Source organism: Victivallis lenta, assembly GCF_009695545.1.
GTDB lineage: Bacteria > Verrucomicrobiota > Lentisphaeria > Victivallales > Victivallaceae > Victivallis > Victivallis lenta.
The window spans coordinates 57672-114609 of sequence record NZ_VUNS01000014.1; the positions used below are offsets into that span (position 1 = coordinate 57672).

At 61.3% G+C, this 56938-nt stretch carries 51 protein-coding genes (2 of these 51 only partly in view); 25 read left to right on the forward strand and 26 right to left on the reverse strand.

Translation table 11 applies throughout. The features are described 5' to 3' along the window. From FYJ85_RS13125 to FYJ85_RS24300, 10 genes are all read left to right on the forward strand, one after another. Positions 1 to 1026, forward strand: partial view of an L-fucose/L-arabinose isomerase family protein gene (locus tag FYJ85_RS13125; RefSeq protein ID WP_154419092.1) — the 3' portion only. Its footprint begins 348 nt before the window's first position; 1026 of the gene's 1374 nt are visible here — the last part of the coding sequence; its start codon lies beyond the left edge, outside the window; the stop codon is at positions 1024 to 1026. Positions 1027 to 1044: 18 nt separating this feature from the next. Continuing rightward, positions 1045 to 1845, forward strand: a complete 801-nt coding sequence (iolB, locus tag FYJ85_RS13130; protein WP_106055598.1) for a 5-deoxy-glucuronate isomerase — start codon at positions 1045 to 1047, stop codon at positions 1843 to 1845. A 1-nt stretch (position 1846) separates the two neighbouring features. Further along, positions 1847 to 3379 (forward strand): xylulokinase, encoded by a 1533-nt coding sequence (xylB, locus tag FYJ85_RS13135; protein ID WP_154419094.1) that lies wholly within the window; start codon positions 1847 to 1849, stop codon positions 3377 to 3379. A 33-nt stretch (positions 3380 to 3412) separates the two neighbouring features. Further along, positions 3413 to 4858 (forward strand): FAD-binding oxidoreductase, encoded by a 1446-nt coding sequence (locus FYJ85_RS13140; RefSeq protein ID WP_154419096.1) that lies wholly within the window; start codon positions 3413 to 3415, stop codon positions 4856 to 4858. 4 nt (positions 4859 to 4862) lie between these two features. Further along, positions 4863 to 5903: a (Fe-S)-binding protein gene (locus FYJ85_RS13145; RefSeq protein ID WP_154419098.1), complete on the forward strand. Its 1041-nt coding sequence runs from the start codon at positions 4863 to 4865 to the stop codon at positions 5901 to 5903. Between the two features lie 57 nt (positions 5904 to 5960). Next, a complete protein-coding gene (locus FYJ85_RS13150) occupies positions 5961 to 6788 on the forward strand; it encodes a class II fructose-bisphosphate aldolase (protein ID WP_106055602.1) in 828 nt (275 codons plus the stop codon). 505 nt (positions 6789 to 7293) lie between these two features. Then, positions 7294 to 7893, forward strand: a complete 600-nt coding sequence (locus FYJ85_RS13155; RefSeq protein ID WP_154419100.1) for a hypothetical protein — start codon at positions 7294 to 7296, stop codon at positions 7891 to 7893. A gap of 128 nt (positions 7894 to 8021) precedes the next feature. After that, entirely contained in the window at positions 8022 to 8198 is a 177-nt protein-coding gene (locus FYJ85_RS13160; protein WP_154419102.1) for a hypothetical protein, read from the forward strand. A gap of 86 nt (positions 8199 to 8284) precedes the next feature. Beyond that, positions 8285 to 9661: an MATE family efflux transporter gene (locus tag FYJ85_RS13165; protein WP_154419104.1), complete on the forward strand. Its 1377-nt coding sequence runs from the start codon at positions 8285 to 8287 to the stop codon at positions 9659 to 9661. A gap of 363 nt (positions 9662 to 10024) precedes the next feature. Next, positions 10025 to 10699 (forward strand): type II secretion system protein, encoded by a 675-nt coding sequence (locus FYJ85_RS24300; RefSeq protein WP_206213172.1) that lies wholly within the window; start codon positions 10025 to 10027, stop codon positions 10697 to 10699. Between the two features lie 11 nt (positions 10700 to 10710). Here the strand turns inward: FYJ85_RS24300 and ispF are convergent, their stop codons facing one another. Both ispF and FYJ85_RS13180 read right to left on the reverse strand, forming a co-directional pair. Continuing rightward, positions 10711 to 11184, reverse strand: a complete 474-nt coding sequence (gene ispF, locus FYJ85_RS13175; protein ID WP_154419108.1) for a 2-C-methyl-D-erythritol 2,4-cyclodiphosphate synthase — start codon at positions 11182 to 11184, stop codon at positions 10711 to 10713. Continuing rightward, positions 11181 to 12071, reverse strand: a complete 891-nt coding sequence (locus FYJ85_RS13180) for an amidohydrolase family protein (RefSeq protein ID WP_154419110.1) — start codon at positions 12069 to 12071, stop codon at positions 11181 to 11183. Before FYJ85_RS13180 ends, ispF begins: the two co-directional genes overlap by 4 nt. A gap of 202 nt (positions 12072 to 12273) precedes the next feature. On the opposite strand from FYJ85_RS13180, the gene FYJ85_RS13185 reads away from it, so the two are divergent. Continuing rightward, the gene (locus tag FYJ85_RS13185; RefSeq protein WP_106055608.1) at positions 12274 to 13650 is read left to right on the forward strand and encodes an MATE family efflux transporter; all 1377 of its coding nucleotides are present in this window, start codon (positions 12274 to 12276) and stop codon (positions 13648 to 13650) included. A gap of 121 nt (positions 13651 to 13771) precedes the next feature. After that, the gene (locus tag FYJ85_RS13190; protein ID WP_106055609.1) at positions 13772 to 14689 is read left to right on the forward strand and encodes a sugar phosphate isomerase/epimerase family protein; all 918 of its coding nucleotides are present in this window, start codon (positions 13772 to 13774) and stop codon (positions 14687 to 14689) included. A gap of 205 nt (positions 14690 to 14894) precedes the next feature. On the opposite strand, the gene FYJ85_RS13195 is transcribed toward FYJ85_RS13190, so the two are convergent. Then, positions 14895 to 15365, reverse strand: coding sequence for a regulatory protein RecX (locus tag FYJ85_RS13195; protein ID WP_106055610.1), 471 nt, complete (start codon positions 15363 to 15365; stop codon positions 14895 to 14897). Between the two features lie 431 nt (positions 15366 to 15796). Between FYJ85_RS13195 and FYJ85_RS13200 the strand changes: the two genes are divergently transcribed. Continuing rightward, on the forward strand, positions 15797 to 16600 hold the full coding sequence (locus FYJ85_RS13200; RefSeq protein ID WP_154419111.1) for a PHP domain-containing protein: 804 nt from the start codon (positions 15797 to 15799) through the stop codon (positions 16598 to 16600). Positions 16601 to 16640: 40 nt separating this feature from the next. On the opposite strand, the gene FYJ85_RS13205 is transcribed toward FYJ85_RS13200, so the two are convergent. From FYJ85_RS13205 to lnt, 9 genes are all read right to left on the reverse strand, one after another. Beyond that, positions 16641 to 17345 (reverse strand): hypothetical protein, encoded by a 705-nt coding sequence (locus FYJ85_RS13205; RefSeq protein ID WP_106055612.1) that lies wholly within the window; start codon positions 17343 to 17345, stop codon positions 16641 to 16643. A 135-nt stretch (positions 17346 to 17480) separates the two neighbouring features. Continuing rightward, a complete protein-coding gene (locus FYJ85_RS13210) occupies positions 17481 to 17981 on the reverse strand; it encodes a flavodoxin (RefSeq protein WP_106055613.1) in 501 nt (166 codons plus the stop codon). 30 nt (positions 17982 to 18011) lie between these two features. Further along, the gene (locus FYJ85_RS13215; protein ID WP_154419113.1) at positions 18012 to 18608 is read right to left on the reverse strand and encodes a DUF3793 family protein; all 597 of its coding nucleotides are present in this window, start codon (positions 18606 to 18608) and stop codon (positions 18012 to 18014) included. Positions 18609 to 18720: 112 nt separating this feature from the next. Then, the gene (locus FYJ85_RS13220; RefSeq protein ID WP_106055615.1) at positions 18721 to 19020 is read right to left on the reverse strand and encodes a putative quinol monooxygenase; all 300 of its coding nucleotides are present in this window, start codon (positions 19018 to 19020) and stop codon (positions 18721 to 18723) included. 2 nt (positions 19021 to 19022) lie between these two features. Then, positions 19023 to 19598: a DUF2059 domain-containing protein gene (locus FYJ85_RS13225; RefSeq protein ID WP_154419115.1), complete on the reverse strand. Its 576-nt coding sequence runs from the start codon at positions 19596 to 19598 to the stop codon at positions 19023 to 19025. Further along, a complete protein-coding gene (locus FYJ85_RS13230; protein WP_206213173.1) occupies positions 19595 to 20461 on the reverse strand; it encodes a CvfB family protein in 867 nt (288 codons plus the stop codon). The genes FYJ85_RS13225 and FYJ85_RS13230 overlap by 4 nt, the downstream gene beginning before the upstream one ends. Positions 20462 to 20463: 2 nt before the next feature. Further along, positions 20464 to 21318 (reverse strand): damage-control phosphatase ARMT1 family protein, encoded by an 855-nt coding sequence (locus FYJ85_RS13235; protein ID WP_154419117.1) that lies wholly within the window; start codon positions 21316 to 21318, stop codon positions 20464 to 20466. 3 nt (positions 21319 to 21321) lie between these two features. After that, positions 21322 to 21819: an HIT family protein gene (locus FYJ85_RS13240; protein WP_154419119.1), complete on the reverse strand. Its 498-nt coding sequence runs from the start codon at positions 21817 to 21819 to the stop codon at positions 21322 to 21324. A 1-nt stretch (position 21820) separates the two neighbouring features. Next, entirely contained in the window at positions 21821 to 23578 is a 1758-nt protein-coding gene (lnt, locus tag FYJ85_RS13245; protein ID WP_154419121.1) for an apolipoprotein N-acyltransferase, read from the reverse strand. Positions 23579 to 23745: 167 nt separating this feature from the next. On the opposite strand from lnt, the gene nadB reads away from it, so the two are divergent. Genes nadB through FYJ85_RS13260 form a run of 3 tightly spaced genes read left to right on the forward strand, consistent with a single transcriptional unit; the run spans position 23746 to position 28015 of the window. Then, the gene (gene nadB / locus FYJ85_RS13250; RefSeq protein ID WP_106055817.1) at positions 23746 to 25398 is read left to right on the forward strand and encodes an L-aspartate oxidase; all 1653 of its coding nucleotides are present in this window, start codon (positions 23746 to 23748) and stop codon (positions 25396 to 25398) included. Positions 25399 to 25407: 9 nt separating this feature from the next. Further along, positions 25408 to 26667, forward strand: a complete 1260-nt coding sequence (pcnB, locus tag FYJ85_RS13255) for a polynucleotide adenylyltransferase PcnB (RefSeq protein ID WP_154419123.1) — start codon at positions 25408 to 25410, stop codon at positions 26665 to 26667. Between the two features lie 4 nt (positions 26668 to 26671). Further along, positions 26672 to 28015: a glycoside hydrolase family 10-like protein gene (locus tag FYJ85_RS13260; protein WP_154419125.1), complete on the forward strand. Its 1344-nt coding sequence runs from the start codon at positions 26672 to 26674 to the stop codon at positions 28013 to 28015. An 18-nt stretch (positions 28016 to 28033) separates the two neighbouring features. On the opposite strand, the gene FYJ85_RS13265 is transcribed toward FYJ85_RS13260, so the two are convergent. Both FYJ85_RS13265 and FYJ85_RS13270 read right to left on the reverse strand, forming a co-directional pair. Beyond that, the gene (locus FYJ85_RS13265; RefSeq protein ID WP_154419127.1) at positions 28034 to 29272 is read right to left on the reverse strand and encodes a glycosyltransferase family 4 protein; all 1239 of its coding nucleotides are present in this window, start codon (positions 29270 to 29272) and stop codon (positions 28034 to 28036) included. Continuing rightward, the gene (locus FYJ85_RS13270) at positions 29266 to 30099 is read right to left on the reverse strand and encodes a glycosyltransferase family 2 protein (protein WP_206213175.1); all 834 of its coding nucleotides are present in this window, start codon (positions 30097 to 30099) and stop codon (positions 29266 to 29268) included. The genes FYJ85_RS13265 and FYJ85_RS13270 overlap by 7 nt, the downstream gene beginning before the upstream one ends. Positions 30100 to 30362: 263 nt before the next feature. On the opposite strand from FYJ85_RS13270, the gene FYJ85_RS13275 reads away from it, so the two are divergent. Next, positions 30363 to 30602, forward strand: a complete 240-nt coding sequence (locus tag FYJ85_RS13275; RefSeq protein WP_106055818.1) for a hypothetical protein — start codon at positions 30363 to 30365, stop codon at positions 30600 to 30602. 21 nt (positions 30603 to 30623) lie between these two features. Then, positions 30624 to 30926 carry a hypothetical protein gene (locus FYJ85_RS13280; protein WP_106055624.1) on the forward strand — a complete coding sequence of 101 codons (303 nt, stop codon included), beginning with the start codon at positions 30624 to 30626 and terminating at the stop codon, positions 30924 to 30926. Positions 30927 to 31181: 255 nt separating this feature from the next. On the opposite strand, the gene smpB is transcribed toward FYJ85_RS13280, so the two are convergent. The 6 genes from smpB to FYJ85_RS13310 all read right to left on the reverse strand — a co-directional run bounded on the left by smpB (position 31182) and on the right by FYJ85_RS13310 (position 37687). Then, positions 31182 to 31643, reverse strand: a complete 462-nt coding sequence (gene smpB / locus FYJ85_RS13285) for an SsrA-binding protein SmpB (protein ID WP_106055625.1) — start codon at positions 31641 to 31643, stop codon at positions 31182 to 31184. Between the two features lie 15 nt (positions 31644 to 31658). After that, positions 31659 to 32813 carry a molecular chaperone DnaJ gene (dnaJ, locus tag FYJ85_RS13290; RefSeq protein WP_154419131.1) on the reverse strand — a complete coding sequence of 385 codons (1155 nt, stop codon included), beginning with the start codon at positions 32811 to 32813 and terminating at the stop codon, positions 31659 to 31661. A 6-nt stretch (positions 32814 to 32819) separates the two neighbouring features. Next, positions 32820 to 33416 (reverse strand): nucleotide exchange factor GrpE, encoded by a 597-nt coding sequence (locus FYJ85_RS13295; RefSeq protein ID WP_158704386.1) that lies wholly within the window; start codon positions 33414 to 33416, stop codon positions 32820 to 32822. Positions 33417 to 33733: 317 nt separating this feature from the next. Then, positions 33734 to 34495: a type II secretion system protein gene (locus FYJ85_RS13300; RefSeq protein WP_154419133.1), complete on the reverse strand. Its 762-nt coding sequence runs from the start codon at positions 34493 to 34495 to the stop codon at positions 33734 to 33736. A 202-nt stretch (positions 34496 to 34697) separates the two neighbouring features. Continuing rightward, positions 34698 to 35768 carry a GntR family transcriptional regulator gene (locus FYJ85_RS13305; protein ID WP_106055629.1) on the reverse strand — a complete coding sequence of 357 codons (1071 nt, stop codon included), beginning with the start codon at positions 35766 to 35768 and terminating at the stop codon, positions 34698 to 34700. A gap of 209 nt (positions 35769 to 35977) precedes the next feature. Next, positions 35978 to 37687: a glycoside hydrolase family 2 protein gene (locus FYJ85_RS13310; RefSeq protein WP_177995393.1), complete on the reverse strand. Its 1710-nt coding sequence runs from the start codon at positions 37685 to 37687 to the stop codon at positions 35978 to 35980. A gap of 258 nt (positions 37688 to 37945) precedes the next feature. Between FYJ85_RS13310 and FYJ85_RS13315 the strand changes: the two genes are divergently transcribed. The 3 genes from FYJ85_RS13315 to FYJ85_RS13325 are packed head-to-tail and all read left to right on the forward strand — an operon-like array spanning position 37946 to position 42597. Next, on the forward strand, positions 37946 to 39025 hold the full coding sequence (locus FYJ85_RS13315) for a LacI family DNA-binding transcriptional regulator (protein WP_106055631.1): 1080 nt from the start codon (positions 37946 to 37948) through the stop codon (positions 39023 to 39025). Positions 39026 to 39078: 53 nt separating this feature from the next. Continuing rightward, the gene (locus FYJ85_RS24195; protein ID WP_106055632.1) at positions 39079 to 39840 is read left to right on the forward strand and encodes a prepilin-type N-terminal cleavage/methylation domain-containing protein; all 762 of its coding nucleotides are present in this window, start codon (positions 39079 to 39081) and stop codon (positions 39838 to 39840) included. A 36-nt stretch (positions 39841 to 39876) separates the two neighbouring features. Next, positions 39877 to 42597, forward strand: coding sequence for a sugar-binding protein (locus tag FYJ85_RS13325; protein WP_154419137.1), 2721 nt, complete (start codon positions 39877 to 39879; stop codon positions 42595 to 42597). Positions 42598 to 42689: 92 nt separating this feature from the next. On the opposite strand, the gene FYJ85_RS13330 is transcribed toward FYJ85_RS13325, so the two are convergent. Together FYJ85_RS13330 and FYJ85_RS13335 are read right to left on the reverse strand one after the other, a co-directional pair. Next, positions 42690 to 43565 carry a nitrate reductase associated protein gene (locus FYJ85_RS13330; protein ID WP_106055634.1) on the reverse strand — a complete coding sequence of 292 codons (876 nt, stop codon included), beginning with the start codon at positions 43563 to 43565 and terminating at the stop codon, positions 42690 to 42692. Between the two features lie 17 nt (positions 43566 to 43582). Then, a complete protein-coding gene (locus FYJ85_RS13335; RefSeq protein WP_154419139.1) occupies positions 43583 to 44755 on the reverse strand; it encodes a glycoside hydrolase family 130 protein in 1173 nt (390 codons plus the stop codon). A gap of 201 nt (positions 44756 to 44956) precedes the next feature. On the opposite strand from FYJ85_RS13335, the gene FYJ85_RS13340 reads away from it, so the two are divergent. The 4 genes from FYJ85_RS13340 (at position 44957) to FYJ85_RS13355 (ending at position 50581) form a co-directional block, all read left to right on the forward strand. Then, positions 44957 to 47209: an APC family permease gene (locus FYJ85_RS13340; RefSeq protein WP_154419141.1), complete on the forward strand. Its 2253-nt coding sequence runs from the start codon at positions 44957 to 44959 to the stop codon at positions 47207 to 47209. Continuing rightward, entirely contained in the window at positions 47206 to 47568 is a 363-nt protein-coding gene (locus FYJ85_RS13345; RefSeq protein ID WP_154419143.1) for a hypothetical protein, read from the forward strand. The genes FYJ85_RS13340 and FYJ85_RS13345 overlap by 4 nt, the downstream gene beginning before the upstream one ends. Beyond that, positions 47561 to 48631 (forward strand): DNA polymerase IV, encoded by a 1071-nt coding sequence (gene dinB, locus FYJ85_RS13350; protein ID WP_106055638.1) that lies wholly within the window; start codon positions 47561 to 47563, stop codon positions 48629 to 48631. Before FYJ85_RS13345 ends, dinB begins: the two co-directional genes overlap by 8 nt. Positions 48632 to 48703: 72 nt before the next feature. After that, the gene (locus FYJ85_RS13355; RefSeq protein WP_154419145.1) at positions 48704 to 50581 is read left to right on the forward strand and encodes an alpha/beta hydrolase family protein; all 1878 of its coding nucleotides are present in this window, start codon (positions 48704 to 48706) and stop codon (positions 50579 to 50581) included. Positions 50582 to 50728: 147 nt separating this feature from the next. Here FYJ85_RS13355 and FYJ85_RS13360 read toward each other — a convergent pair whose 3' ends face one another. The 4 genes from FYJ85_RS13360 to FYJ85_RS13375 all read right to left on the reverse strand — a co-directional run. Further along, entirely contained in the window at positions 50729 to 54652 is a 3924-nt protein-coding gene (locus FYJ85_RS13360; protein ID WP_154419147.1) for an endo-1,4-beta-xylanase, read from the reverse strand. A 121-nt stretch (positions 54653 to 54773) separates the two neighbouring features. Continuing rightward, positions 54774 to 55532, reverse strand: a complete 759-nt coding sequence (locus FYJ85_RS13365; protein ID WP_154419149.1) for a DUF1559 family PulG-like putative transporter — start codon at positions 55530 to 55532, stop codon at positions 54774 to 54776. A 51-nt stretch (positions 55533 to 55583) separates the two neighbouring features. Beyond that, positions 55584 to 56372, reverse strand: coding sequence for a DUF1559 family PulG-like putative transporter (locus FYJ85_RS13370; protein WP_154419175.1), 789 nt, complete (start codon positions 56370 to 56372; stop codon positions 55584 to 55586). 40 nt (positions 56373 to 56412) lie between these two features. Then, positions 56413 to 56938: the 3' portion of a DUF1559 family PulG-like putative transporter gene (locus FYJ85_RS13375; protein ID WP_106055820.1), read on the reverse strand. The gene runs 263 nt beyond the window's last position; only the last 526 of its 789 coding nucleotides appear in the window; its start codon lies beyond the right edge, outside the window; the stop codon is at positions 56413 to 56415.

The window sequence follows — 56938 nt, forward strand, 5'->3', positions numbered from 1 at the left end:
AATATGAATTCCCACTTTCTGTACCGCATGCATGTGCCTTATTTTCACGTTCATGCGGAGGTCGGCTCCGAACCCGCGAAGCAGGGACTCGAAAAGGCGATCCGCGTGACGAAGACCGTCAATACGCTCGGCCGGATGCGCATCGGCGTGATCGGCGGGCGCGTCCCCGGCTTCTTCACTTCGAGCTGCGACGAGATGCTGCTGCGCACGAAGATCGGCCCGGAGGTCAAGTTCATCACCGAACACGAGGTCATCGAAACCGCGCGCAAGCTGAAGCCGGAGGAGCTCGACTCCGCCATGAAAACCATCCTTTCGGATGCGACGGTCCATCCGACCGACGGCCCGAGCGACGAACAGCTCCGCAAATCCGCCGCGCTCTTCGCCGCCGTCGGCAAGATGAAGGAGAAGTTCCTCGTCGACACCTTCGCGATGCGCTGCTGGCCGGAGTTCATCGCAGACGACCTCTACGGCATCGCGGTCTGCTCCACGATCGGCCACCTGACCAATCACGGCTTTCTGACCGCCTGCGAGGGCGACGCCTACGGCGCGGTCATGATGCGCATGGCGCAGGAACTGACCGGGGATCTGCCGTTCTTCTGCGACATGATCGTCATGGAGGGGGATTATGGCGTCGCCTGGCATTGCGGCGCGGCCCCGGGCAGACTCTGCCGGCCCGGCTGCCGGCCGCAGCTCTGCCGCAGCGCGACCGTCGAGGGCGGCGGCGTAAAAGGCGTCACCGGCGAATTTCCGCTGAAGCCGGGGCGCGTCACGCTGGCGCGCCTCGGGGAGAAGCGCGACGGCGACGGTTTCCGCATGCTGATCGCCACGGGCGACGCGCTTGATACGGAACTCTTCGTCCGCGGCAACCCGGTCAGAATCCGGTTCGATGCAGGGTGCGACAAACTCCGCGAAGTCGTCATCGGCCAGGGGTGGGAGCACCATTACGCGCTGAGTTACGGTGACATCGTTCCGGAACTGCTCGACATCTGCCGCATCCTCGATATCGAACCTGCGGTCGTTCAATAAGCGGAAAGGGAAACAGCCATGAACAGCGAAAAACTTCTGATCCATCTCGAGCTGAAGCAGGGATACAACAAGGTGTTCGACCGCGGCGAACACAATATGGCGCTGACCGCGTTCGGCGTGATTCAGCTTGCGGCGGGGAGCTCTTACCGGGCTTCGACCGGGGAGTGCGAGGTTGCGCTCGTGCTGCTCGGCGGCAGGTGCGCGGTCCGCGGCGAAGCGTTCGACTTCGCGGAGGTCGGAGCCCGCAGGAACGTTTTCGACGGCAGGCCGCACACGGTCTACCTGCCGCGCCGCACCGCATATGAGATCGCGGCGGTCACCGATGCGGATATCGCGTATAACGCCTCGCCGGCGACGCGCGATACGGCGAAACCGTGTGTGATCACGCCGGAGATGACCCGCGAACTCACGCTCGGGCGCGACAATTTCACGCGCAAGGCCACGATCATGATCGACGAGACCTTCGACTCCGAACACTTCTACATCGGCGAGGGGATGATTCCCTCCGGCAACTGGTCCGGCTACCCGCCGCACCGCCATGACGTCGACAATCCGCCGGAGGAGATCGATATGGAGGAGACCTACTTCTACCGCTTCAATCCCCCGCAGGGGTTCGGCATTCAGAAGGTCTATACGTCCGACGGCCGCATCGACGAAACTTACACCGTCAGAAACAACGACACCGTTGCGATCGCGGAAGGCTATCATCCGCTCTGCGGCGCTCCCGGCTACGAGATGTACTACCTCTGGACGATGGCCGGGAGGGTCAACCGCGGACTGATCTCCGCGAAGGACCCGCAGCACGGCTGGGTGAAGTAAGATGGCGCGGACGGATGCCGTGCTGCTCGGAATCGACTTCGGTTCCGGCGGCTGCAAGGTCACCGCGATCGACGGTTCCGGGCGGCTGCTCGGCGAGGCGTCGCGGGAGTACCCGACTTACTACGAACGCCCCGGCTGGTCCGAGCAGGAGCCGGCCGACTGGTACCGTGCGATGTGCGGAGCGCTCGCGCAGGTGCGCGCTTCCGGCGTCGATTTCACGCAGCTCTGCGCGGTGGCGTTCGACGGCTCGACCCACAATGCTGTGCTGCTCGACGGCGCGATGCGCCCGATTCGCCGCACGATCATGTGGACCGACCAGCGCAGCGTCGAAGAGTGCGCGTCCCTGAAAGAGAAACATGGGGAGCGCATTTTCGAAATCGCGTACCAGATGCCGACGCCTACCTGGACGCTGCCGCAGCTGCTCTGGCTGAAGCGGCATGAGCCGGAGGTTGCGGCAAAGACGAAGCATATCCTTTTCGTGAAGGATTTCGTCCGCTTCCTCGTCTCCGGCGTCGCGGCGACCGACCGCATCGAGGCGCAGGGGACGCTTTTCTACGACATGAAAGCGCGCGCCTGGTCGCGGGAGCTCTTCGCGCTGACCGGCTTCGATTTCGCGGCGCTGCCGGAGCTCGTCGAGCCGACCTCGCGACTGGGAAGCGTGACGCCGCAGGCCGCGGCGGACACCGGGATTCCGGCCGGGACGCCGGTGATCTGCGGCACGTCGGACTCCGCCGTCGAAGATTACGGCGCGGGGGCCGTCGAGCCGGGCGACTGCATCGTGAAGCTCGCAACCGCCGGAAACGTGAATGTCATGACCGCTTCCGCCTGTCCGTATCCGTCCACGCTGACCTACGGGCATGTGATTCCGGGCATGTGGTACACGGTTTCCGCGACGAATGCGGCGGCGCTCTGCCAGCGCTGGTTCCGAGACCTTTTCGGAGATGCGGAGAAGGCCGAAGCCGGTGTGAGCGCCGGCAGGGTGTTTGACCTGATGGACCGTCGCGCGGCGGTCTCACCGGCCGGGGCGAACGGCGTGATGTTCCACCCGTATCTGCAGGGAGAGCGTTCGCCGTACTGGGACGCGAAGCTGCGCGGCAGCTTCACGGGGCTTTCGATCGCGTCGACGCGCGGCGACTTCATACGCGCGCTGCTTGAAGGGGTCGCGTTCTCGCTGCTCGACTGTTACGGGCTCATCGAGGAGATGGGACTGCCGGTGAAGCGGATTTTCCTGATCGGCGGCGGGGCGCGCAGCGCGCTCTGGAGCGGCATCGTCTGCGATGTGTTCAACCTGCCGGTCGCGGTTCCGTCCCCGGGCGATGCATCGTTCGGCGCGGCGCTGCTGGCCGGAACCGGAATCGGGCTTTTCCCCGACAGCCGCGACGCCGTGAAACGCTGTCTCCGGATCGACCGCGAGCTCAGACCCGATCCGGAGCGCGCCGCGCAATATGCGGAGCTCTTCCGAACCTACCGGGAGATTCACGACGCGCTCGCCCCGGTTTACCGGAAGCGCGGAACGGCTTCACGCGCCCGATAGATGTCAATCAACCAAACCGTCAGGAGTTTTGGAATGCAACTTGCCAGAGACAACTACATGTACCAGATGGTCCGCTGCGAACTCATGGACGCGGTCGGAGCGGAATTCGTGAATTCCGGGGCGGCGGACGCCCTCGGACACTCGATCGACTACTACTGGATTCCGGAGATGTGGCACGACCGCGGGCGCGAGCCGCAGAGGCCCGACTTCGTGGTTCATCCCGGTTCGGCCGGAGAGGTCGCCAAGGTCATGAAGATCGCGAACCAGTATGGAATCCCGGTCACCCCGTGGGGCGGCGGTTCCGGCTCCCAGGGCGGCGCGCTGCCGGTCTACGGCGGCATCGTCCTCGACATGAAACGCATGAACAGGGTCGTCGAAATCGATACGCGCACACTCTCCGTCACCTGCGAAACCGGCATCAATGCGCAGCATCTCGAATGGGCGGTTGAAAAGGCCGGCTACTCGACGATGCATTTCCCCGCCTCCATCGCCTGCGCGACCATCGGCGGATTCCTCGCGCACCGCGGCACGGGTGTGCTCTCGACCAAGTACGGCAAGATCGAAGACATGGTCATGTCGCTCGAGGTCGTGACGCCGACCGGGGAGATCATCAATACGCTGCCGGTTCCGCGTCATGCGTCCGGCCCGGATCTCATGATGCTGTTCCTCGGCAGCGAGGGCACGCTCGGCGTGATGACGAAAGTCACTCTGAAAATCCACCCGATTCCGGAGGCGCGGAAATTTCACGCGTTCCTCTTCCCCGACATGCATTCGGCGATGACCGCCGGAGCGGGGCTTATGCACAGCCGGCTTCAGCCCTGCGCGATCCGTCTCTACGACGGCCCCGAGACCGCCCGCCTCATCAGGCGTGTGCTCGGCATCGACCGCGAGGGGGCGTACCTCGTCTTCGGCTTCGACGGCCCGGAGAAGATCGTGGATCTCCAGATGGAGCGCGCCTGCGAAATCTGCCGCGCGGCCGGGCCGAAGGAGGACCTCGGTTCCGAGTCGGGCGAAGCATGGTGGAAAAACCGCTACAAATTTTTCTATCCTCCCTACATGTTCCATATGCCGCAGGCGTTCGGCACGCTCGACACGGTTGCCACCTTCAGCAGGATCGAGAATGTCTACTGGGCGATGAAAGAGACGGTCGAGGAGAATTTTCCGGAGGCGACGTTCATCGGGCACTTCTCGCACTGGTACGACTGGGGCTGCATGCTCTATGCGCGCTTCATCTTCGAACAGGCGCCGGAGGACCCGGCCGAGGCGGCCGCACTCTATAACCGGGTATGGGATCTTGCGATCCGCGCGGCGATCCGCGAAGGCGGCGTGATCAACGAGCACCACGGCGTCGGCCTGAAGCTCGGACGGCTGATGAAAGAGCTCTACGGTCCCGCGATGCATGTGCTCGAGGACATCAAGAAACAGCTTGACCCCAACAATATCATGAACCCCGGCAAGATGGGTTTCAGAGGAGTTTAACATTATGAATATCGATTCGTTTGCCGAAGTCATTTCCGCCTGCCGGTTCTGCTTCATGTGCCGTCATCTGTCGGCGGTCGGGCAGGCCGGCTGCCGCGAAGCGGATACGCCGCGCGGCCGGGCGCTGATCGCGGACACGGTCCGCATGCATCCGGAAAAAATTTCTGACGCCGATTTCGTCGATGCCGTCTACCGCTCCGACCTCTCCGGCGCGAACCGCTTTCACTGCGACGGCTGCCATGACGGCAGAGGGTACGACGAAATCGGCCTTCAGCTGGCGCTCCGGCGCGACATCGTCGAAGCCGGAGCCGAGCCGGAGCGTGTGAAAAAGCTGGCCGATGAGCTCGAGGCGACTGCCGAATGGAAAACCGAAGGCTCCGGCGACGTGCTCTATTTCGTCGACCGTTATACGAAAGAGATTCCGGCTGTCGCGCAGAGTTTTGCAAAGCTCGCGGCAAGGGGACGCATCGCGTACCGCACGGTCACCGGCGGCTGCATCGGCAAGGCGCTCGGCGTGCTCGGCTATGCGGCGCGCTCGAAGGCGGTTGCGGAAAAGTTCGCGGCATTCGTGAACGGGCTCGGCGCAAAGGCGCTTGTGGTTTCGAATCCGGCTGCGTATGATGCACTGGTCAACGATTACGGAAAGTACGGCATCGGCCTGAAGGTGAAGGTCATGCACAGCTCCGAATTCATCGCGGGGCTGAAGCTGGATTTCAGGCAATGCGGCGAGGCGGTCTGCTGTCTGGAGAGCGACTACCTGAAGAACTATGTGAAAAACTACCCGTATCCGGCCGAACTTCTGAAGCAGCTCGGCGTCGTCTGCAAGCCGTTCGGGACGAACGATGAAGAATCTTATACGGCGGGGGAGGGCGCGGTCGTGCTGCCGCTGTTGAATCCGCAGCTTGCGAAACTGCTGGCCGGTCAGGTCGCGGCCCGCGCCGGGGAGGAGTTGTCGGTCACGGCGTCGCCGTACACGCGGCGCGTCCTTGCCGGGGCGGGGCTGAACGTGCTGACGCTCGAAGAACTTGCGGCGAAGTCGCTGTAACGGGAAGCGGGGGCGGATTCGCCGCCCCTGTCTGATACTTGAAAGGAGCCCATATCGATGTCGCTTGTCACCATGCGGGAGCTGCTGCCCGCCGCCAGAAAGCAGAGGCGCGCCGTCGGCGCATTCAACGTGGCGAACTACGAGACCGCTGCCGCTGTCGTCCGGGCTGCGGAGAAGGAGAGGTCGCCGGTCATCATCCAGCTCTACATGCGGCTCTTCAATTCCGACAAGGCGTATGACCTGGCAGGAATGCTGATCCGCATGGCCGGACGGTCGAGCCAGCCCGTCGCGCTGCACCTCGATCACGGCGACTCCGTCACGCAGGTCGAAAATGCGCTGAAATGGGGATACACCTCCGTCATGTTCGACGGTTCGCGGCTGCCGTATGACGAAAACGTCCGGCTGACCCGCCATTGCGCGGAACTCGCGAAAGCCGCCGGAGCGTCGATCGAGGGCGAGATCGGGCACGTTGCCATGGGCGACGATACCGCCCTGACCGAACCGGAAGAGGCCGAAGCGTTCGCCTCGGCCGCCGGAGTCGACGCGCTGGCCGTCTCCATCGGGACCGCCCACGGCTATTACAGGAGCGAACCGAAGCTCGACATCGCCCGCTGCCGGGCCATCGCCGAACGGCTGCCGGATGTGCCGCTCGTGCTGCACGGCGGTTCCGGAACTCCGCTCAGCGAGATTCGCAAGGCGATCGGGAACGGCATTGCGAAGATCAACGTCGCCACCGAGTTTCAGCACACATTCCTGAAGTCGGCCGGAACGAGTCTTGCCGCCCTTGACGGGAAATTCGTTCCGGTTGACAAATTCATGGAGCCGGTCATCGATGACTGCGCCGCTTACATTGCCCGGCTGATCCGCTTCTTCGCCGGACGGTGATTTTTCCGTATGCCTGTGACGGAATCGGTAATCGGCTTACCGCGGAGCGCCTCGCCTGGAGCTGCACCGGCAACCTGCTGAATCAGTACACGGCAATCAACAGCGATCAGCCGACCTGTGACGCCGACGGCAATATGACCACCGGCGACATGGGCCGTCGGATTGAGAAGAAAGTCTCTCCTCCAAGGGGCAGCTTTCCCCCCGCAACTGGGGGGGAGGGCAAACATTATAAGTTTGCTTATAATGAATCGTTCAATGATAAAATAGCCTGCGGTGTAAAAAGAGAGTGATTGCGGTTGCTTTTTAGTTTATTCGGACCGGAAAATTTCCTTGATAAAAATTTTTCTCAGATCGTAGTCCGGGTGCTCTTCTTGTTTCGCAATTCTCCACATTTTTCCCGGACACCGCTTGTATTTTTCTCTGCCCCTGACTAGATTACCCTCAGAATCTCCTTTTCGTCGCGGAATGCCGTCTCTGGATGTCTATGTTGAAGGAGGATGATATATTGACCCTGCTGGTAATCGTATTGATACTGTCAACAACATGTGTTATTTTTCAAGATAAAGTTGCTGATTTTTTGTTGAAATATATTTTTACGGAAAAAAGATTAAAACGCATTGATGGTTTTCTTTCAGGAAAAGAATTACGCAAAGAGGCACAAGAAATAGATTTTGTTTTGAATGCATCGGCTTCTGAGCTGAAAGGACGATTTCAAAATATTTGTAAAAAATACGGGAAACGTTATCAAAAAAAAATTCAAAGACCTCCGTATATGCAATTATTGCCGATTGCCGTGCAAGATTTCTTTGAAAAATATGATTACCTGGTGATTGCTAGGCATAAAATTTTAGATATAAAAAAGATGCAAGTTGAAAACTATAGTGGCCAAGAATATATTCTCGTAGGAAGGGACAGAGAAGATGACGCAGATTATCTGGTAATCCCGCAGCAGAATGAAAATAGAGTTTTTATAAGTTATCTTCCCGGAAGTGAAATGTCTTTGGAAGAAGCGGAGAGTGTCACGGATCAACCTTTCATTTCCAAAGATTATTTTGCTTCCTTTGAGAATTTTCTCTGTTATATGGATCTTTACCTTAGTAAATAAAATATGCTGCTTTTTTAATAATGTGTTCAGAGTGTTTTGCACTGTGAAACTTAAAGGCATCATATTACTTCACCTGAAATTGACCGATCTGGGGAGGAGGATGGGATGAATATCGCGTTGACGGAAAGGTGGGGCGTGCCGACCTCTACGGCGAGACAACCCACAGGAAGCGGGAACGGCTCGGCAACGGTGTGGCTCGTCAGACCGTAACCAGTCCGGATGGAACCAAAGCCATCCAGCCGAGCCGCGACCGGCTTTCCGGCCCGGATGGCGGAAAACGGGCTGAATTGCATTTGCGTCATTGATTTTTGCCCGGAAACTGTCTATATTATCTGAATTCGATATATTCGGAGGCAGACTCCGATTTCATCTGGAACCGGGTTGATGTGCGATGGCAGGGGCAGGGAATAAGTATCAGATCGATATGTGCCGCGGGCCGCTGTTCGGGAAGATCGTGCTCTTTTCCGTCCCGCTGATGTTGTCCGGAATTCTGCAGCTGCTGTTCAATGCGGCTGATCTGGTCGTGATCGGCCGGTTCGCGCCCCACGAGGCGATCGCCGCAGTGGGGGCGACCTCCTCCCTGACCGGGCTGATCATCAATGTGTTCATCGGCCTCTCCATCGGAACCAACGTCCTGGTTGCAAACTATTACGGCGCGAAGGAGCGGAGGAATGTGAGCCGCACGGTCCATACCGCCATTCTGACGGCGATCATCGGCGGCATTTTCCTGACCGGAGCGGGAGTCGTCCTGGCCAGGCCGCTCCTGACGCTGATGGGGACGCCGGACAACGTTCTCGACAAAGCCTGCCTCTACATGTGGGTTTACTTTTCCGGAATGCCGTTCATCATGCTGTACAACTTCGGCAGCGCCATCATGCGGGCTGTTGGCGATACGCGCCGCCCGCTGTATTTTCTGCTGTTCGCCGGAATCGTCAATGTCGCGCTGAATCTCTTTTTCGTCCTGGTGTTCCACATGGATGTCGCAGGAGTGGCGCTGGCGACGGTGATCGCGCAGGGAATCGCCGCCTGGCTGGTGCTGCGGTGTCTCGGGCAGGCGAGGGACGCCTGCCGGTTGAGGCGACGCAATCTGCGGATCGACCCGGTCATCCTGAAACGCATGCTGTGGATCGGCCTGCCTGCCGGTATTCAGGGAATGTTTTTTTCGATTTCGAACATTACGATCCAGTCCTCGGTCAACTCCTTCGGCTCCCTGGCGATGGCGGGCAACACGGCGACCTCCAGCCTGGAGGGGTTCGTCTACATCGGGTCGAACGCTTTTCACCAGACCGTGGTCAGCTTCGTCGGCCAGAACCTCGGCGGCGGCCGGTATGACCGGATTCGCAGAAGCATTCTTTACTGCATGGCTTGTTCGAGCGTCGTCTGTTTGGTGATGGGGTTCGGATTCCTGCTCGACGGCCGGCGCCTGCTCGCCGTCTACAATTCGAATCCGGAAGTGATCGCATGGGGGATGCTGCGGATGAAGGTTCTCTTCACGACCTATTTCCTGTGCGGCATGATGGATGTGGTGAGCGGGGCGCTGCGGGGACTCGGACACTCCGTGATGCCGGCCGTCATCACGTTGATCGGAGTCTGCGTGCTGCGGGTGGTCTGGGTATGCACTGTTTTTCCGCTGCACCCGACCATGGGGAATCTCATGCTCTCTTATCCGATCACGTGGGCGGTGACGGCTGCCGCCAACGGTCTCTATCTCTACTGGGTGTGCCGGAGGCTCTCCCGTCCCGAATACGGAGTCGTGAAGCGCGCCTGACCCGAATCCGGCCGGCTTCCGCGCGGACGCGAGGAGGGAGAACGGTACGCGGGGCGTGCTTTATCGAATCCGCTCCGACCGGCCGCGGGCCGTCAGCACCCGGAAATCTCACTCTCATCACGGTGTTTTTTCAGAATAAAGCGCCATTTTCGATTTGACTTTCCTCCACTGGTACGTTAAATTAAGCGTTCTTGACTCGTAACATGTTTATTGTTATGTTGTTACATGTTTTGTTTTGCGATTTTTGTTTCGTGATTTCTGTTAATTTTATTATTACATAAAATTAGGTGATTCTTGTTTTTTGTGATCGAAAGATCGATAATATCAATTTAAATTTTCTTTATTAAGTCTATGATTAACCAAGTGAAGTGCGTAAGGAAATTCACGCTGATTGAACTTCTGACCGTGGTGGCGATCGTGACGGTTCTGGCCGGCATGCTGATTCCCGTTCTTTTCGGTGCGCGGGCCGCTGCCCGGCAGATCAAATGCACCGGCAACCTGAAAAGCTTCACCCAGGCCGGCGCCCTCTATGCCGAAAGTTTTTCGGATTACTGGATTCCTCCGGCGAATCCGGCATGGTACGACCGGATTGAGTTCCGGCGGCTGGTCGGGGCGTCCGTCAAGCCGAAGAACAGTCTGGAGAACGCCGAGTCCGCGTTTCCGGCCGGAATGCTCTGTCCCGAGTCGTCCGCCGTGCGGTTCAACCGGCCGTTCGCTTATTTTTCGTACGGCGTGACGCTGGACAATCTCTCCGAGGAGAATTACCGGCGGTACGCTTTCCGCCTGCCGCGCATCCGAAAGCCGTCCGGGGCGGCTGCGTGGTTCGACGCCGTCGGCGTTTATGCGACGACGAATTCGAATTGCTTCACCGAGCAGGAGAATGAGATCCCGAACGGCCGGATCATCTACCGCCACCGCAAAATGCTGAATGCCGGCTTCTTCGACGGTCACGTCGCCTCCCTGTCTCCGGGGATTGTCGCGAAGCACTGGGACAGCCGGCTGTCTCAGTTCAACCGCTATTTTTACGAGGGCAACTGACTGTCGCCGGATCAGCGTTCGAGCAGAGCGACGCACATGGCGCTGATGCCCTCTTCCCGCCCCTCGAAGCCGAGTTTCTCCGTCGTCGTCGCCTTGACCGATACCCGGTCGAGCGGCACGGTCAGCACCCGCGCGAGATTCGTCCGCATGGCGAGGTTGTAGTCGAGCAGCTTCGGCTTCTGGGCGACGATGGTCAGATCGATGTTGCCGATGCGCCAGTCCGCCAGGCGCGGGTCCCGCATGACGGCGCCGAGCAGTTTCAGGCTGTCGGCATCCTTGTAGGCGGGGTCGGTGTCCGGAAAAAAACGGCCGATGTCGCCGAGCGCCAGCGCACCGAGGATTGCGTCGATGAGCGCATGGACTGCGACGTCGGCGTCGCTGTGCCCGTACAGCCCGGTCGGATGCGGCACCGGCACGCCGCAGAGAATGAGTTTGCGCCCTTCCGTCAGCCGGTGAACGTCGTAGCCTTGTCCGATCCGAATCATTTCTCCTCCTCCGCTTTCAGCAGCGGTTTCAGTTTCGGGAAAACCCGCAGCGCATTATTGCAGAATACCGCTTCGTGATGCTCTTCCGGCACGATTGCGCGGATGACCTTGATGTATTCGCCGATGTTGACCAGCGGATAATCCGAACCGTACAGAAAACGGCTCCAGTCGCCGAGGTAATCCATCCAGACTCTCATATGTTCGAGATAGCCGCGGAACTGTTTCAGGAATACGGCGGCGTCGATGGTTCCGGCCGCCAGTCCGGAGAGGTCGATCGAAACGTTCTCGTTCTTGGCCGCGACTTCGGTCGCGTCGACGATCCACGGATTCCCGTAATGGGCGAGCACGAAGCGGGTTTTCGGGAAGTCGACCGCAACTTCGTCCACCGTGAGCGGGTGCGCGTACTTGACATGCCCGCGGGTGCCGGCCGTGTCCCCGGTGTGGATGACGACCGGCACATCGCAGGCTGCCGCCAGCTCGAAGAACGGGTAATGGCGCGGGTCCGACAAATAAAGATGGTGGTACCCCGGGTAGAATTTGAGCCCGACGCACTGCGGGGTCTGCAAATACCGTTCGAACTCTTCAAGCGACCGTGTCGTGTTTTCCGGCGTGATCGCTCCGGAATCGACTCCGGCGCAGTAGGCGATATAGTCCGGCTGCCCGTAATGCTCCGGCGTTGTGTTTCCGGCCAGATTCGGTGTCATCGGGCGGCAGACGGCGGGATCTCCGCCGTCCCGGCCGGCCCCCATGGCGACGGCCATGACCACGCCGTTCTTCCTGAAATTATCGGCCACGCCTTCGACGGTGTTGACCTGCCCGGACTCCGCGGCGGTTTCGTTGAACCCGTCCCAGCCCGCGTAATGAATATGTGCATCGATGATCTTCATGATTCTCCTCGTTCTTCATAGATTACGCCGCGTGCAGGTTCCCATGACGACGGAGCGGCCGTGGGGGAAGCCGGAGCTTTCCCGAAACCTGCACACGGCGTTAATTTACCCCGTTTGCCGCGGAAAAGCAAGCCGGAACTTGTATTTTCACGGATGCCCGCTATATTAACCGGATTTGATCAATGAAGGAGTTTTGAGCATCATGGACCCGGCGACGAAAATGTTGCGCAATCCGGTCATTCCGACCTATTTCAGCATCGCGCTGCCCTGGACGATGGCGACGATGGCGAGCTCGTCCGCTGCGATCGTCGACGGGATTTTCGTCGGCAACTTCGTCGGGGCGAATGCGCTGGCGGCGGTCAACCTCGTCATGCCGCTTTTCACCCTGATCGGGGGGATCAGCACGGTGATTTCGACCGGCAGCGTGGTGAAATATGCGAAGTACGCCGGGGAGCACGACTGGGAGAAGGCGGCTGCGATCTTCACGAAGTCGATGATCGTATTGACGGTTTTTTCGCTGCTTTTCACGCTGGCGGCGTTTGCGTTTACGGATGGGATTCTGCATGTCCTCAGCGTCAATGCGGAGCTGTACGGACTTTCGCGGCTGTATCTGCGCATCACGGCCGCGTTTCAGGCTTTCATGATCCTCGGATTCGGGCTGTCGTTCTTCGTCCGGGTGGACGGGAGTCCGGCCGTCGCCTCGGTGGCCGTGACCGGAGGCGCCGTGCTCAATATCCTGCTCGACTGGCTCTTTCTGGCCGTTTTCGGCTTCGGGCTGGCCGGGGCGGCGTATGCGACGGGCCTGTCGTTCGTCTTTACGCTCGCAGTCGCCTGCTGCCGCCTGCCGCGCCGCGACTGCCGGCTGAGGCTGACCCGGCGTCTCGGGTGCTGGCGGGATTTCCTGGGGGCGGTTTACAACGGCTCCTCCGAGCTCCTGAACGAGATTTCGGGAGGATTCATCGTCTTTCTGATCAACGGAATCATGATCCGCGCGGCCGGCGCCAGCGGCGTGGCCGGTTTTGCGGTAATCAGCTATCTGCTGGTGTTCGGCATGATGGCCGCCTTCGGATTCAGCGACAGCCTGAGTCCGCTGGTCAGCTGCAACATGGCGGCCGGCAAGCGGGGCAGGGCGACCGCGTTTCTGCTGACCGCGTGCCTGACCGTGTTCGGCATCGGCGCTCTCCTGTTCGCGGTGCTGACGCTGTGGCCGGAACCGCTGCTGCGGGCATTCCTGCCCGAGGATGCGGCTGCGCTGCAGATCGCGCAGGAGTTCCTGCACGGATTCCGCTGGATGTTCCTGCTGGCGGGAGTCAACATCGTTTTCACTTCGTACTTCACCGGACTGCACAAGCCGCTCTGCTCGCTGGTGACGGCGGGGCTGCGCGGCATGCTGCTGCCGCTCCTGCTGGTCTGGACATTCTTCCGGGTCTGGGGAATTCCGGGCAGCGCGGCGGCGGTTCCGGTCTCGGAGCTGCTGACCTTCACGGTCGGAGCCGTCATCATCTTCAGGCTGAATCGCCGTCATCTGTCGCGCGGACGGCGGGCGGCGGTGCTCGTACACCTGCCGCGCATCCGGTGAGCTCTGTTTTTTCGAAAAATTTGCGGCTTCCGGCGTTTGATAAATCCGGAGGATGCGTTACATTAATTATTGTTAACAAGCTTAACAAAGTAGCAACCCATCATGGAAGGAGTTCCGGAAGATGTACTATACCGGATTTGCGGACGAAGCGGCGCGGGGAATCACCGGCCAGATCGAAGCGACGAAAAAGCTTGGCTGGAAGTGGATCGAATCGCGCGCGGTTGACGGCGTCAACATCCACGATTTGCCGGAGGAGAAGTTCGAGGCGGTCGCCGCCGAGCTTGAAGCATCCGGCGTCGGCATCAACTGCTTCGGCAGCGCTGTGGCGAACTGGGGCTGGGACCCTGTGAAGGAAGAGGATTTCAAGGCGACGGTCGAACAGCTGAAGCGGGCGCTGGTCCGCATGAAGAGGCTGAACTGCAAAATGATCCGCGGCATGAGCTTCCGGGCGCAGTGGAACCGCCCCGCCTGGGATGCCGAGATCGAAGCGCATGTTTTCCGCAAGGTCGAATTTCTGGTCAGAATGTGCGAGGAGGCCGGCGTTCTCTACCTGCATGAAAACTGCAACAATTACGGCGGCATGTCCTGGAAGCATACACTGAAACTGCTCGACCGGATCAAATCCCCGAATTTCAAGCTCGTCTTCGACACCGGCAACCCGGTGCTGAACTTCGACCGCAGCGAAGGCGACGAACTCAGCAGAGTCCAGAGCTCGTGGGAGTTTTACAGCCATGTGAAGGAGTTCATCCATTACGTTCACATCAAGGACGCGAAGTTCCTCGGTTCGAATATCGAGAGCGGCTTCAACAAAGCCGAGTTCACCTTCCCGGGCGAGGGGGAGGGGGACGTCGTCCGCATCGTGACCGATCTGCTGAAGAACGGCTACGACGGCGGGTTTTCGATGGAGCCGCATATGAAGAATGTGTTCCATGAGAGTGTCCCCGAAGGACAGCGCGAGCAGGAGAAGTTCGATAATTACGTCGAATACGGCCGCCGTTTCATGCAGCTGGTCGACGATGTGAAGAAGTCGCTCGCATAACAGATTTCGCCGACAGCATTTGAAACGATGTCCCGGTTTTCCGGCCGCAATGCAGCAGGGAACCGGGACATTTCTTCGGGTCCGCATTGGCGGAGTCTGGAATCGGCCGGAGATGAAAAAACGCGATGGAGCTTTCGATGCTTTTTCCGGGCCGGCCGTCAGCACCGCTGCGGAAGGGGCTCTGCCGGAATTCGAACAGCGGGAACTACTCCTCCGGATCGAAATCGGCCCGCTCAAGAGCGGTGCGGCAGCTCTCGCAGGAGAAGCCGCGGCCGATCAGAAAGCGGAACGCTTTTTCGCGCTTGCGGCGCGGATCGGTCTCGCGTGCGAGCAGACGGAGTTTGTAGGCGAGCGCTTCCGACGCGCGTTCCGCCTCGGTTTCGGCGGCGGCTTCGAGCGGTTCTTCCTGAAGTTCGGCCGGTATGCCGCGCTTGCGCAGCGCAAGCCTGATCCGGCGCCCGCCGAGACAGCGCCCGGCCAGAAGCTCCGTGTAATCGGCGGCGAATGCCTCGTCGTTGACATAGCCGCGTTTGCGACATTCGGCGACGGCGTCGCGCGCTTCGCGGAACGGATAACCGGCGGCGCAGAGCTTGTTCAGGAGCTCGCGCTCCGACAGGGCGCGGCGCGAAAGCAGCCGCATCGCTTTTTCCATCGCGCTTTTTTTCGGTTTTTCCATGCCGTCTCCTTTTCCGGAAGGTACTATAGAAGCAATTGCGGAAAATGCAATTGAAAAGTGCGGGTTTGGAGGTTATATTTTTTCCGGCCGACGTGATCGGAAGGGCGATGGTGTGTTAATGCCGCAGGAACATGAACAATGCCTTTCTCTTCAGAGAGCGGGGCCCCCGAAAAGTATCATCCGCCGTGCAAGCGCAGTGGATGACAAGCCCGACTTGTCCTCGGCAGCCACGGCGAAGGAGGAAGGGTGGCAACTTTTTGAGGAAAATATAAACAATGCCTTTCTCGGAGGTGTGAGTACGGCGGAGCCGCACGGAACACCGGAGAGCGGGGCCCCCGAAAAGTACCCGAAGCTTTTGGGCTGTAAGCCCAAAAGACCCGAGGCCCGTGGCCGAAGGGTGGCAACTTTTTGGGGAACATGGGAGTTCTGGAATGAAGCTGCCTGGTGATTTTCATGTTCATACGTGCATGCGGCCGGTCGATGACGGCGCGGAAGAGATGACGCCGGCGGCAGTGGCCGCCGCCATGCGGAGCCGCTCCTTCGGGGCGTTCGGGTTGAGTCCGCATTTTCATTTCGATTCGGATTTCGGCGCGGTCTGCGCCTTCCTCGACGCGGCGCGGGAGGAGACGCGCGGAATCCTCCCGATGTTCCGCGGCGTGGAGACCGAGTGCATCGACGCCGTCGGAAGTCTGCCGCTCTCGCCGGAGCAGGCCCGGCGGCTCGATTATGTGATTGCGGCCCCCGACCATTACAACTGTACCGGAGTCGTCCGGCCGCCGAAGGACCGGCGCGGCTGCCTGCTGTTCCACCAGAAGCTTCTGATTGCGCTGGCGGAAAATCCGCTGGTCGATGTCATTTCGCATCCGTGGGCCGCGCTGATTCTGCTGACCTGCGAAGGCCATCTGCCCGGTTACGACCGGATCGAGTCGCTCGATGCCGTGCCGGAGACGTGGATTGCCGAATTCGCCGCCGCCGCGCGGGAAAACCGGACCGCCGTCGAGATCAATGGTTTTTTCACCGGCACCTATCTGCGGCGCCGCGGGGAAACCGGCCGGTCCTACGGGGAGGCATACCGGAACTTCTACCGGATTCTCGCCGCTGCCGGAGTGATGCTGTCGCCGGGCAGCGACGCCCACCGCCTTGCGGACCTCGCCCAGATCGACGACGCCTCCGGCTGGCTCGAAGCCCTGAATCTGCCGGAGGCGCAGATCTGGCGGCCGCGAAAGCGGGCATGAAAAAAGCGCCCCGGGTGGAGCGCTTTTCACGGCTGTTCGCTCAGGCGCGCGTTTTCCGGTTCCGCAAACGGTAACCCGTGTAGGTTCCGCCGCAGACCAGCAGCGCAGCGAGGAGGCCCGGCAGCGGCTGGCCGGACGGAACCGGCGCTTTGGAACCGACCTGAACATTCAGCACCGACTGCGCCGCATCGATCATCTGATCGTAGGTGTAATTCCCGGTCGGCGAGGAAACATACTGCCCGTATTTTCCGAAGGCGACGACGTAGTTGTTCCTGTCGAGGATCGCGGTTCCGTTGTAGGTATGCTGGCCGTCGAGACCCGGCGTGTTGTACACGGTCCGGCCGTCGGCGTCCCTGGTCCAGAAGCCGATCGAGTCGCCGGCGTTGAATTTGAGCGCCTTCCCGTCGGCGCCGATTGCGGTGTACTGCCCGTTGCCGATATCCGCGAGCCTGATTTCCTCGCCCTTGTTCCGGCCGTCCAGATAATAAGCGCCGAATTCCGGCGCGCCTTTGCTGAACGATGCATACAGATAGGAGCCGGTGTTGAAATAAAACGCATTCTGCAGCCCGAACCTGCCGGCACGGTCGGCATAGGCGTCATAAGTATCCTTGCCGTAATCGGAATGGGCCGCGCTGATGCTGCCGTAATCGAACTGGAACGCCGCGAACGAACTTGCCGCCGCACAACAGAGAAGGAACGCAACCAACCGTTTTTTCATTTTCCAGCCCTTATCCATGACTTTCATAGTGATTCCTGTTTTAATATAGATTCACTCGTGTGGAAAGCAAATGCGGAACTGCGGGGAATGAATCTTTTTCGTTAAAAAAGCCGTTCTCCGAAAAGAAGTTGGAGAAACGGCTTTCCCGGTTGTCGGAAAGGTTCAGAGGCCGGCTTCGGTTTTCAGCTGCGCACACCACCTGCCGATGCGCCCGGCGGTCTCGCCGGGTTCGTTGTCATCGTCGAGGGCGAGCCCGATGAAGTGCCCGTTCTCTTCGGCGGTCGAGGCGCTGTGCGGATAGCCGGCGCTTTCCCAGGCGCCGATCAGGATGCCGCCGGCGGCCTTGACTATATCGCCGATTTCGCCCATCGCGTTCAGGTAGGTATCGGCGAAGCCGACCGCATCTCCGAGGCCGAAAAGCGCGACTTTGCGTCCTGACAGATCCGCCGCTTCGAGCATCGGCAGGGCGCTTTGCCAGTCGTCCTGGAGTTCGCCGCAGCCCCAGGTGGAACTGCCGAGAATGAGAAGGTCGGCCTTGAAATCGTCCGGGACCGCGTCGGCGGCGCTGACGGCGGTTCCGCCGAGTCCGGCGGCGATCGCCTCCGCCGCCCGCTGCGTGTTTCCTGTGGTCGAACCGTAGATGACTTTGATCGATTGGCTCATGAATAGCTCCTTATGTTCGGTTCTTCCGGACTATGCGGCCGGAAGAAGGTTGTGAATATCGCGTAACGTTTCTTCCAGCGGGCGGCCGCAGCCGACGACTTGGCGCATGGCGCTTTCCGCGCGGCGGAACCGTTCCATGACCGCCAGCGATTCGGTCGGTTCCCCGGCCACCCGCCAGAGGCCGCGGGGGAGGGCGAGGCAGGCGTCCGGATTCTCGATGTAGCCGCGCACATCCTTGAGCGGATAGCCGAGGAATACCCCGATTTCGTGCGGGAATCCGCTTCCGTTCCGGCAGCGGAACTCCAGCTCGGCCAATTCCGCGCCGCGCCGGTATCCGCGGCCGGCCAGAAATTCGGCGTTGTGCGGTTCGGAGAGCACACGTTCGAGCGCCCCTTCGCGGAAGAAGAATACCACGAGATTTTCGCTGTTCCGCCTCAGAATCCGGCAGCGGAGCTGCAACGCTGCGAGGATCTCCGGCTGGTGGAGGCAGAAGAGGTCATGCTGTTTCCCTCCCGTCTGCCGGCAGTCGGTCAGGCGAAGCAGCCCGGCCGGCTTGACGCCGAGAATCACCGGGGCCAGTTTGACCAGCAGATACCGGATCAGCCGGTTCGTGTCGGGGCATTGCATTGCAGGGGCTCCCTTGTTTTTTATTAGGTTTGACTAATTTGTATCGTAAATAAAAAATATCCGCTTCTGCAACAATATATATGCAGAGCGGATATTTTTCAAGCAATGAAAATTAGAAAAGACTAACTTTCTTCGGCTCGACCCGGTACAACACCAGCGGCGCGGCGATATAGCCGTTGACGCTTTCGGCGAAATCGAGGTAGTGGCGGGTTGCCTTGTGTTCCTCGAGCGCCTTGTCGTTCTCCCAGGTTTCGAGAATGAGATAGGTGTTCTGGTGCAGGACGTCCGGGAGGACGTCGTAACTGATGTTGCCCTTCTCCCTGCGGGAGTTTTCGATGAGCGGCCGGACCATTTCTTCGAAGGCTTCGGCTTTTTCGGGCAGGGTTTGAACGACGACGACGAGTTTGAACATGGTTACTTCTCCTCATTGGGTTTTCCGGCATCTTTGCCGGGGACGGCGGGCTGCTGCGGAGCGGGCGCCGGTTCGGGCAGCCGGCTCTGCAGCAGCTCTGCTTTTCTTCTCAGTTCCTCCTTCTGCATCTGTTCCAGCTGCTGCTGGAAGACAGGCAGATACTCCTGCATCTTCTTCTGGGTGACCTGCGCCGCCGCCGTGGCGATCCGGCTGCCTGCCGCGGCTTTTTTGCGGCCGATCGGGGTCTGGTAGAAGCGGATCAGCTCGCGGATTTCGTCCGGCGCGTAAACTTCGAGATAGATCCGGGCGAGCTCCTCCTTCTGCGCTTCGAACGAGATGGTATTCCGCAGGTACATTTCGAACGCCTGCCGGTATGCCAGCAGCTCCGGCGCGGCCTTCAGCTGGGCTTCGAGGCTGGTTTTGAGCGTCTGCTCCATCATCTGCGGGGTGCCTTCGGCTTCGAGAAGCGCATAGGCGAGCATTCTGTCCTCCAGCCTGGGCTGCCGGACCGGGTTTTCCGCGGAAAATCCGGCTACTGTCGCAAGCGTGAACGCCGCGGCGATGCTGACGATCTTCATGGTTTCTCCTCCGTCTGGTTTGCATCGGCGAGCCGGATGCCGTCATCGGTGATGACGATCTTCCGTTCCTTGTACAGCATGCCGATGAGCTGTTTGAATACGCGTTTGCTGAAACTGAAGCTGGCCTGAATCTCTTCGACGCTGCTCTTCGAGTTGAGCGGCAGGAAGCCGCCGGCGTCTTCGAGCGCGTCGAGGATCGCCGGCTTTCCGGCGGCGACGCCGTCGAAACCGTCGGGGCGGAAACGGATATCCGCCCGGTTCTCCTCTTCCCGGATGCAGTGGACGAAGCCGGTGAAGCGGTCGCCCGGCTTGACGGCGCGGAACAGCTCGTTGTCGTAGATGATGCCGATGTATTTATCGTCAATGATGACGCGCCAGCCGAGGCGGGCTTTATCCCAGACCGTGAATTTGACTTCCTGGTTCGGAACGAGTTCCCGCACATCGCCGGTATAGAACCGGCTCAGCCGGCGCGAGGCGACGATCCGGCCGGTCTTTTCGTCGATGTAAAGCCGCACCAGGTAACTCCTGCCGGCCTCGACGCGCTGCGGCTGTTCGCGGAACGGCAGCAGCAGGTCCTTGTCGAGCCCCCAGTCGAGAAAGGCGCCGATCTTCGTCGTCTCCTTGACCCGCAGCACGGCGAGCGTGCCGACTTCAGCCTTCGGCTTCTGCGTCGTGGCGACCGGCCGGTCCTCGGAGTCGAGCGACAGGAACACTTCGAGTTCGTCGCCCTCTTTGAATCCCGCCGGCGCGAACTTCTTCGGCAGCAGGACGGTTTCGCGGTGATTCCGGCCGTCGGAAAGGTAGAATCCGAATTCGGTCTCCTTCTCCGCGGTCAGCAGTTGATGTTTTCCGATGTTCAGCATATTCAGAGGTTCCTCCCGATCAGGCGGATGGAGCCGAGCGGACTCTGCACGCGCTCCGCCACGACACGGCATTTGACCCGCAGCAGGAAGAAGACCGGCCGTTCGCAGCCTTCGTCGAGCGATTCGAAATTTCCCTGGCCTTTCGAGACGACCACGTCGGCGCCGCGCATTGCGTCAAGCAGTTCCCGGCCGCTGTGGCGCAGCGAGACCCCCGGCGCCCGGTCGCCGGTGTCGACGATGCGGACTCCTTCGATGCCGGAGAGCGCGGCTTCGCGCCGGGTTACGTCGTTCAGGATCGGATATCCCCGCACGCCGACCGTGATTTTGTCGCGGTAGCGTTCGATGAGCAGCCGGTCGATCACGGCTTCGCCGCAGTTGTCGAGCATGTAGAAAATCGATCCGGCCGTGTCGAGGCGGCGCCGGAATTCGGCGCAGAGTTCGCGGTCGAACGGGAGATCGAACACTTCGCGAATCCGCTTCTCCGCTTCATGCAGTTCGAAATTCGGGTTTACACCGTAGTCGATGATGTTTCCGCCGATGGCGAGCCGCACGGCCGCCTCGAACGGATCCGGATGCGCTTCGGCGGTGCGGCGCAGTTCCGGCAGGAGCGCGAGTCCGAGTTCGGTCGAGCGGTCCTTGATGTCCCGGAACGGGTCATCGATGCCGGAGAGCTCGGTGACGACGGAGTGGAACATCGCGGCGAACTCCGGCGGAGTCGTCTCCCGGTCCGCTTCGAGCACGAGTTTCAGCAGCCGGCGGACGAGGGCGTGCCGCTCCTCTTCCCCGCCGACCGCCTGCTTGGCGAGCTCGGAAAGCTGGGAGAGGATGCACGGATAACAGTCTACTTGAACGCGCATCGTTTACGCCTCGGTCCAGTTCGAGCGCAGGAGCGCGGCGGTTGCCTCGAGCGCTTCCGGCACGCAGCGGATGTCCGCCAGCACCGGCATGAAATTATTATCGCCGTTCCAGCGCGGCACGATATGCATGTGCAGGTGGTCCGGCACTCCCGCGCCGGCTGCCGAACCGAGGTTGAAGCCGACGTTGAAGGCGTCCGGACTCACGACCTTGCGCAGCGTGAGCTCGGATTGGATGCAGAGTTCGAAAATCTCGGCGCGCTCCTCTTCCGACAGCAGCGGCAGGTCCGCGAGGTGACGGTACGGCGACACCAGCAGGTGTCCCGCATTGTACGGGTAGCGGTTCAGCATCACGAAAGCGGTTCTGCCGCGCCGGATGACCAGCATGTCCCCGGGCTTGCCGGACGGGGCGTCGCTGTCACAGAGAAAACAGCGTTTCTCCCTTTCCCCGCGGATGAATTCGACGCGCCAGGGCGCCCAGAGCGGACGGGGTGTTTCTTCCATATCATTGTTCCTTGGTTGGCTGATTGACCGTCAGGCTGCGGAGATGCCGTTTGCGCCGGACGAACTGTTCGACGGCAAACAGCATCCACGCGGCGCAGCCGATGCCGAGCAGCAGGACGAACCATTCGCCGAACCGGACGAAGACGGTTTTCTCCGGCTGCTCCGGCACATGGATGCGGACGGGCAGGATACCGCGCCCGCGGCGCAGTTCGAGCCGCTTTTCGGCTCCCGGCACTTCGAGAACCTGGGTGATCTCCCCCGTAGGCAGGACGACGAGGGAACCGCCGTTGTTGCCGCAGCGGACCATGGTCAGCCCGGTCTCGACCGCGCGGGTGACCGCGTTGGCGAGGTGCTGCTCGGGTTCGCTGCTGGTCGGGTACCAGGCGTCGTTCGAGAGGACCACGAGCACGTTTGCGCCGCGGAGCGCGAACGCCCGGGTCAGGTAGCTGAAGATGCCCTCGTAGCAGATGGCGACTCCGGCGCGGACGTTTTCCCCGAGCGGGACCGGGTTGAAATTCGTGCCGGGCGCCAGGTCGCGGTTCATGTCGATTCGGTCGATGATGAAGCCGGGCAGCAGCTCGCGGAACGGAATATACTCCCCGAACGGCACGCGGTGGATTTTATCGTATTTGTGGACGAGCCGGCCCGACCGGTCGAAATGCAGCGCGCTGTTGGTGACCTGCGGCGTGCTGCCGTCGCGCGGAAGCGGGTCGCGGAAATCGATCGCTCCGACCAGCATCGGTACCCGGTAGGAGAGCCCGAGCGACTGGACGGTCCGGCGGAATTTTGCCGAGATCGGGTGGGCGGCGCGGAACGGAACCGGAACCGCCGACTCCGGCCAGATCACGATATCGGGCCGGACTTCCCCTTGCAGGGCTTCGCGTGCGAGCGCGGCATAGATATCGAGCGCTTCATCCGCCTCGGCCGGCGTCGCGTTCCGCCGCTGGGAGATGTCGCCCTGCAGCAGGACCGGGAACCAGTTCGGCTCCCCCGTCTTCGCATGGTGCGTGTAAAGCAGCAGTCCGGCCGCGTGCAGCAGAGCGAAGAGCGCCGCCGCGAGCAGCAGCAGCTTGACTCCGGCGAGCCGGAAGCGGGTCAGCGCCGCCCCGGCCAGCGCAGCGCCGAAGAAGGCCGGGACGAACATGATTCCGTAGTGTCCGGTGACCGAAGCGATCTGAAGAAGCGGAATATTCCGCCACATGGTGACCGACAGGTCGTTCCACGGGAAGAGGCGTGACCGGGTCCACTCGAAGAGCGTGTAGAGCGCCGCCGCGCCGAAGGCGAAGAGGACGAGCCGCCCGAATGCGGCCGGTCCGGTGAGAAACCGTTTCCGCGCCTCGTACCCGTCGAGTTCGACCGCGAGCGGAAAGAGCGTGTTCCGCCAGAGGAACGGCAGGCACGCCGCCCAGCAGGCCGGCCAGAGCGAGATGACCCACGGCATCAGGAACGGGATCACCGGGTCGATTTCGCGCAGGAAACGGAAGGCGAAGAGCGACCAGCCGACGCCCCACGCGTAACCGGCCAGCGCCGCGAACCTCCAGCGCGAACGGGCCGCGACGGCGATGACCGGCGTCAGCGCGACCAGCGCGAGGACGCTGAAGTTCAAAGGCGGCAGCGCAGCCGCGAAACAGCCGCCGCCCGCGAAGCAGAGGGCGAGCTCCGCGAGGCGGCGGCGGAACGAAACAAGACCGGCTTCATTCGGCTCTTTTTCAGCCGCCGGAACCGGTTTGCCGGAAAAAAACGAGCGTAAATTCAACATTTCAGAACGAATCCCATTGACAGAAAGCTGCTTTCGGTGTAATTTACATCGCTTTACAGATAAATTCAAAACGGTTTTGGAAGAATTGCGGTGAAAGAGAGGGGCCGGAGCGGCTCTTCTCTTTTTCGCACGATTGTGCCGGAGCCAAGCGATAGAGTATGCGCAAAATGAAAATCGGTGAAATTCAGGAATTCGACCATCTTGTGATCGGCAGCGGTCTGGCCGGATTGTCGAGCGCGCTGCATCTGGCCGAATCCGGCCGCAGCGTCGCGGTCGTGACCAAGCGTGAAATCTTCGAGTGCAACAGCCGTCTTGCCCAGGGCGGCGTCGCCTGCGTGGTCGACAGCCTCGACTCGTTCGAGGAGCATGTGAAGGATACGCTTGAGGCCGGCGCCGGGCTCTGCGACGCCGGTGCGGTCCGCGCCATCGTCGAGGCCGGCCCCGAAGCGATCCGCGAACTCATCGACCTCGGCGCGAAGTTCACGACCCGCGGCGACCTCGGTTATACCGAGGATTCGAACGAGTATGACCTCGGCAGGGAGGGCGGCCACCACAAGCGCCGGATTCTGCACGCCGGGGACATCACCGGCGCCGAGCTTGAGCGCGTGATGATCGAAGCGGTCCGTTCGAAGCCGAACATCCGGATTTTCGAATACCATGTCGCCGTGGACCTCGTGGTCAGCCACCGGCTGAACCTCGGCGGTCCGAACCGCTGTTTCGGCGCGTATGTGCTTGATGTGAAGAACGGCACCATCGTGACCATGCTTTCGGCCACGACGACGATCGCCTGCGGCGGCGCCGGGAAGGTCTATCTGTACACGAGCAATCCGGATGTCGCCTGCGGCTCCGGCGTCGCCATGGCCTACCGGGCGGGCGCGAAGATCGCAAATATGGAATTCATCCAGTTCCATCCGACCATCCTCTACCATCCGACCATCCGTTCGTTCCTGATCAGCGAGGCGCTGCGCGGGGAGGGCGCGGTTCTGAAGTGCCGCGAGACGCGCGACTCTGAGCCGGTCGAATTCATGCAGAAATATCACCCGATGAAGAGTCTTGCGCCGCGCGACGTCGTGGCGCGCGCGATCGACTCCGAAATGAAGCGTACCGGCGAAGAGTGCGTATACCTGGATATCCGCCATCACGACGAGGAGACGCTGCGCCGCCGTTTCCCGAACATCTTTGCTAAGTGTCTCGAGGCCGGCATCAATATGGCGAAGGACCTGATTCCGGTGGTGCCGGCCGCCCACTTCGTCTGCGGCGGGATCAAGACCGACGTGAACGGCGAATCGAGTATCCAGGGGCTGTTCGCCGTCGGCGAATCCGGCTGCACAGGGCTGCACGGGGCGAACCGCCTTGCGAGCAACAGCCTGCTGGAGGCGCTGGTCGTGCCGAAGTTCGCCGCAAAGGAGATCGAGCGGAAATACCCGCTGTTCAACGCCGGGCGTCCTCCGGCCGAAGCGGCGCTGAACTGGACCACCGGCAATGCGACGGACTCCGACGAGCAGGTCGTCATCACCCACAACTGGGACGAGATCCGCCGCTTTATGTGGGACTATGTCGGAATTTACCGCACGAACAAGCGCCTTGAACGCGCGAAGAACCGGATCAAGATGATCCGCAAGGAGATCGAAAAGTATTACTGGGATTTTCTCGTCACCGCCGACCTTGTCGAACTGCGCAATATCGCGACGGTGGCGGAGCTCATCATCGATTGTTCGCTCCTGCGGCACGAGAGCCGCGGACTACACTACAACGCCGATTATCCGTACCGGGACCCCGAGCTCGAGTGCGTCGATACGGTCATTCAACGGAAGCTGTGATTTTTTGCCATGAAACATGATTTACCGGTCGCGCCCCATGTCGTCGATCTGATTTCCGAACTCCAGAACGCCGGATACGAAGCTTATATCGTCGGCGGGGCGATCCGCGATCTGCTGCTCGGGCGCAAGCCCAAGGACTTCGATATTTCAACCTCCGCCACGCCGGAGGAGGTCCGCGCCGTATTCGGGCGCCGCATCGCCCGGATTATCGGCAAGCGTTTCCGGCTGGTTCACGTCGAATACAGCGGGGAGCTGTTCGAGGTCAGCACGTTCCGCCGGGCGCCGACGCGCACGGCGGCGAATTCGAAGAAGGAGTTGCCGGAGAATCTGATTCTTTCGGACAACTCCTTTGGCACGGCGGAGGAGGACGCCTGGCGGCGGGACTTCACGGTCAACGCGCTCTTCTACGATCCGGTCAATTCCGAGCTGCTCGACTATACGGGGCAGGGGATCGACGACATCCGCAACCGGGTCGTCCGGGCGATCGGCGACCCGAAGCTGCGGTTCGAGGAGGACCCCGTCCGCATGCTGCGGGCGCTGAAGCTGATCGGCCAGTACGACTTCACGATGGATGCGGCGACCGAGAACGCGCTCTTCTCCGAACTTGAGCTGATCCGGGTGGCGGCGCCGTCGCGCCTGGCGCTCGAGCTTGAGAAAATTCTGTCGAGCGCCTATGGCGACAAGCATTTCCAGGCGTTCCACGACTACGGGCTGCTGCCGTATTTCCTGCCGGAACTGAACGCGGCGTGGGATACGCCGCACGGGGATTATGCGCTGAATCTCCTGAACGAACGCAATTGCCGGGTCAGGGAGGGGCTTTACCGCAACAGCGTCTCGCTCGCCATGGCGGCGCTTGCGCTGCCGTTCGTCGAGCTTGAGTGCGGCGGCAAGCCGGGCGACCTCTGGAATCCGGGACCGGATTCGACGGCCGCGATCCGCGGTGTGCTCGATCGGCTGTTCAAGCCGCAGACGATGATGAACCGCATGACCATGTCGGCCGAACGCGTGCTGATTCTGCAGTCGCTTTTCCGGGACGAAAAGGCGAAACCGCGTCTGATCGAGGCGAAGTCCTATCCGCATGCCCGGGAGCTGATGCTGCTCCGGCTGTCGGTTGCGGAGGAGGATACGGCCGAGGCCGAGAAGCTGTGGCCGGCGGCGGTTCCGCGCCGCCGCATTTCCGCGGCGAAGCGCGAAGATTCCGAAAGATCCCCGCGCCGCCGCCGTCGCCGCGGCCCGCGGAAAGAGAAAGAGAAATCGCAGGAGGCATAGAGGGATGGGACGGAGCTCGAAGATTCTCCGGCTGCTGCCGCTGCTGGCGGCCTGCTGCATGCTGGAAGCCGGGGAAAGCGTGCTCAAAGTTCCCGGAACCGGAAAGCCGGTCGCTTACGGCGGCCGGTTTTCGAATGCGAAGGTCATGATTCCCGACACCTACCGGCCGAAGGCGCGCGAGATGCGCGGCGCCTGGGTCGCGACGGTCGAGAACCTCGACTTTCCGAAACATGCCGACGCCGCGTCGTTCCGGCGCGACTACCTTGCGGTGGTGGACAATCTGAAGAAGTCGAACTTCAATACGATCATCTTTCAGGTGCGTCCGATGAACGATGCGTTTTACCCGTCGAAGCTGAATCCGTGGTCGCGCTGGATGACCGGGGCTGAGGGAAAAACGCTCGGCTTCGATCCGCTCGACTTCATGGTGAAGGAGGCGCACCGGCGCAACCTCGAATTCCATGCCTGGCTGAATCCGTACCGGGTCGTTTCATCGACCAGGCTGCGCAAGGCCGCCTACCTGCGTACGCTGGCCGCGAACAATTTCGCACGGAAAAATCCGCATCTCGTGCTCGAGGTGAAGCGCAAGGACGGCACATACTCGCTGCTTCTGAATCCCGGCGAACCGCGGGTCGTGCGCCATATCCTGGCGACGGTGCGCGAGATCGTCGAAAACTATCCGGTCGACGCGATCCATTTCGACGACTACTTCTATTTGTACGGCGGTGTCGGCAATTCGGATCACAGCACCTTCCGGCAGTACAATCCGCGGCGGCTGTCTCTCGAGGACTGGCGGCGGGCGAATGTCGACGCCATCATCAGCGGCGTAAAGCGGGAGCTGACGGATTACAACCGCCGCAGCGGGCGCAAGGTCGCCTTCGGCGTGAGCCCGTTCGGCATCTGGGCGAATAAAAAGAGCATGTCGTCCGGCTCGCTGACCGGAGGGAATCAGTCGTTTTTCTCGCAGTACGCCGATACCCGCGGCTGGGTGAAGAAAGGGTGGGTCGATTATATCGCGCCGCAGCTCTACTGGCCGTTCACGATGGATGTCGCCGCCTATGCGGCGCTGGCCGACTGGTGGGCCGATGTCGTCCGCGGGACTCCGGTGAATCTCTACATCGGCCACGGCGCCTACCGGCTCGGGGCCGACAGCCGCTGGCACCGCGGCGAGCTGGCCGATCAGCTCCGCTACAACACGAAGCTGCGCGAGGTGGACGGCTCGATCCTGTTCTCTTATCGCAATGTGTTCTCGCCCTCGAATCCGGTCATGCGGGATGCCGTCGGCAAGGTTCTGCGCGAATACTGGAAAACTCCCGTGCCGTGTCCGCCTTGCGGCAATGTCCGCCGCTGACGTTTCGTCCGGCGGCGGTCAGGCGTTCCGTTCCTCGATGCTTTCGCGGTAGAACTCGGCGAGACGGCTGCTCATGGTGTTGTAGCTGTAACGAGTTTCGGCTTCGCGGCGGGCGTTCGCCGCGAGCTTGTCCTTGAGTCCGTAGCGCGACAAGGTCCGGTAGGCGTTCAGAAGGCTGCCGAGATTGTCCGGCTCGAAAAGCAGCCCGTTTTCACCGTCGCGCACGAGCTGTTTGAGGCCGCCGACCGCCGAGGCCAGCACGGGAAGCCCCGCGCTCCACGCTTCGAGCACGACAATGCCGAAGGTTTCGTCGCGCGAGGGCATGATGAAAACGTCCGAATCCTGGTAAGCCGCGATAAGACGTTCGTCGTCCGCTCCCAGCCCCGGCACGATGGTGACGCGGTCGTCGACCTGCAGCTCCTTCGCAAGCTCGGTCAGCTCCTTTAAATAGTAGTCGGTGCTCGGGGGGCCGATCAGCAGGGCATGGACGTTTTCTCCCTCTTCGGTCAGGGTCGAAACGAACCGGACGAGCAGCTTCTGATTCTTCTGATCGTCGATGCGCGAGACGCAGAGCAGCAGCGTCCGGTAGGGCGGAATGTCGAACGCCTTGCGGACGTTGGTTTTGACCGGAGTTGCGAAACGTTCGTAATCGACGCCGTTCGGCAGCCGCAGAATCCGTTTGTTCGGCCATCTTTCCCGGAGGAAGTCAGCCTCTCCCTCGCCGACGCAGACGATGCCGTCGGCGTCGGAAATGAAATTCCGGCGCCAGCCGTAGACCAGCTCGATGAATCTGCCGCAGGAGAAGGTGTGACGCAGCGGGCGTTCCATTTCCCGGCGCTCCTTCTCCGGCGTCTGCAGGTAGCCGCGGTGGAAACTTACGATGTACGGAATTTTTCTCTGCTTCGCGGCGGCGCGGACCATTCCGGCGATCCGGCCCGAGCTGTGCACGTGCAGCAGGTCGAAATCCGTGCTTTGCAGATAACGGTAGAGCGGAAGGGATACCGGGTTGCCGCCGCGGCGGTCCAGCCGGTGCTTGTCCTCTTCCGAGAGCGGCCAGTACGGGTAATAGTAGGGGAAGCGCCGGATCTCGATGCCGCCGCGCTCTTCGAACTCGACCGGCGCCATCGCCGTGGTGCTGAGAATCTGCGAATCGATATTGTGGCTTCGCAGCCCGAATACGCTGTTCCAGAGGGAGTTTTCGGTGCCGCCCCATTCATCGAAGGCGAACCGTCTTAGAATTTGAGCGGTTTTCAGCATGATGTTTTTCCTTCATTTCCGGCGGCAGCGCGATTGCCGCGGTAATAAGCGTAATGTTGCACGAACCGCCACGGCACGATGCCGGGCAGGGCGGAGTAGCAGCGGCCGTCGCGGACCGCACGCAGGTCCGCGAGCGTGTCGCGGAGAAAACGGCGCAGAAAGCTCCGGAACGGAAACAGTTCGCCCAGTGCGATGGCCCGGCAGCGGCCGAGAAGACGGTTCCAGTCCCACAGGTTGCTCCAGTTGACCGGCCGGGAGTATTCGATTCGCGCGGCGGGCGCATAGACGATTCGCGCTCCGGCTTCTTCGGCGCGGCGGGCCCACTCCGGCGCCACGGCGAGCGGCAGGGAGGCGCCGACCGGAATCCGGTCGAAAAGCTCCCGGCGGACGGCGGCTCCGGCGAAGGAAAACTCCGGCGTTCCGGATGAGAAACGGCGCATGGTGTCGCACCAGACCTCGAACGGCGCATCCGGGCGGCTCTCCTGCTGGGCGAAAGCCGCCGCGGTCCCGGGGGCCCCGAGCGGCTTCAGCAGTTCGTTCAGGTAGTCCGCGTCGAGCGGACACGCATCGGCGTGGTTGACGACGACGATATCGCCGCGGCACTCCGGCAGGACACGGTTCAGGATTTCACCCGGCAGGTGTTCGCCTTCCGGCATCCGGAAGCGGCGGATTTCCGGGTAGTAGTCGAGGATGGCCGGCGTCCGGTCGGCAGAGTTGTCGTCGCAGGAAAGCACTTCGAAGTCGCGCCGGTTCTGCGCGAAGATTCCGGCCAGCGTGCGGCCGATTCGTTTTTCGTTGTTGCGGGAAGGAATCACGATGCTGATCATTTGCGGCTCTGTCGTTTTCCGTGCTGCCTGTCTGTTCCTTCGGGGAATATACATCCTCCCTCCGTATTTTTCAATGCCGGTGCGTCGATTGCAGGCCGGAATCTGCGTAATCCGCATGAAATATGAAAAAAAACGGTAAAATACCCCTTCCCGGGTTTGATTCTGCGGCGGAAAGGATTAAGTTAGTGAGAACACGTACCGGAACCGTTCCGCACGGTGCGGATGGAACGGAGACGTGGAACATTGCATGAAAGGATATGTGCATGGACTGTAAGAAAGAGATTTTCGTCGACGGGATCGGCCAGATTCACTTCACCGGCGGCATGGTGCGCTTCGACTTCGTCACGCTTCAGCCGAAAGAGGGCGGAACGCCCGATACCGAAGTGATTCAGCGCGTGATCATGCCGCCGCAGGGCTTCCTGAGCACCTTCAGCTCGATGCAGCAGCTGATCGACAAGCTGGTCGAAGCCGGCGTGCTCCAGAAGAACGAAAACGCGAAGTAATCTCGACCGGGAATTTCCGCCATGCTGTTTTCTGTGAACTTTCAGTGGATGAGGGACGGTGCTCTGGCTCCGGAGCTGTCGATCTCCCTTTCTGCGCTTGTTCACGGGAAGAGAGAGGTTTTCTGGAGCTTTCCGGGTGAACTTTCCACGACCCGTTTTCTGGTTGTGCCGCATTTCCGGCTGGACAGGACGATCACCGTCTGGTGCGATCCGGTTGTTCCGCCGAAGCCGCAGCCGCGGAAAACGAAATGGAGACACGGTTCCGGCCCGTTTCATTCCGGGCGGATGAATCCGTACGCCTTCGCCTGCTGCTGGCGGCTATGAGAAGACCGTAGAAATCGGGGTCGGTTCCGTACCGGACGCGATTTCTACTGTTTTTGATCACGAAACACAATAGATCCGGCCGTCGCGATTCGATTCGGGGCGGCCCGATTTTTTTGTCTCTCCAGCGCGTTTTTCGTGCGGTTTGCCGTACTCGGATCGAAGGGAGAAAGGGCCGTATCCCCCCCTGCATCGCGGGTACTGCCCGCAATGCGCCGGCATCGGCCGGCTGCCCGGGAAAGGGGCAGGGGGGCGGAATCAGCGCTTGAAGGCGCGGCGCATTTCGAGGTCGTCCTGGCGTTTGCGGAGCGTATCGCGTTTATCGCCGTGGCTTTTGCCCTGGCAGAACGCGATTTCGATCTTGACCAGTCCCTGTTTCAGGTAGACCTTGAGCGGAATGATGGTTCCGCCCCTGGTCCCTACCCATTGCGCGAGTTTCAGGATCTCATTCTTATGCAGCAGCAGCCGCCGTTTCTGCTTGGCTTCGTGGTTGAAACGGTTGCCGAAGCCGTACGGGGCGATGTGCAGGTTCTCCAGCCACGCCTGGCCGTTCCGGATGGTGACGTACGAATCGATCATCGTGATCGATTTCGCACGGCAGCTTTTTACCTCCGTGCCGACCAGTTGTATGCCGGCTTCAAACCGTTCGATGATATTATAATCATGAAAGGCTTTTTTATTGGTCGCGAGGACCGGTTCTTCCGGATTCCGTCTCGGCATGAAAGCACCTTCTTCCTACTTGACTTCCCGCAGGAAGTTTCTGGCGCGCTCTTCGAACGCCTTGCGTTTCGGCAGATTCGCCGGCGTCAGGGAGGCGTTGAATTTTTCGAGCAGCTCAAGCTGTTCGGGCGTGAGCCCGACCGGGCTTTCGACACGGACACGCACATGCAGGTCGCCGCGCGCGCCGCCGCGAAGCGACGGCACTCCCTTGCCTTTCAGCCGCAGGATCGTGCCGGACTGGGTTCCGGCCGGAACGCGCATCTTGGTTTTTCCGGTCAGGCTCGGCACCTCGACCGTTCCGCCGGCGACTGCGGCGGAGAACGGAATCGGCACTTCGCACTTCAGATCGTTCTCGGTCCGTTCGAACACGGCGCTCGGACGGACGTGGATGACAACATAAAGGTCTCCGGCCGGCCCGCCGCGCAGCCCGTCTTCGCCCTTGCCGGCGACACGCATCTGGGAACCGGTATCGACACCGGGCTGAATCCGCAGCGAAAACGATTTCTCCTTGCGGACACGGCCCTGGCCGTGACAGGTGCGGCACGGCTTCTCGATGACCTGGCCGGTTCCGTCGCATTTCGGACACGGCTGCTGAATGTTGAAGAACCCCTGGGAGACGTTGATCCTTCCGCTGCCTCCGCACTGCGTGCAGCTCTTCCTGCCCGTACCGGGTTCGCAGCCGCTGCCGGAGCAGTCCGGGCATTCGGTCAGGCGCGGAATCGTGATCCGCTTCTCGCAGCCGTATACCGCGTCTTCAAAATCAATTTCCAGATCGTAACGCAGGTCGTTGCCGCGCACCGGTCCGTTCGGGTCGCGCCGCCGGCTGCCGCCGCCGCCGCCGAAAAGGTCTTCAAACGAGAAACCGCCGCCGCCACCGCCGCCGCCGAAGAACTGGCTGAAAATATCCTGCGCATTGAAGTTCGGGTCCGCGCCGCCGCGCTGGCTGTTCGTATAGGCGTCATGCCCGAACTGATCGTACTGGCGGCGTTTTTCGGGGTCGCTCAGCGTCTCATAGGCGAGCGAAACCTCTTTGAACTTCTCTTCGGCCGCTTTATCGCCCGGATTCTTGTCCGGATGATATTTGATGGCCAGTTTGCGGTACGCTTTCTTCAGATCGTCCGTCGTGGCGTTTCTCTCCACGCCCAAAGTCTGATAAAAATCCTGAGCCATAATTCCTTATGCCTCCTTTGCATCCGCAGGGCCGCTGGAGACGACCACTTTGGCCGGCCGGAGCAGCCGCTCGCCGAACCGGTAACCGCCGGTCCACTCCTTGACGATGATTCCCTCGGGGAATTCGTCGGACGCTTCGCGGGCGACCGCTTCGTGAACGGAGGGGTCGAACGGCTTGCCGACCGTTTCGACACGGCTCACACCGGACTCTTCGAACGCCTTCATGTACTGGTCGAGAATCATGGACAGCCCCTGGCGGATCTGTTCGATCTTGTCGGATTTGTCCGCCGCCTGGCGCGCCATGGTCAGATAATCGTAGACGGTGATGAACGGCTCAAGCGCATTGGCCGCGCCGTAGATCCGGGCGTCGGCGATATCCTTCGACGTGCGTTTGCGGTAATTCTGGTAATCGGCCTGCAGATAGATCAGTTTCTCCTGCGCCTCGGCCAGTTCGCCGCGAAGCTTTTCGAGTTCGCCGGCTTCTGCCGGGCATTCCGCATCGGGCGCGCCGGTTTCCGCGGCTGCTTCTTCGGCCGGAATGTCGGCGGGGGCTTCCTCCCAGTCGTTATCCTGCTTCTTGTCGTTGTGATGTTTGTGGGTCATATCTTTAAAAACTCCTGTCATTTGCCTGAATAGGATAATATAAAAGAATTCGGCGGGAAATCAATAGGGTCGATTAACATTTTCTTGAATTTGACGCAAATAACCGCAAAAAAGGCCGGCAGGAATTTCCGGCCGGCTGATTTGACCCGTTTCCGGTCCGGTTACGGGCGCCGGGGCGGGCGGATTGAGCGGTTTCGCTGCTTCGCCTGCCGCGCGTCGGGAATTTGCCCCCTGGTGACAAAAAACGCCGCGGCTGCAGCCGCGGCGGGGACGGAAGTGAGTTTTAGGCAATGCAGCTTTTCTGCATGGAATGCGGATCAATTGTCGACGGCGCCGAAGGCCCAGCCGTCGGAGTAATTCAGCTTTGCGATGCAGTCGTTCCGGCTCCACATGAACGGCGGCTCCGAATACGGCGCATACCGGTTGTGGAGTCGCTGGGAGGAGACATGCCAGTCGAGGTGCAGAATGTTGAGCGCGGAGGCGTGACGGGCGTCCGGAATGCCGTAGTTCTTGTTGCCGGTGGTGTCGGGGCTCCAGCGCCACATGCCCAGGGATTCGTCGATTTCATTGCCGGAGCCGGTCATCGCCCAGACGTCGACGATGAAGATTTTGCGGGAAGGCGACCTCAGACCGGTGATTTTTCCGGTCCGGTTCAGATCGTAGTTCGCTTGCGAGCAGTAGGTCATCTTTTCATTCACGCCGTAATGCGGATTCCACTCCCACCAGCCGGTGTTGTCGCGGTAATCCCCGGCCATGGAGGGGCAGCGCAGCAGGGACGTCGTGATGTAGCCGCCCTGGATCTTGTCGTATTTTCCGGGATTGTTCGTCAACCCGAGCAGGGCGTCCGTCCAGAGGGGAGTGCTGTAGCTCGGAGCGCCGAACTGCGGAATCAGCTGGTCGTTGTTATCGTTGGCGTATTGCGCGTAGCCGAGTCCGATCTGTTTCAGGTTATTCGTGCAACTTGCCGTTTTCCCGCGTTCCCGGGCCTGCTGCAAAGCCGGCAGCAGCATGGAGGCGAGGATGGCGATGATCGCGATGACCACCAGAAGTTCGATCAGGGTGAATTGTTTTTTCCGCATGATTCCAGTCTCCTTCGTTGTCACATAATGTATCATATGTTAAGCTCAATGAGCTTGCAATAAGAAATATTGATCCTTCCGCGCTTTTTCCTGTTTTCCTGCATCCTCCTGCCGTTGCGTTGTTGAATCTCGTTTTATCTTAAAAATGATTGTCTCTTTCATCACATATGATACAATATACGTCCCGTTTTTTTTGCTCCGATCAGCATGGCGATGCTTTCGCCGCATTCAGCTCCTGCCGTTCTTCGCCGATGCGTATCTCCTGCGGGACAAGCGGTTCGAGCTTTACGGGGATCGGGCGCTGCTTCGGCTCGGTCAGGGAGAGGCCGTTGTGCAGGAGCGCCGCGATCATCGGAGCCACCGTGTCGAAGCCGATTTCGCCGGAGTAGCCGTGGAACGGCCATTGTTTGTCGATCCAGCCCGAATCGCAGTAAATCCTGCAGCGGGCCAGCTCCGGGCGGCTGAGAATGATCGGAATGAAGTCGTTCGGCTTCCGGTTGAAAATAATGCCGTCCGGGCAGCAGTGCAGGTCGACCATCCGTTCGAGGTCCCGCTGCGATGCCGTGTCGGCCTGCAGGACGCAGCCGGGCGGAAATTCGCAGCCGGCCTCCCGGCAGGCCTTCTCCACGCCGCGGATTGCCGCAGCCTGCTCCATTTCCGGCAGGACCAGCACCAGTCTCCGGCAGCCGTCGGCGATCATGCGGCGGGCGATTTCGCAGTTTTCGTTTTCAAAGTCGCGGAAGAAGCAGTCGAAGCCGGGCTTCCGGTCCCCGAGCAGCACCACCGGAATGGTCCGGGCGATCCGGGCCATCGAGGGCAGCAGCGGATCGGTCGGAATCCACCAGCAGATGCCGGAGAGCATCGAAAGCTCCGGCCAGCCGCGTTCGTCATCCATCGTTTCGCCCATCGTGATGAGCTTCAGGAGGTTCCGGTGATCGTGCTCGAGCAGCGCCATCCCCACGCTGTTGATGACGTGAAGCGTCTCGCGCGAGAATTGCGACCAGCGACCGTCGCCGAGGACGATCCCCCAGAGTTTGCTGTCGTGCGTGAAGCGGTCCGGATTGCTGAACGCCCCGACGCCGGGACGGATGGTCAGGTACCCTTCCCGGACAAGCTCCTGCAGCGCTTTGACCACCGTCGGCTGGCTCACGCCGAATTTGCGGGCAATCTCGCGGTTGGAGGGCAGCTTCACCACCGAATTGCCCGTCCCTGCAAGCAGGTCGAATACATAATGGCGAATCCGCATGTAAAGTGCCGAGGATTGATGGACCATTTCGTCTCCCTTATCTCCGCTTATCGCGATGCACTCCGGCTTTCGGAGGCTATCACTGGTTATCACCTGATGATATTATGATTCAAAACAGGCGGAATGTCAAGAGCCGGCGAAAGAAAAAGCGATATTTTTTCAGGAGGCCGCGGCGGAACGGAGTTGACAGACGCAACCGGTTGTCCGTTATGTCCGTCAACTCCGAAATGGCCGCTTCAGGCGTTCGTGTCCGGTTCCGAATAATACCGGAACAGACGCTTGACGGTGTCGAAAGCGAGTTTGGGCCGCCGGTATTCGTCCAGCAGCCCGGCGCAGTTGAAGCCGCGCGGCTTGCAGCGGATCTGTCCGGAGTTGACGAAGCTTTTGCAGTCGATCATCTGCCAGAGCGTGACGCCGCAGTAGCGCGGATTGGCGAGGACCGCGTCGACGGCGGCTTCGAAATAGTCCGACTGGTACTCCTCGCTCCACTGGGCGCGTTCCCGGCTGCGGATTCCGTAGATGCCGCAGGCGCCGATTTCGCTGATCAGCAGCGGTTTGTCGGCGGCCGGTCCGGCGCTGAAGTGTTCGGCCCAGCGGCGGATCGCCGGTTCGACGGCTTCGAGGTTGTTCCGCGTCCAGTCGTCGCAGTCGCTGATCCAGCCCGGGTACGGATTGATCGAGATAAGGTCGGCCAGGTCGAAGCAGAGGTCGCGTTCGAACCGGTTCGAGGCGTAGGTGATGAGCCGGGAGTCGTCTTCGGCGCGGATCGCCTGGATGATTCTGCGGTACATCTCTTTTCCGGCCTGCGTATCCGAACAGCTCTCGTTGAGAAAGCCGTAAATGATGACCGATGGATTGTTCAGGCTCGATTTCGCCATGATTGCCGAGGCGCGGCAGAAGAGTTCGACGGTCTCCGGATTTTCCGCATCGGTTTCCGGCTGCCCCCAGCCGAAGCTCTCCTCCCAGACCAGGAACCCCATCTGGTCGCAGAGTTCGAGGAACTCCGGATTCTGCTGGTAGTGCGCGCCGCGGATGAAGTTGGCTTTGAGCTCTCTGGCGTATTTGAGATCGTCGACCATGAGCTGGGTCGGCTGCACCGGCCCGAATTCGGGGTGGGATTCGTGGCGGTTGACGCCGAGGAGCCGGAGCGGTTCGCCGTTCAGCAGAATAGTCCGCCCCTTCGCCTCGACAGTGCGGATTCCGAACCGCTCGACGATGAAGTCGTCCTTGATCCGGACCGCGATGAGGTGCAGATCCGGATGCTCCGGGCTCCAGAGCCGGAAGCCCGGGACTTCGATTTCAAACGCGATCTGGTTGTCCACCACGCGCGCTTCGGCCGGAGTCATCTCCTCGCCGTCGAAGCCGTAACTGAATTTCAGCACCTTCGGAGACAAGCCGCGCAGCGTCAGCTCGACGCGGATAAGGCCGGTTTCGAACTCCCTGGTCACCACGCGGAGCCGGTCGATCGCGAGTTTCGGCAGCTGCTGCATGACCACGCTGCGGTAGATGCCGCCGAAGCCGTAGAAATCGGCATACGGCTTGAAGAGCGGCACATTCTCCTCATCGAACCGGTTGTCGACCGCGACCACAACCTCATGGACGCCTTCTTCGACCGGAAACTCGAATTCGGTGACGGCATACGGAATTTGGCTGCGGCCGATCTCGCGCCCGTCGAACCAGAACCGCGCATAGAGTCCGACTCCGCCGAAGGTCAGCCGGCTCTGCCCGGCCGGAAAATGGAACGTCCGGCGGTAGAGCCCGACTCCGCGGCGGCCGATCCGTTCGCCCGCGGTGTCGAAGCAGCCGGGGACGGCGGCGATTTCGTCGTACACCTCCATGGAGGGAACGACCGTGTTCACATCGACCTCGTCCCCGAGCCAGGCGAACTCCCAGGCTCCGTCGAGGCAGAGGGTGTGGCGTTCCGGATAAGACGGATAACTTCTCATGGCATCTTCTCCCACTTTATGAACGGCGTTGCCGTGTCTGCCGGATGTGTGCTTTTGAAAGATAGTGTTGTCCCTGCGGAAAGTCAAGGTCTCCCGGTGATTTTCCGCTCTCCTTTCGCGGCTGATTTTCACCGCCGGAAAGAAGAAGGTCGAAAAAAGCAGAAGAAAAAACGTTTTATCACTTGACATTCGGAGAAAAATCGGACATAATTAATATCGTTTTGATAAAACGTTTTCATCGATTGGGAGATTTCAGATATGGTCAAATGCGGAATCAGGAGTGTGGCGCAGCTGGCCGGCGTTTCGATCGGGACGGTTTCGAAGATCCTGAATCCCGGTTCGGCCGCGAACATCCGGGTTTCGGAGGAGACCCGCGACAAGGTGCTGGCCGCCGCCGAGAAGCTCGATTACCGGCCGAGCTACGGCGCCAAGCTTTTGCGCGGCGAAAGTACGCGGACCATCGGATTCGCGACTTCGCTGCCGAAGGATCACAACATCGCCTATTTGTCGAGCTACACGTTCCGGCTGCTGAACGGGATCGGGCAGGCGGCGTCGCTGAACGGCTACCAGGTGCTTCTGCTGAACGGCGTCGATTACAGCTACTTCCTGAACATCAAGCGGGTGGATGCGCTGATCATGGTCAGCTTCCCGCTCTGCTCGAACCCGGAACGGGAGCGCATGCGCGGCATGTTCGAGGAGTTCGCCCGGCGGAATTACCCGTATGTCGTCATCAACGGGGAGCCCGCCGCGCCCGGCGAGCCGGTGATTCCGTCGATCGGGGTCGACAACGAATCCGGCATGCGGCAGATTGCCGAACTGATTCGCCGCAAAGGGTACGAATCGGTCGGGTTCGCCGGGGAGTTGACGCCGAATCCGCAGAGCCACCATCTTGAGCGCGTGCGCGCGCTGGAGCGGTTTCTGGCCGGCAGCGGCTGCCGCTTCTCTCCGGAACTGGTGCTGAACGGCAGCGGCAGCGGCATTCCCGAGGTCCCCCGGGTCGGCCGCTACAGCCATGAGGACGGCCGGGTCATCCTGCAGTATCTGCATGAGCGAAAACAGATTCCGCGCTGCATGGTTTGCGGCAACGACGATATCGCCATGGGACTGCTCAAGGCCGCGCGCGAATATGGAATCCGGATCCCCGAAGAGCTCGCCGTGATCGGCTTTGACGACGATGTGAATGCGGACTATCTGTGCGTGCCGCTGACTTCCGTGCACCAGCCGCTTGAAGAGTTCGGTCGTCTGGCAGTCGACTACGTTCTCGAAAAGATGAACGATCCCGGCCGGCAGATTCAGCTTACCATCGAACCGAAATTGATCGAGAGAAGTACGACATAGCGTTATTTCCCTTCCAGACGAGAGCTTCAATCGTAAAAAAAAGGAACCGCCAGATGAAACGAAAATCGTTCACTCTCATTGAGCTGCTGGTTGTGATCGCGATCATTGCGATTCTTGCCGCCATGCTGCTGCCGGCGTTGAACCAGGCGCGGGACCGGGCGCAGGGCGCGAAGTGTTTCGGGAACTTCAAGTCGATCGGGCAGGCCGCCGCCATGTATCAGGGGGACAGCGACGACTACTTCCCGAACGGCGGCGTCACCGACTACAATGCGGCTCCGACTACCGAAGGGCGCTGGTTCCAGAAGCTCGAAGCGTACACGAAAAATTACGCGGTGTTCAACTGCCCGGCCATGATCAGGCAGCAGCCGAACTGCGAGGTCGCGAACGCCGCCGGACAGGCGGTCGGGGGCTGGAACCCTGCATGGGGAGCGATTCCGCGCGGCCGGGCAGGGGCCGGAGCCGCCTGCGGTTCCGCGCTCAACACCAGCCAGTTCGGTGCCGCAAGCTCTTCGACCGGGCTGCCGAACTACACGGTCAAGCTCCGGAATCTTCAGGACCAGATCAATTCGATGTGGAAAAATCCGCGCCCGACGGTCGGCAAAATCGTCTTTGTGACCGATGGAACGTTCAATGTCTATTCGACGAATTACGATGCGTCCGGTTCGATCCTGCAGCTGAACCGCTTCGTCCATAACGACCGGAGGAACGTCCTCTATGTCGACGGCCGGGTCGAATCCAAGGGGCTCAACGACCTTCGCGTCTGCGAGGGAGACAACGCCGCCGGTCCGTACTGGCGGGTCATATTCAGCAACTGAAGACAACGGGGATAAAAAAAGAAAGGAACCCGGTTTATGAAATACGGACTCTGGCTGTTGGCCGCCTGTTTGCTCTGCACGGCGGCGTCCGCGTCGGTGAAGCTGGCCCCCGAGGGGATCGAGATCGACGGCGGCGCAATGGGGAAGCTGACCTTCCTGTACCCGAAGTTTACGCCGCCGGACGGCAAAAGCGTATCGCCCGAGGTGAAGCTCTCCGGTGACGGCCGGGCCGAGATCACCTATCTGGCGGAGGGAACCCCCGTGCTCGTCCTGGCCCGGGAGGGGGACGCGGTGACCGGAACCATGGCCACGAAGTCGGCCGGGAAATTCCGCTGGGAGATGCGCATCCCGATCACCTTCGCCGGAACCGGCTTTTTCGCATTCGGGGAAAACGGCGGGAAAAAGCCGTTTCCGAAGACGCTGCCGGAGAAACCGCATCTGGCGCAGCTGAACTCCAATGCGTTCAGCCTGTTCGACGGCAACAGCGACTGCAGCATTTCAATCCGCATCGATCCCGGCGCGTACTGGCAGCTTCAGGACAACCGCGCCTGGAAGTGGAAGATCTTCGAGCTCAGTCTGCTGCAGGATGTCTATGCGGACCGCCGGGAACAGAAGCTTTCGTTTCAGTTCGGCGCGGAGCAGCCGAAGGTCGCCAAGGTCCGCGTCGACCGGTTCGGCCAGCCCGCGGAACTCGATTTCCCCGGCAAGATCAGGTCGGAGCAGGAATTGAAGGATGACGTCGCGGCCGACAGAGCGTACTATGACTCGCTGACGCCGCCCGCGCTTTCGCCGTGGGGCGGCATGCCCGGGAGCCGCGAAAAGTTCGGGCTTGAGGCGACCGGTTTCTTCCGCACCGGCAAAGCCGCCGGGCGCGATGTGCTCGTCACTCCCGAGGGCGATGTATTCTTCCAGCTCGGCGTCTGCACGATCACGCCCTGCGACGACTACACCTACATCAAGGGGCGCGAACAGATTTATGCGTGGCTCCCGAAATACGAGAGCGAGTATAAAAGCGCGTTCCGCGGTCACTGGGCGACTGATTTTTCGTTCTATCTGGCCAACCGCATCCGCAAGACCGGAAAACCGTTCGAGCTTGAAGAGTGGAAGTCCGAACAGATCGACCGGCTGCACAAATGGGGCTTCAACAGCGACGGCGCGTTCACCAGCCGGGCGGAAGTGAATCGCAAAAAGAAATTCGGCCGCGTCCCCGGGCTCTACAAGCCGAAGGGGCTCATCGGCGATCTCTGCGACCCGTTCGACCCGGCGATCCGCGAGGATATGGACCGGAATTTCAGCAAGCTCGCCGCGGATAAGGACGATCCGACCGTCATCGGCTACTTTATCGCGAACGAACAGCCGTATCCGGATGTCGCCCGCCTGGTGCCCGGCTTCGACGGCAAGGTCGCCGCAAAACGCGAGCTGGTCGGCATGCTGGAGAAAAAGTACGGTTCCATCGACAGGTTCAATGCGGCATGGGGACTGGATGCCGCCGGATTCGACGTGCTGAACGATCTGCCGCTGCCGGTCCGGACCCGCGAGGCGTGGGCGGATATGGAGGCTTATGCCGCCCACTTCTTCGACGCGTATTTCAAGCTGGTCGGCGAGACCTTCCGCAAATACGACCCGAACCACCTGCTGCTCGGCGCCCGTTTTCTCGTCGCGAATGCGAATGTGGAGAGCGCGGTCGCGGCCTGCGGCAAATACTGCGACGTCTTCAGCTACAACTACTACTCGCGCACGATCGATCCTGCTTTGCTCGACCGGATTCACCGGCTGGCCGGGAAACCGCTTCTGTTGTCGGAGTGGAGCTTCGGTACTGCGGAGCAGGGGCTGGCCGGCGGCGTCGTCGACGTCCGCAACCAGGTCGAACGCGGCAATGCGTACCGCAGTTACGTCGAGGAGGCCGCTTCGCTGCCGTATGTGATCGGGAGCCAGTGGTTCTCCTATGTCGACCAGGCGCTGACCGGGCGCTTCTTTCAGCACTACAACGGCGAGTGCATGAATATCGGGCTGGTGAATGTGGCCGACCGTCCGTTCAAGGAGTTTCTCGCCGAGGCGATGAAGACCAATTACCGCATCTATGATGTGATGTTCGGCAAGGTCAAGCCGTTCGTCTGGAGGCCGGAGGGGGCGGTCGGCGAGCGCGCCGCCAAGAGCGTGCAGATTCCGCATGCGGTATCCGGACACAAGGTGGACGGCGTTCGGGAGCCGTGGCCCGGCCGCCCGTCGGAGCGCATCGACGGCTCCTGCCTCGTTTCGGGTGCGGACGACGGCGGCGTCGGCGCGGATTTCTGGCTCTGCTGGGATCGGGAAAACCTCTATCTGTTCGCGGAGGTCCGCGACTCGACTCCGGCCCGGAACAGCCGGAAGGGGAAGGATCTCTGGCAGAGCGACTGCATCGAGCTCTTCGTCGGCTCCGAGGAACTCGGCAAGGGCGGACCGCTCCTGTTTTCGGACCGGCAGGTTCTGATTTCCGCCGGCCGGCCGGAGGGCGGCATCTGGATCGTGAACCGGCCGGAACAGCCTGCCGGAGCCCGCGTCGTGGTCACGCCGAATGCGAACGGCTATGCGCTGGAGGCCGCGATTCCGTGGAACGCGCTCGGGATTACCCCGGAATCGGGCCGCAAATTCCGGTTCGACATCGGACTGGATGACGGCGACGACGGTCCGCGGCGGCTCCGGCAGTTCATGTGGAGCGGCAAGGCCGGCAACAGCGCCGAACGCACCGCCTGGGGCAGCGCCACGCTCGTCGATTGACGGGGAGGGAAGGGGGCGGATCATCCGCCCCCGCCGAAGGCGGAGTTTTTCCCCGGTGAACCTCACTCTGGGGAACTTGCACACGGCGTCAATTACTTTTTCGCCGCCGGCTTGCGATTCTTCCGCTCGTGGCGCTGGCGGGAGAGCTCGATGGCGGCCAGCCGGCGCGTCTCCTGCAGATCGACCGACGGCGCCGGGAGCCTGATTCGCATCGACTCCATGGTTTCAAGGATGATCTGGGAGACGGCGAGGTTGCGGAACCACTTGCAGTTGGCGGGAATCGCAAACCACGGCGCTTCTTTGGTCGAACATTTCATCATGGCGACCTCGAACGCTTCGACATAGTCGTCCCAGTACTGCCGCTCCGGATAGTCGTTGGCGGAGATCTTCCAGTGCTTTTCCGGGCGTTTCAGGCGGCGGACGAAGCGGCGCAGCTGCTCCTCCTTGTCGATGTGCAGGAAGAACTTGACGATCCGCGTTCCGTTGTGCTCGAGGAGCTCCTCGAACTGGTTGATCGCCTTGTACCGGTACTCGAGCTGCTCGGGCGTAGCGAACTTGTGCACGCGCTCGATCAGGACGGCTTCATAATACGAACGGTTGAAAATGACGACTTCGCCGCGGCGCGGCACGACCGGATGGACGCGCCAGAGGAAGTCGTGCGACTGCTCGAGGCTGGTCGGCGTCTTGAACGACTGGACGCGGCATCCCTGCGGATTCATGGCTGAAAACACGTTGTTGATCGTTCCGTCCTTGCCGCCGGCGTCCGGTGCCTGCAGGACGATGAGAAGCGACTGCTTGCCCTCGGAGTAGAGGTCGTTCTGAAGCCGGGCGATCCGGTGATTGTTCTTTGCCAGCAGCTCGAGAGCGGCCTCTTTGTCCTTGAAGTCGAACGTTTCGTCCGGATTCCGCCTGGAGAGATCGACCTTGTGGCCCGGTTTGATGATGAACGCTTCGTAAAAACGGTTCATGGAAAGCCTCCCCGCGCTCAGAATTTCTTCAGAACTTCAAGGTTGTGCCTGATCAGCCGGTTCAGGGTGTTGACCGAGGCGGCGGAGCGGCCCCCGTCCTCGGGGGTGCCGAGGCAGTAGTCCACCAGGCGGTCGACGGTCGAGACGGCCACGTGCATGCGTGTGTCGCTCGAGGCGTAATAAAGGTAGACCGTGCCGTCGTCGTCGGCGATCCAGCCGTTCGAGAAAAGCACGTTCGAAACGTCGCCGGTGCGTTCCTTGCGGAGCGGGGCGAGCAGATAGCCGCCGGGGCTGGCGATCTTCTTCGACGGGTCCTCGAGCGAAGTCATGTACATATAGAGCACGTAGCGGAGCCCGTCCGCGCAGCCGCGGACGCCGTGGGCGAGGTGAAGCCAGCCCATCGGAGTTTTGATCGGGGCCGGGCCTTCCCCGTTCTTGACCTCCTTGATCGTGTGGTAGGCGCGCTCGTCGATGATGGTTTCAGCGGTGACTTCGGCGTTCGTGATGTCATCGATCAGCGCCCAGCCGATGCCGCCGCCCGAACCGGCGTCGATGAAGCCGTCCTGCGGGCGGGTGTAGAACGCATATTTCCCGTCGACGAATTCCGGATGCAGGACGACGTTGCGCTGCTGGCTTTTCGACTTGAGATCCGGAAGCCGCTCCCAGTGTTCCAGGTCGCGCGTCCGCGCGATTCCGGCGGCGGCGACGGCGCTGGAGAGGTCTCCCGCGGGCGCATTCGGATCGCGCCGTTCGGTGCAGAAGATGCCGTAGATCCAGCCGTCCTCATGGCGGGTCAGCCGCATGTCGTAGACGTTCGTGTCGGGCTCGTCCGTCTCCGGCATCGTGATCGGGTAGTCGCGGAAACGGAAGTTGTCGATGCCGTTCGGACTTTCAGCCACCGCGAAGAAGGATTTGCGGTCGGCCCCCTCCACCCGGACCACAAGGCAGTACTTCCGGCCGAGCTTGATGGCGCCGGAGTTCATGGTCGCATTGCAGCCGATCCGTTCGAGAAGCAGCGGATTGGTCTTTTTATCGAGGTCGTAGCGCCAGAAGATCGGCACGTGCCGCGAGGTCAGAACCGGATATTTGCAGCGGTTCAGCACACCGTTGCCGGGGAGAATCGTATTTTCCCGCGATACGAGCTTTTCATGTTTGCGGAACAGCAGATCGACATTTTTGTAAAAACTCATAAAAGACCTCCCGGTTGTTGACTGGCGGGCGTAGTAATCCATTCAATCGAATATTCGCCTCTCTTTCTTATAATATCCGCCGGGAACGGTAAAATACAAGATTCTCTTATCGAAAAATAACATTTCCGGTTGAAAAAAAACGAAGGAACGGCTATTTTTGAATGATGCATTTCACGATAGCGAACAAGGGAGGACTTCCCGATGGACAATTCGAAATCCGCCGGAACGGCGGGCGGTTACAATTTCGGAACGTTCGGCGGAGTTTACACGCCGGCGCTGCTGACGATTCTCGGTCTGGTCATGTTCATGCGCACGAACTTCGTGCTCGGCAGCGCCGGACTGGTCAATATGCTGATCATTCTCGCCGTCGGGGCGAGCATTTCGCTGGCGACGGCGCTTTCGATCGCGGCGATCGCAACGAATACCGAGGTCAAGGGGGGCGGCGCCTACTACCTGATCAGCCGGGTGCTGGGGCCGTGTTTCGGCACGTCGATCGGGCTGACGCTGTTTGTGTCGCAGTCGCTGGCGATTCCGTTCAACATTCTCGGCGCGTCGGAGTCCCTGGTCACCCAGTGGCCGCAGCTGCGGCCGTATTTCCCGCTTCTGAATCTCGGCCTCGGCGGAATCCTCGCCTTCCTGGTCTGGAAGGGGGCCGACTGGGCGATCAAGGCGCAGTATTTCATCATGGCCGTGCTCGGCGTTTCGATCCTGGTCTTCCTGCTCGGGCCGATCGGCAGTTTCTCGTTCGAAAACCTGCGGGGGAATCTCGCTCCCGCGGAGGGGGTCGTTTCGATGATTCCGCTGTTTGCGATCTTCTTTCCGGCGGTGACCGGCATCATGGCCGGAGTGAATATGTCCGGCGACCTCAAGTCCCCGCACATTGCGATTCCGCGCGGCACGCTTGCGGCGCTCGGAACGGCGGTTCTTCTGTACCTGGTGCAGATTGTGATCGCGGCGGGCTGCTTCCCGCGCGAGGAGATGATCCGGACGCCGTACCGCATCCTGACCTCCAACGCGCTCTGGGGACTCTGGTTCATGGTGCTGGCCGGCGTGCAGGCCGCGACGCTTTCGACCGCGCTCGGCTGGCTGCTCGGCGCGCCCCGTGTGCTGCAGAGCCTCGGCGTCGATGACGTTCTGCCCGGAATCGGTTTTTTCAAGCAGGGGGTCGGTCCTCAGAACGAGCCGCGCCGGGCGATCCTGGTCGTGATGGCCATCATCACGCCGATTCTGCTCTGGGCCGGCTTTCTCGGGCAGAGCGAGTCGGATATCGAGCATTCGCCGATCAATCTCATGAGCGAGCTTGTTTCGCTCTTCTTCCTCTTCACCTACGCGATGATCAATATCGCCGCGTTCGTCGAATCGCATGGGGCGAACCCGTCGTTCCGGCCGCGTTTCCGCTTTTTTCACTGGACGGTCGCCGTCTACGGCGCGGCCGCCTGCTGCATCGCCGCGTTCCTGATCGACCTCTGGCTGTCGGTGGCGGCGCTGGTCATCATCGGCGGGCTCTACCTCTGGTCGCGTTACCGGAATCTAGAGATGGGTTACGGAGATGCGCGGCGCGGCTATGTCTATTCGCGCATCCGCTCGAATCTGCTGACGCTCCCGCGGCTGCCGCTCCACCCGAAGAACTGGCGCCCGACCATCGCGATCCTGACCGAGGAGCCGGAGACGCGCGGCGACCTTGTCGAATATGCGATGCTGATGAGCCAGCACCGCGGCATCCTCAGCATGATTCAGATCATTGAGCTGGAAGACCGCCATGATTTCGGCAAGCTGCGCACCGACCGGCTGCGGGAGCTGCGCGGCCTGATCCGGGAGCGCGAATGGCAGGTGTTCCCGACCGTGGTGGTGGCGCCGGAGTTCGACGTCGCGCTGCAGACCGTGCTGCAGAGCCATTCGCTCGACCCGATCCGGCCGAACATCATCATGATGGGGTGGCCGCACCAGCGGGAGCGGGTCCGGCCGTTCTACGGGCATCTGCAGATGATCGTCAACGACTTTCACCGGAATGCGATCGTTCTGGCCAATGCGTCGAGCAGCTTCATTCCGCAACGGTTCGACGGCGGCACGATCGACATCTGGTGGCAGAGCCAGGCGGGCGGCTCGCTGATCACGATCCTCGCTTATCTGGTCCAGCTGGACCGGGGCTGGCGCAAGAGCGTGCTGCGCATCTTTCTCATGGATTCGAAGGCGGAGGAGAAACGGATCCGGCACGTGCTCGACAAGGCGCGGATCAGCGCCGAGATCGTCCGGATCGATCCCGGGGCGAAGCTCCATGTCATGCTGCCGCGCTTCTCCTTCAACGCCGAACTTGTTTTCATCGAGTTTGAAGAGTACGATACGCGCGAAGAGCGCCGCCAGATGGTGAACCATTACCTGATTGAGCGGGAACTGAAGAATATGCCGCCCTGTTTCCTTGTGGTATCGAACGGCGAGGCGGATCTGCTGGCATGAACCTGCGCGGGAAAGACGCCTGGGAACAGGCGGCCCTTGCGCTGGCGGCGGGGGACCGGGCCGCGCTCGGGACGGTGCTGCCGAGGCTTCCCGCGGCGGCGGCGCAGGCGATTGCCGCCGTTGCGGAGCGTTCCATCCGGCCGCTCCGGAATGCGGCTGCGGTCCCGGCAGGCGTTGAATGGATCGGCGACAGCCGCTTCGCCGCGATTTTTGCGCGGGAACGGGCGACGGTCCGCTGGAGTCTGCCGGGGCGTGAGCTGGTCACCGGCTGTTACCTGGCGCAGGGGGACGCGGCCGAGTTCCGGCTGAGCCCCGGCGAATGCCGTTTTTTCGTCCTGCGGGAAGGAGCGGATGCGTAAGATCATTCATATCGATATGGATGCGTTTTTCGCCTCTATCGAGCAGCGCGACCGGCCCGGGCTGCGCGGGCTGCCGGTCATCGTCGGCGGTTCGGCCGAGCGGCGCGGAGTGGTTTCCACCTGCTCGTACGAAGCCCGCGCGTTCGGAGTCCACTCCGCGATGCCGATGAGGACGGCGCAGCGGCTCTGTCCGCAGGCGGTCTATCTTGAGGTCGATATGAAAAAATACCGGAACGAGTCGGCCCGGATTCGCGAAATTTTTTATTCCGTGACCGACCTGGTCGAACCGGTTTCGATCGACGAGGCGTATCTCGATGTGACCGAAAACAAGCGGAGCGAATCGAGCGCGACGCGGCTGGCGCGGGCGGTCCAGCGGGAAATTTTCCTGAAGACCGGCCTCACCGCTTCCGCCGGTGTCTCCTACAATAAATTCCTGGCCAAGATCGCCTCGGATCTGAAGAAACCGGCCGGGCTTACGGTCATTCCGCCGGAGCGGGCGATGGAGTTTCTCGATTCTCTGCCGGTGGGGAAGTTTCACGGTATCGGGAAGGTTTCGGCCGCGAAGCTGACCGGGATGAATATCCGGACCGGGCGCGATTTGCGGCAGCTCGATGCCGCGACGCTTTCGGCGCTGTTCGGCAAGACCGGCCTTTTCTATTACAATATCGTGCGCGGCATCGACAACCGTCCGGTCGAGGTGGAGGACGAACCGAAATCGATCGGTCACGAGATCACTCTGGCCGAGGACTGCACCGACGTGCGGGCGCTCCGGATCATGCTGCGGCAGCTGGCGCGGCGCGTCGCCCGCCGCCTGCAGGCGCGGAATCTGGCAGGGAAAACCGTCACGATCAAGGTGAGATACGAGAATTTCGAGACGGTGACCCGTTCGCTTTCGCTGCATGTTCCGGTCTGCGGCGGGGCGGAGATCGGAGAAATCGCGGTCGGGCTCGCGGCGAAAACCGAACTGGCCAGCCGCCCGGTCCGGCTGCTCGGCGTCACGGTCGGTAATTTCTCCGGTCCCGAACCGGACCCCGGTTTCGAACAGCTGGAATTCCGTTTTTGATCCGCCGCAGCGGGGAATCCCCTTGATTTTTTGCGGCGGCGTGATATTTTGAATGGCAAAGGAGAGCTCATTATGATTCGTCCGCCCGCTTACAGTGACATGCTTCAGAATTATTACGGTGAGTTGTTCATGCGCCTTCGCCGGGAACGGCAGTCGCGCCTTGCTGCGGTCGATTCGCCGCAGAAGGCGCGGCATTATGTGTCGCAGGTGCGGCAGTCGATCCGCGATGCATTCGACCTGCCGGGAGAGCGCACGCCGCTCTATGCCCGGGTCACGGCCTCCGAGGAGGCGGACGGGGTGCGGACCGAGGCGGTGCTTTATGAACCGCGCCCGTGTTATCTCGCTTCGGCGCTGCTGTTCCGCCCGGCCGGAAAGGTCGATGGCAAACTGCCGGCCGTGCTCGGGCTGTGCGGCCATTCGCAGAACGGCAAGAGCAGCGAACCCTACCGGATTTTCTGCCGGACGCTCGCCCGCGCCGGTTTCATCGTACTGCTGCCGGACCCGGCCGGGCAGGGGGAACGGCTGCAGTTCATCCGTACGCCGGGCGACCGTTTTTCGGAGCGGTGCTGTGACGAGCACAATCAGCTCGGCAAAATGCTCGGGCTGTTCGGCGACAATTTCGCTTTCTGGCGGGTCTGGGATGCGATGCGCGGGCTCGATTACCTGCTCAGCCGCCCCGAAGCGGATTCTTCCCGCGTCGGAGTGACCGGCAACTCCGGCGGCGGCACGCTTTCGACCTACCTCTGGGCGCTTGACGACCGTCTGACCATGGCGGCGCCGGGGTGTTACATCACAAGCTTCCACCGAAATTTCGACAATGAGCTGCCGGTGGACGCCGAACAGGCGGTTCCCGGCATTGCGGCTGCCGGCATCGAGATGGCCGATTTCCTGATCACCCGGGCGCCGTCGCCCTGCCTGGTCCTCGGGCGCGGCAACGACTTTTTCGATCCGCGCGGCACGAAGGAGGCGGTTGCCGAGACCGGGAGAATCTACGAACTGCTCGGCGGGCGCGATCATCTGGCGTTTCACGTCGAGCCGGGCGACCACGGCTACGGTCCCGGCAACCGGCGGGCGATGTACCGGTTTTTCATGGATGAGGCCGGAATCCCGGGGGAGGTCGAAGAGCTGTCGGCCGGACCGGAGCTTTTCGCTGCGCCGGACGGGCAGGTCAACTGGATTCCGGGCAGCCGTACCCTGCCGGAATTTCTCTCCGCATGGTGCGGCGAGCCGGTCCGGGAGCCGATGCCGGTTCCGGCGTTCCTGACTGCGAACGGGATCGTGCCGCCGGCGGAGACGCCGGATTACAAAGTTCTGCGCAACGGCTATCCCGCCCCGGGCCGGGTCGTCTCCGTCTACGGAGTCCGCAGCGAGGGCGGGATTCTCGCCTTTCTGCACACCTGTGACTGCCGGCCGCTGAATATCGTGCCGGAGGGAGAGGCGGCAACGCTGCTCGTGGCCGCGCGCGATGCGGAGGAAGAGCTGCTCGCGGCCGCGCTTCCGGCGGACGGGTCGCGGCTTTTCACGCTTGACGCGCGCGGATTCGGCAAGAGCTTTCCGCTGACCGGGGACCGGGATACGGATTTTTTCACGCCGTACGGAACCGAGTATTTTTATGATGCGGCCGGAGTTATGCTTGATTCTCCGCTTTTTTCCGGCCGCGCCCGGGATGTGCTCGCGGCGCTTGCTGTGCTGCGGGCGGCCGGATACCGGTCGATCCGGGTGATCGGGCGCGGAGTGTCGTCGCTGTTCACGGCGTTCGGCTGCTGCGCCGGCCCGGAACTGTGGGAGTCGATCGAGCTCGAAGAGGCGCCGGCTTCAATGCGGACACTGGTCCGCAAGGCGATCTATCGGGAGCCGCAGTCCTTTGCGCCGCGCGGCATGCTGCGCCATTTCGACCTGGCTGAAGTCTACGCGGAGCTGGCGGTCGGTCATAAAGTCAAGATCCGGTAGGACGCGCCGGCGGCCGCTTCCGATCGTCACGGGGCGCGGAGTCCCGCAGCCGGCAGGAGGAGGGAAGCGCTGAACGTTGATTGACCGGATATAAAAAGCCCCGGCAGCGCGATTGCTGTCGGGGCTTTGCTTTCGTCTGTCTGCGGATTACTCGAAGACGACGAACGGGAATTTATCGGGATTCTTGGAGTCTCCGATGCCCGGGGCGATGTGGATCCAGCCGTCGCGGCCTTCTCCGTCATTGTCGTTCACGAGCAGGTTGAAACGGAATCCGTTGCGGAACATCTCCGGCGTCATGCCGGCCGCGTTTCCGGGGAGCGTGAAGTCGTAGCCGGTCACATTGCCCTCGCGGGTCGTGACGAGTCTGCACGCCTTCGCCACCGCGGCCGGATCGAAGCCGGTCGGGGTCTGGAAGACGATGACTTCGGGCTTGCCGGAATCCAGCCGCGAAAGACCGATTTCCCAGTGTCCGGTCTGGCCCGGAAGCTGGAAGGCGAACTGGATGTTGTCGCCCTTCCAGACATTGAAGCCGTCGAACGGCTGGCTGTGTCTGTCATCCGTCACATCGGCGCGGAGGCGGAAGCTGCCGTTCGCTTCGCCGAGGAAAATTTTCGCGCTGAGGTCGTTCGCATCGCGCCAGACGCGATGGTTCAGCGCCGGATCCGCCGCGGTGATCGAGACGACCTGGCTGCGGTCGTTCAGCACGAAATCGGGTTTGCGGTTGAAGTTGTCGCCGGCAGGCACCGCCACGGCGGCATTGACCGGAACGACGAGATTCCCCTTCCACGGCGTGCCGTCGAGCGTATAGGCGACCAGCAGCGACTCGCTGCTGCCGTAGTTCGCCTTGAAGTCGTTGCCGACTTCGAGTTCGAATTCGACCTCGGCGGTCTTCCCGGCCGGAACCTGCACTTCATGCGACGGCGCGAGCGGACGGAAGCTCTTCGGGAACTTCTCCAGCGCCAGGCGGAACGTGCGGTCGCTGCTGAGCGGGTTGAACACCTTGACCTTGAACCGGAGCGGATGCCCCGGAATCGCCACGCCGCCGGCGGAGACTTCGAGCAGCCGTCCGGCGATCTCCGCAGAGGCGGCGCCGGTCAGTTTCAGCGTCTCCGGCATCGGCGAAAGGGTCAGGAGCGCCATGCCGTCGAGGAGCTGCTGCGGCTTTTCGTTGCCCATCAGGTCCACCGTCGAGGCAGCCGATGCATTGGACTTGACCACGAGCGTCAGCGATGAACCGAAGCCCGATTCGTCCCAGGCCGGGATCAGCGTGTCGGCGCCGTCCGAAAATTCGAACGCCCAGAGGTTGGCGCCGAGATCGTACTGGCGGATATACTTCATGTTCCGGTAGAGACCGGCCAGCATGTTGTAGGCGGAATAGACCGGCTTCGGCTGGAAGTCGTTGGTGACCATGCCGTAGTTATGTTCTCCGTCAACCGGGTCGTAGCCGTCGTTGCGCAGATCGTACCAGGTGTAGCCGATCGAGCCGCGGCTCCAGGCGAAGAGGAGTTTCTTGAACAGCGTGATTGCCTGGTTGCGTTCTGCGCCGTTGAGCGAGTGGATCGCCGTTTCGTTCGCGTACCACGGCACTTCGGTGCCGGTTTCCCGGCGCATCGGCAGGAACTTCTCGTCGACGACCTGGGCGAACTGCTGGAACGAACCGTGTTCATGATAGGCGTGAACCTTGAAGGCTCCTTTGGCGAGCTTCAGGTAGTCGCGGTGGAAGGTCGGGCTCTTCTTGCCGGGGTGGTCGGTCATGGTCGCGAAACCGCCGGTCATGACGATCGCCTCGGGAACCGCCTTGGCGAGCTCCTCATAGGTCGCTTTCTGGAGCTGGACGTACTCTTCGAGGCTCATCTGGTTGAAGCCGCCGAGATCCGGTTCGTTCCAGACCTCCCAGAAGCGGATGCGGCCGCGGTAGCGGTCGGCCATGGTGCGGACGTATTCGCGCCAGGCGTTGAGTTCCGGCATGCCGCGGTTCCAGTCGAGCCAGTTTTTCGACGCCTGTCTCTCCGGCGTGGCGGCCCATTTGGCCGTGAAGGCGAACATCGCCTGGTGTTCGATGCCGACCGTCTCGTAGGCGTTGACGAGGAAGTCCATCTTTTCGAAGTTCCAGACGCCGCGTTCGGGCTGGATGCCGCCCCATTCGATACTGTCGCGGACGACTTTCACGCCGCAGGTCGCGGCGGCTTCGACCTCCCGGAGCTGATCGACCATGCTCCAGCGGCCCGAATGGGTGCAGACGCTGAACAGGAAGCCCGGCGCGCGTCCCGGCGTCGGGCCGGCGGGAACCAGATAGGCGAAACTGCGGGAGGATTTGCTCTGCATCGCCGGGGCCGAGGCCTCCGACACGGTCGCGGTCACATCCCAGTGGCCGAGCACTTCGGGCTTCCATTCCGTTGAGAAGATTTTGATTTCGCCCGGCAGGAGCTTCGCAGTGAAGCTTTCGCGGTGGGTGTTGCCGACGAAGCTCTTGAAATCAAGCGAGATATTGAACTCCCCGGCCTGATTCGAGGTGTTCGTGAACATGTATTTGAGCGCGGACTCCTGGCCGGATTTCAGCACATGGATGTCGTTGCCGGTCAACACGGTGAAATCGATCGCCTCGGTGAGCGGCTGGTCGACGCCGAGCGTGCTGCCGGTCAGCAGCACCGATCCCGGCACATTGCCGGAATTGACCAGCGCGAAGCGCTCGACCCGCACCGGGAGCTTGGCCGCGGCCAGCGTTTCGGTGAGGTTGAAGGAGAGCTGGTTGTTCCCCTGCTTCAGCGGCAGTTCGGCGGTTTTGATCTGGGCGTTCGCCGCATCGCGGAACACCCAGTAGCATTTGACGTTTCCGGCGTTCAGCGCCGCGTCGAGCTTCAGGACGGACGGGCGCGAGTGGAAGAAGGTGAGGCTCCCCATCCGTTCACTGAACGAAGTTTCACCCTTGATGTCGTTCACGAGGAGCCCGCCCGGCCCGAGACTGGGCTGGCCGCTGCCCCAGACGCGGTTGAACGAGTTGCTCAGGTTGAATGCGTAGAGCGGCCGGGTGGCGACCGTCTTTTCTCCGCCCGAAACAGCCGCGGTCACCGACAGGATCCGGAAGCTCGCTTCCGGGAGATTCTGCGAGTAATCGACGCCGAAGCCGTAGACCTTCATCGGCTGGTCGAGCTGCTTGTCGTTGTTGCCGCCCCAGCTGTTCTGCCACTGTCCGGCGGAAGCCTCCCAGGTCACCTCACTGACTCCGCCCTGTGCGAAGTTCACGGATTTGGAGAACTGGAACGTCTCGTTGCTCTTGTCGGTCATCCGCAGCCCGATGCTGCGCACGGGGCAGCCCGCCGGCGCTTCGATTCGCGCCGTCACCGAAACCTTGCTGAACTCCGGGAGCTGGAGCGGACGGTTGAAGACCAGTTCGATGTACTTCGATTTCGCCGGTTCCCAATTCACTTCCACGCCTTTGCCGGCCGCATAGGCGTAGTTGGCCGGAGCGCCGCCGCCCGGAACGTATTTTTTGATTCCGGCATTCAGAGCGACCGCGAGTCCGGCGGCCGGGGCATTTTCGGTTTCGGCCTCGATCGACGAAAGCGTGATTTCGGAAGGCGCCGCATTGCGGTCGTAGTCGAAGCTCACCGCATTGATCCGGACCGGCTGGTCGAGTTTTTTGTCGGCATTGTTCCCCCAGCTGATGAATTCGGTGTCGGGAGCGATCTGCCAGACCGCCTCGATGGTGCCGTCCGCGGCCTGCCTGACCGGGATCGAATACTGGAAGGTTTCGCCCTTCGCATCGAGCAGCCGCAGTCCCATCCTGCCGACCGGCGTGCCGGCCGGCGCCTTGAAGATCATTTTCACGGTGGCGTGGGTGAAGGAGGGCAGGGCGGTGGTCCTGTTGAACGCAAGTTCAACATAGGGTGACGCTTTCGGGTCCCAACTGACCGGAAGAACGCCGTTTACGGTTTCGAACCGCTTGTTTTCGATGCCGGGTGCGACGCGGGTCACGCCGCCGTCGAACGGAACCGGGGCGGCCGGAAGCTGGCCGCCGATGGCGAACGCTGCCGCGAACGTTGCCAGAGCCTGATAACGGTTTGGTTTCATGAACTGCCTTTCGTATTGAATCTTATGCGGAAATCCGTGTGAGTACCAGTATACCGCAACATCTCCTGTTTTTCAACAGGGAGATGCGCGGTTGTGCTTTGGGGGAGCGGTGCCGTCCCGGTCAGATCCAGGGGCTGTGGGACATCTGGAAGTTGACTTCCTTGTAGCGGACGGTGCTGACGTGGCCGTCGAACCACATGACCGGCTTCATTTTGCTGTGACGGAACGAGGCGGCATAGCTGTCCATGTTCAGGCACTCGTATTCGATCCGGTTCAGCGCGGCGCCGTCGACGATGTTCGGCTGAATCGTGTTCGCGTTGCCGTCGGTCGGACCGATTTCCGCGACGAAGACGATCATGGACGGCGTCGGCAGCGGGATTGCGCCGGTGCAGCTCCGGGTCGCCCTTGCTTCGGGTTTGACGTAGTAGCTGTTGTTGCCGCCCGGGTCCTTGACCGCCGAAGTCATGCCGAAGACATTCGGGTCCACATTGATCTGGAAGTCATTCATCGAATAGCCGTTGAAATCGAGCGTTCCGGAGCAGTTCAGCGAGGCGCACTGAAAGACGCCGCCGTTGCGGATGGCGGAGGCTTCCTGCCAGGTCTTCGGATTCCCGTTCATGCCGAGATACGGGGCGACCCGGAAGTACCACCACTGCTTGTTGCAATCCTCGTAAACCTTGGGTTTCGCGGCCGGATAATATTCGAAATCTCCGGCATACTGGGCCAGCCCTGTGAAAATCTGCTTCAGATTGTTCGTGCACTTGGCTTTTTTGCCGGATTCCCGGGCGCTTTGCAGGGCGGGCAGCAGCATGGCGGCCAGAATTGCGATGATCGCAATGACCACCAGGAGCTCGATCAGGGTGAACATTGATTTTTTCATTTTCCCACTTCCTTATCTTGTTGAACTGGAAACGTTCGAGGAGATCATCGCTTACGGCTTGACGCCGGTCCAATGGAGCTGGTCCACTCCGACATCCGCCACATGGCCGTCGAACCAGAGGATATTCTTCCGCCCTTTATGGCGATAGGCGAAGTCGAAGTAGCTGTATCCCTTCGGCGTATCCCCTTTGATCCTTCCCAGGGATGCGGATGCGGTCGAGGAATAGCCGAGCTGGTTTCCGTCCTGAAACGCGATATCGGCAGCATCGCCGCCCGCATCCAGCGCACGTTCCGCGATAAAGGGAATCGTGGAGGTCCGGGGAGCGCAGCCGGGTTCCGCCTTGGTTGCCTTGGCGCCGGGCTTGGTGGCGAAGATGGAGGTGCTGTTGCCGGCCGTGCCTCTCTCCAGTTTGGCCGGAGTGAAGCCGAAGTAAACCACCATCGGGCCGAATCCGTACATCGCGTAGCTGATGCGGTCGAGCAGCCCCGGCTGCGGAGGGGCGATTTCGGGGCAGCGCAGGGCGCCTTTCTCGCGCCGCTTCGCCGCCTCCTCCCAACCGGACGGCTGGCTGTTGTCCAAACCGAGATAGGGCATGGTCAGCCAGTGCCAGCCGCGGGAATTGAAATTTCCCATTTCGCTGCTTTTGGCCGGCGGAAAGTACTCGTAATCGCCGGAATACATCATCAGCGCGGTTCCGATCTGCTTCATGTTGTTGGTGCAGGAGGTCTTCCGGGCTGCCTGCCTCGCCTGGTTGAGCGAGGGCAGCAGCATCGAAGCGAGGATTGCGATGATCGCAATCACCACCAGGAGTTCGATCAGGGTGAATATGTTTTTCTTCATTTTTCAGTCGCCTTTATTTTTTAACGCCGATTGATATCGCTTACAGTTTGACGCCGGTCCAGTGGAGTTGGTCCAGGCCGACATCCGCCACGTGCCCGTCGAACCAGAGGATGTTCTTCCGCCCTTTGTGGCGATAGGCGAAATCGAAGTAGCTGTACCCTTTGGGCGAATCTCCCCGGATTACCACCACCGACTTGGAGGCGGTCGACGAATAGCCGAGCTGGTTTCCGTCCTGAAAAGCGATGTCTGAGGAATCTCCGCCTTCACCGAGCGCCCGTTCCGCCACGAAGGGGATGGTCGAGGTGAGGGGAGCACAGCCGGATTCCGCTTTGGTCGTCCTGGCGCCGGGCTTGGTTGCGAAAATCGTCGTGGTCTGCTCTGCCGGGCCGCGTTCCGCCTTGGCGGGAGTGAAGCCGAACCAGACCACCAGCGGCCCGAAACCGTACATCGAGTAGCTGATGCGGTCGAGCAGCCCCGGCTGCGGCAGGGCGATTTCGGGACAGCGCAGGGCGCCTTTCTCGCGCCGCTTCGCCGCTTCCTCCCAGTTGGACGGCTGGCTGTTGTCC

Coding starts and splice junctions, on each gene's coding strand:
- iolB (WP_106055598.1), top strand. CDS start 1,045: ATGAACAGCGAAAAACTTCTGATCCATCTCGAGCTGAAGCAGGGATAC.
- xylB (WP_154419094.1), top strand. CDS start 1,847: ATGGCGCGGACGGATGCCGTGCTGCTCGGAATCGACTTCGGTTCCGGC.
- FYJ85_RS13140 (WP_154419096.1), top strand. CDS start 3,413: ATGCAACTTGCCAGAGACAACTACATGTACCAGATGGTCCGCTGCGAA.
- FYJ85_RS13145 (WP_154419098.1), top strand. CDS start 4,863: ATGAATATCGATTCGTTTGCCGAAGTCATTTCCGCCTGCCGGTTCTGC.
- FYJ85_RS13150 (WP_106055602.1), top strand. CDS start 5,961: ATGTCGCTTGTCACCATGCGGGAGCTGCTGCCCGCCGCCAGAAAGCAG.
- FYJ85_RS13165 (WP_154419104.1), top strand. CDS start 8,285: ATGGCAGGGGCAGGGAATAAGTATCAGATCGATATGTGCCGCGGGCCG.
- ispF (WP_154419108.1), bottom strand. CDS start 11,184: ATGATTCGGATCGGACAAGGCTACGACGTTCACCGGCTGACGGAAGGG.
- FYJ85_RS13180 (WP_154419110.1), bottom strand. CDS start 12,071: ATGAAGATCATCGATGCACATATTCATTACGCGGGCTGGGACGGGTTC.
- FYJ85_RS13185 (WP_106055608.1), top strand. CDS start 12,274: ATGGACCCGGCGACGAAAATGTTGCGCAATCCGGTCATTCCGACCTAT.
- FYJ85_RS13190 (WP_106055609.1), top strand. CDS start 13,772: ATGTACTATACCGGATTTGCGGACGAAGCGGCGCGGGGAATCACCGGC.
- FYJ85_RS13195 (WP_106055610.1), bottom strand. CDS start 15,365: ATGGAAAAACCGAAAAAAAGCGCGATGGAAAAAGCGATGCGGCTGCTT.
- FYJ85_RS13200 (WP_154419111.1), top strand. CDS start 15,797: ATGAAGCTGCCTGGTGATTTTCATGTTCATACGTGCATGCGGCCGGTC.
- FYJ85_RS13205 (WP_106055612.1), bottom strand. CDS start 17,345: ATGAAAGTCATGGATAAGGGCTGGAAAATGAAAAAACGGTTGGTTGCG.
- FYJ85_RS13210 (WP_106055613.1), bottom strand. CDS start 17,981: ATGAGCCAATCGATCAAAGTCATCTACGGTTCGACCACAGGAAACACG.
- FYJ85_RS13215 (WP_154419113.1), bottom strand. CDS start 18,608: ATGCAATGCCCCGACACGAACCGGCTGATCCGGTATCTGCTGGTCAAA.
- FYJ85_RS13220 (WP_106055615.1), bottom strand. CDS start 19,020: ATGTTCAAACTCGTCGTCGTCGTTCAAACCCTGCCCGAAAAAGCCGAA.
- FYJ85_RS13225 (WP_154419115.1), bottom strand. CDS start 19,598: ATGAAGATCGTCAGCATCGCCGCGGCGTTCACGCTTGCGACAGTAGCC.
- FYJ85_RS13230 (WP_206213173.1), bottom strand. CDS start 20,461: ATGCTGAACATCGGAAAACATCAACTGCTGACCGCGGAGAAGGAGACC.
- FYJ85_RS13235 (WP_154419117.1), bottom strand. CDS start 21,318: ATGCGCGTTCAAGTAGACTGTTATCCGTGCATCCTCTCCCAGCTTTCC.
- FYJ85_RS13240 (WP_154419119.1), bottom strand. CDS start 21,819: ATGGAAGAAACACCCCGTCCGCTCTGGGCGCCCTGGCGCGTCGAATTC.
- lnt (WP_154419121.1), bottom strand. CDS start 23,578: ATGTTGAATTTACGCTCGTTTTTTTCCGGCAAACCGGTTCCGGCGGCT.
- nadB (WP_106055817.1), top strand. CDS start 23,746: ATGAAAATCGGTGAAATTCAGGAATTCGACCATCTTGTGATCGGCAGC.
- pcnB (WP_154419123.1), top strand. CDS start 25,408: ATGAAACATGATTTACCGGTCGCGCCCCATGTCGTCGATCTGATTTCC.
- FYJ85_RS13260 (WP_154419125.1), top strand. CDS start 26,672: ATGGGACGGAGCTCGAAGATTCTCCGGCTGCTGCCGCTGCTGGCGGCC.
- FYJ85_RS13265 (WP_154419127.1), bottom strand. CDS start 29,272: ATGCTGAAAACCGCTCAAATTCTAAGACGGTTCGCCTTCGATGAATGG.
- FYJ85_RS13270 (WP_206213175.1), bottom strand. CDS start 30,099: ATGATCAGCATCGTGATTCCTTCCCGCAACAACGAAAAACGAATCGGC.
- FYJ85_RS13275 (WP_106055818.1), top strand. CDS start 30,363: ATGGACTGTAAGAAAGAGATTTTCGTCGACGGGATCGGCCAGATTCAC.
- FYJ85_RS13280 (WP_106055624.1), top strand. CDS start 30,624: ATGCTGTTTTCTGTGAACTTTCAGTGGATGAGGGACGGTGCTCTGGCT.
- smpB (WP_106055625.1), bottom strand. CDS start 31,643: ATGCCGAGACGGAATCCGGAAGAACCGGTCCTCGCGACCAATAAAAAA.
- dnaJ (WP_154419131.1), bottom strand. CDS start 32,813: ATGGCTCAGGATTTTTATCAGACTTTGGGCGTGGAGAGAAACGCCACG.
- FYJ85_RS13295 (WP_158704386.1), bottom strand. CDS start 33,416: ATGACCCACAAACATCACAACGACAAGAAGCAGGATAACGACTGGGAG.
- FYJ85_RS13300 (WP_154419133.1), bottom strand. CDS start 34,495: ATGCGGAAAAAACAATTCACCCTGATCGAACTTCTGGTGGTCATCGCG.
- FYJ85_RS13305 (WP_106055629.1), bottom strand. CDS start 35,768: ATGGTCCATCAATCCTCGGCACTTTACATGCGGATTCGCCATTATGTA.
- FYJ85_RS13310 (WP_177995393.1), bottom strand. CDS start 37,687: ATGAGAAGTTATCCGTCTTATCCGGAACGCCACACCCTCTGCCTCGAC.
- FYJ85_RS13315 (WP_106055631.1), top strand. CDS start 37,946: ATGGTCAAATGCGGAATCAGGAGTGTGGCGCAGCTGGCCGGCGTTTCG.
- FYJ85_RS24195 (WP_106055632.1), top strand. CDS start 39,079: ATGAAACGAAAATCGTTCACTCTCATTGAGCTGCTGGTTGTGATCGCG.
- FYJ85_RS13325 (WP_154419137.1), top strand. CDS start 39,877: ATGAAATACGGACTCTGGCTGTTGGCCGCCTGTTTGCTCTGCACGGCG.
- FYJ85_RS13330 (WP_106055634.1), bottom strand. CDS start 43,565: ATGAACCGTTTTTACGAAGCGTTCATCATCAAACCGGGCCACAAGGTC.
- FYJ85_RS13335 (WP_154419139.1), bottom strand. CDS start 44,755: ATGAGTTTTTACAAAAATGTCGATCTGCTGTTCCGCAAACATGAAAAG.
- FYJ85_RS13340 (WP_154419141.1), top strand. CDS start 44,957: ATGGACAATTCGAAATCCGCCGGAACGGCGGGCGGTTACAATTTCGGA.
- FYJ85_RS13345 (WP_154419143.1), top strand. CDS start 47,206: ATGAACCTGCGCGGGAAAGACGCCTGGGAACAGGCGGCCCTTGCGCTG.
- dinB (WP_106055638.1), top strand. CDS start 47,561: ATGCGTAAGATCATTCATATCGATATGGATGCGTTTTTCGCCTCTATC.
- FYJ85_RS13355 (WP_154419145.1), top strand. CDS start 48,704: ATGATTCGTCCGCCCGCTTACAGTGACATGCTTCAGAATTATTACGGT.
- FYJ85_RS13360 (WP_154419147.1), bottom strand. CDS start 54,652: ATGAAACCAAACCGTTATCAGGCTCTGGCAACGTTCGCGGCAGCGTTC.
- FYJ85_RS13365 (WP_154419149.1), bottom strand. CDS start 55,532: ATGAAAAAATCAATGTTCACCCTGATCGAGCTCCTGGTGGTCATTGCG.
- FYJ85_RS13370 (WP_154419175.1), bottom strand. CDS start 56,372: ATGAAGAAAAACATATTCACCCTGATCGAACTCCTGGTGGTGATTGCG.